50 protein-coding genes, 1 pseudogene and 1 riboswitch (1 of these 52 only partly in view) are annotated in these 57,363 nt (G+C 64.4%); of the genes and pseudogenes, 14 read left to right on the top strand and 37 right to left on the bottom strand.

The genetic code is table 11. The features are described 5' to 3' along the window. Positions 1-40: 40 nt before the first annotated feature. The 13 genes and pseudogenes from APH25_RS26140 to APH25_RS00260 all read right to left on the bottom strand — a co-directional run bounded on the left by APH25_RS26140 (position 41) and on the right by APH25_RS00260 (position 14,467). Positions 41-952, bottom strand: a complete 912-nt coding sequence (locus tag APH25_RS26140) for a methyl-accepting chemotaxis protein (protein WP_371262486.1) — start codon at positions 950-952, stop codon at positions 41-43. Then, positions 947-1,639 (bottom strand): annotated as a pseudogene (locus APH25_RS26145) (methyl-accepting chemotaxis protein); the annotation flags it as partial. The pseudogene APH25_RS26145 and the gene APH25_RS26140, both read right to left, overlap by 6 nt. A 551-nt stretch (positions 1,640-2,190) precedes the next feature. Beyond that, positions 2,191-3,483, bottom strand: a complete 1,293-nt coding sequence (locus tag APH25_RS00210; RefSeq protein ID WP_060480686.1) for an adenylosuccinate synthase — start codon at positions 3,481-3,483, stop codon at positions 2,191-2,193. A 55-nt stretch (positions 3,484-3,538) separates the two neighbouring features. Next, the gene (locus tag APH25_RS00215) at positions 3,539-4,726 is read right to left on the bottom strand and encodes an ATP phosphoribosyltransferase regulatory subunit (RefSeq protein ID WP_028631831.1); all 1,188 of its coding nucleotides are present in this window, start codon (positions 4,724-4,726) and stop codon (positions 3,539-3,541) included. 287 nt (positions 4,727-5,013) lie between these two features. Beyond that, positions 5,014-5,883, bottom strand: a complete 870-nt coding sequence (gene hflC, locus APH25_RS00220; protein WP_028631832.1) for a protease modulator HflC — start codon at positions 5,881-5,883, stop codon at positions 5,014-5,016. Then, positions 5,883-7,073: an FtsH protease activity modulator HflK gene (gene hflK, locus APH25_RS00225; RefSeq protein WP_028631833.1), complete on the bottom strand. Its 1,191-nt coding sequence runs from the start codon at positions 7,071-7,073 to the stop codon at positions 5,883-5,885. Before hflK ends, hflC begins: the two co-directional genes overlap by 1 nt. Positions 7,074-7,169: 96 nt before the next feature. Then, positions 7,170-8,471, bottom strand: a complete 1,302-nt coding sequence (gene hflX / locus APH25_RS00230; protein ID WP_028631834.1) for a ribosome rescue GTPase HflX — start codon at positions 8,469-8,471, stop codon at positions 7,170-7,172. A gap of 12 nt (positions 8,472-8,483) precedes the next feature. Further along, positions 8,484-8,744 carry an RNA chaperone Hfq gene (gene hfq, locus APH25_RS00235; protein WP_060480687.1) on the bottom strand — a complete coding sequence of 87 codons (261 nt, stop codon included), beginning with the start codon at positions 8,742-8,744 and terminating at the stop codon, positions 8,484-8,486. Positions 8,745-8,838: 94 nt separating this feature from the next. After that, on the bottom strand, positions 8,839-9,810 hold the full coding sequence (gene miaA / locus APH25_RS00240) for a tRNA (adenosine(37)-N6)-dimethylallyltransferase MiaA (RefSeq protein WP_060480688.1): 972 nt from the start codon (positions 9,808-9,810) through the stop codon (positions 8,839-8,841). A gap of 1 nt (position 9,811) precedes the next feature. Next, entirely contained in the window at positions 9,812-11,707 is a 1,896-nt protein-coding gene (gene mutL, locus APH25_RS00245) for a DNA mismatch repair endonuclease MutL (protein ID WP_060480689.1), read from the bottom strand. Then, positions 11,704-13,134 (bottom strand): N-acetylmuramoyl-L-alanine amidase, encoded by a 1,431-nt coding sequence (locus APH25_RS00250; RefSeq protein ID WP_060480690.1) that lies wholly within the window; start codon positions 13,132-13,134, stop codon positions 11,704-11,706. The genes mutL and APH25_RS00250 overlap by 4 nt, the downstream gene beginning before the upstream one ends. Before the next feature lie 11 nt (positions 13,135-13,145). Beyond that, the gene (gene tsaE, locus APH25_RS00255) at positions 13,146-13,598 is read right to left on the bottom strand and encodes a tRNA (adenosine(37)-N6)-threonylcarbamoyltransferase complex ATPase subunit type 1 TsaE (protein WP_371262487.1); all 453 of its coding nucleotides are present in this window, start codon (positions 13,596-13,598) and stop codon (positions 13,146-13,148) included. An 8-nt stretch (positions 13,599-13,606) separates the two neighbouring features. Next, on the bottom strand, positions 13,607-14,467 hold the full coding sequence (locus APH25_RS00260; RefSeq protein ID WP_060480691.1) for an NAD(P)H-hydrate dehydratase: 861 nt from the start codon (positions 14,465-14,467) through the stop codon (positions 13,607-13,609). Positions 14,468-14,531: 64 nt separating this feature from the next. On the opposite strand from APH25_RS00260, the gene queG reads away from it, so the two are divergent. Continuing rightward, positions 14,532-15,596 (top strand): tRNA epoxyqueuosine(34) reductase QueG, encoded by a 1,065-nt coding sequence (gene queG, locus APH25_RS00265; RefSeq protein ID WP_060480692.1) that lies wholly within the window; start codon positions 14,532-14,534, stop codon positions 15,594-15,596. A 39-nt stretch (positions 15,597-15,635) separates the two neighbouring features. On the opposite strand, the gene APH25_RS00270 is transcribed toward queG, so the two are convergent. Next, positions 15,636-16,247, bottom strand: coding sequence for a trimeric intracellular cation channel family protein (locus tag APH25_RS00270; protein ID WP_028631842.1), 612 nt, complete (start codon positions 16,245-16,247; stop codon positions 15,636-15,638). 73 nt (positions 16,248-16,320) lie between these two features. Then, positions 16,321-16,863: an oligoribonuclease gene (gene orn, locus APH25_RS00275; RefSeq protein WP_028631843.1), complete on the bottom strand. Its 543-nt coding sequence runs from the start codon at positions 16,861-16,863 to the stop codon at positions 16,321-16,323. A gap of 142 nt (positions 16,864-17,005) precedes the next feature. Here orn and rsgA point away from each other — a divergent pair, with 142 nt between their 5' ends. Further along, complete coding sequence (gene rsgA / locus APH25_RS00280; RefSeq protein WP_060480693.1) at positions 17,006-18,025, top strand: small ribosomal subunit biogenesis GTPase RsgA; 1,020 nt, start codon at positions 17,006-17,008, stop codon at positions 18,023-18,025. A gap of 125 nt (positions 18,026-18,150) precedes the next feature. Here rsgA and motB read toward each other — a convergent pair whose 3' ends face one another. Both motB and motA read right to left on the bottom strand, forming a co-directional pair. Continuing rightward, positions 18,151-19,173 (bottom strand): flagellar motor protein MotB, encoded by a 1,023-nt coding sequence (gene motB, locus APH25_RS00285; protein WP_028631845.1) that lies wholly within the window; start codon positions 19,171-19,173, stop codon positions 18,151-18,153. Between the two features lie 3 nt (positions 19,174-19,176). Next, the gene (gene motA, locus APH25_RS00290; protein ID WP_028631846.1) at positions 19,177-20,028 is read right to left on the bottom strand and encodes a flagellar motor stator protein MotA; all 852 of its coding nucleotides are present in this window, start codon (positions 20,026-20,028) and stop codon (positions 19,177-19,179) included. Positions 20,029-20,158: 130 nt separating this feature from the next. Between motA and APH25_RS00295 the strand changes: the two genes are divergently transcribed. Genes APH25_RS00295 through asd form a run of 3 tightly spaced genes read left to right on the top strand, consistent with a single transcriptional unit; the run spans position 20,159 to position 23,415 of the window. Then, entirely contained in the window at positions 20,159-21,694 is a 1,536-nt protein-coding gene (locus tag APH25_RS00295) for an HDOD domain-containing protein (RefSeq protein ID WP_060480694.1), read from the top strand. 44 nt (positions 21,695-21,738) lie between these two features. Further along, a complete protein-coding gene (locus APH25_RS00300; RefSeq protein ID WP_028631848.1) occupies positions 21,739-22,548 on the top strand; it encodes a rhodanese-like domain-containing protein in 810 nt (269 codons plus the stop codon). Positions 22,549-22,557: 9 nt separating this feature from the next. Then, positions 22,558-23,415, top strand: coding sequence for an archaetidylserine decarboxylase (asd, locus tag APH25_RS00305; protein WP_060480695.1), 858 nt, complete (start codon positions 22,558-22,560; stop codon positions 23,413-23,415). A 71-nt stretch (positions 23,416-23,486) separates the two neighbouring features. On the opposite strand, the gene serB is transcribed toward asd, so the two are convergent. Beyond that, positions 23,487-24,704 (bottom strand): phosphoserine phosphatase SerB, encoded by a 1,218-nt coding sequence (serB, locus tag APH25_RS00310; RefSeq protein WP_028631850.1) that lies wholly within the window; start codon positions 24,702-24,704, stop codon positions 23,487-23,489. Positions 24,705-24,838: 134 nt separating this feature from the next. On the opposite strand from serB, the gene APH25_RS00315 reads away from it, so the two are divergent. Next, the gene (locus tag APH25_RS00315; RefSeq protein WP_060480696.1) at positions 24,839-26,290 is read left to right on the top strand and encodes an AhpA/YtjB family protein; all 1,452 of its coding nucleotides are present in this window, start codon (positions 24,839-24,841) and stop codon (positions 26,288-26,290) included. Positions 26,291-26,357: 67 nt separating this feature from the next. On the opposite strand, the gene APH25_RS00320 is transcribed toward APH25_RS00315, so the two are convergent. From APH25_RS00320 to APH25_RS00360, 9 genes are all read right to left on the bottom strand, one after another. Further along, positions 26,358-27,068, bottom strand: a complete 711-nt coding sequence (locus tag APH25_RS00320) for a membrane integrity-associated transporter subunit PqiC (protein ID WP_028631852.1) — start codon at positions 27,066-27,068, stop codon at positions 26,358-26,360. 171 nt (positions 27,069-27,239) lie between these two features. Continuing rightward, positions 27,240-29,495, bottom strand: coding sequence for a DNA topoisomerase IV subunit A (gene parC / locus APH25_RS00325; protein ID WP_060480697.1), 2,256 nt, complete (start codon positions 29,493-29,495; stop codon positions 27,240-27,242). A gap of 10 nt (positions 29,496-29,505) precedes the next feature. Continuing rightward, on the bottom strand, positions 29,506-30,024 hold the full coding sequence (locus APH25_RS00330; protein ID WP_028631854.1) for a TIGR02281 family clan AA aspartic protease: 519 nt from the start codon (positions 30,022-30,024) through the stop codon (positions 29,506-29,508). After that, on the bottom strand, positions 30,021-31,007 hold the full coding sequence (locus APH25_RS00335) for an esterase-like activity of phytase family protein (RefSeq protein WP_060480698.1): 987 nt from the start codon (positions 31,005-31,007) through the stop codon (positions 30,021-30,023). The genes APH25_RS00330 and APH25_RS00335 overlap by 4 nt, the downstream gene beginning before the upstream one ends. Next, positions 31,004-32,908 carry a DNA topoisomerase IV subunit B gene (gene parE / locus APH25_RS00340; protein WP_028631856.1) on the bottom strand — a complete coding sequence of 635 codons (1,905 nt, stop codon included), beginning with the start codon at positions 32,906-32,908 and terminating at the stop codon, positions 31,004-31,006. The genes APH25_RS00335 and parE overlap by 4 nt, the downstream gene beginning before the upstream one ends. Positions 32,909-32,943: 35 nt before the next feature. Next, the gene (locus tag APH25_RS00345; protein WP_060480699.1) at positions 32,944-33,552 is read right to left on the bottom strand and encodes a YqiA/YcfP family alpha/beta fold hydrolase; all 609 of its coding nucleotides are present in this window, start codon (positions 33,550-33,552) and stop codon (positions 32,944-32,946) included. 132 nt (positions 33,553-33,684) lie between these two features. After that, positions 33,685-34,458 carry a 3',5'-cyclic-AMP phosphodiesterase gene (gene cpdA, locus APH25_RS00350; protein ID WP_060480717.1) on the bottom strand — a complete coding sequence of 258 codons (774 nt, stop codon included), beginning with the start codon at positions 34,456-34,458 and terminating at the stop codon, positions 33,685-33,687. Positions 34,459-34,498: 40 nt separating this feature from the next. Beyond that, positions 34,499-34,951 (bottom strand): DUF1249 domain-containing protein, encoded by a 453-nt coding sequence (locus APH25_RS00355; RefSeq protein ID WP_028631859.1) that lies wholly within the window; start codon positions 34,949-34,951, stop codon positions 34,499-34,501. Next, positions 34,942-35,559, bottom strand: a complete 618-nt coding sequence (locus APH25_RS00360; RefSeq protein WP_060480700.1) for an NUDIX domain-containing protein — start codon at positions 35,557-35,559, stop codon at positions 34,942-34,944. The genes APH25_RS00355 and APH25_RS00360 overlap by 10 nt, the downstream gene beginning before the upstream one ends. A gap of 185 nt (positions 35,560-35,744) precedes the next feature. On the opposite strand from APH25_RS00360, the gene APH25_RS00365 reads away from it, so the two are divergent. Beyond that, positions 35,745-36,491, top strand: coding sequence for an RsiV family protein (locus APH25_RS00365; protein ID WP_060480701.1), 747 nt, complete (start codon positions 35,745-35,747; stop codon positions 36,489-36,491). Here the strand turns inward: APH25_RS00365 and cytX are convergent. Then, the gene (gene cytX / locus APH25_RS00370) at positions 36,460-37,743 is read right to left on the bottom strand and encodes a putative hydroxymethylpyrimidine transporter CytX (protein WP_060480702.1); all 1,284 of its coding nucleotides are present in this window, start codon (positions 37,741-37,743) and stop codon (positions 36,460-36,462) included. The two genes, APH25_RS00365 and cytX, sit on opposite strands and share 32 nt — an antisense overlap. 103 nt (positions 37,744-37,846) lie before the next feature. Beyond that, positions 37,847-39,727: a phosphomethylpyrimidine synthase ThiC gene (thiC, locus tag APH25_RS00375; protein ID WP_028631863.1), complete on the bottom strand. Its 1,881-nt coding sequence runs from the start codon at positions 39,725-39,727 to the stop codon at positions 37,847-37,849. Between the two features lie 154 nt (positions 39,728-39,881). Next, positions 39,882-39,988: riboswitch (TPP riboswitch) on the bottom strand. Positions 39,989-40,147: 159 nt separating this feature from the next. Here thiC and APH25_RS00380 point away from each other — a divergent pair. After that, positions 40,148-41,581, top strand: a complete 1,434-nt coding sequence (locus tag APH25_RS00380; protein ID WP_028631864.1) for a TolC family outer membrane protein — start codon at positions 40,148-40,150, stop codon at positions 41,579-41,581. A gap of 24 nt (positions 41,582-41,605) precedes the next feature. Here APH25_RS00380 and waaA read toward each other — a convergent pair whose 3' ends face one another. Both waaA and APH25_RS00390 read right to left on the bottom strand, forming a co-directional pair. Further along, a complete protein-coding gene (gene waaA / locus APH25_RS00385; RefSeq protein WP_060480703.1) occupies positions 41,606-42,877 on the bottom strand; it encodes a lipid IV(A) 3-deoxy-D-manno-octulosonic acid transferase in 1,272 nt (423 codons plus the stop codon). 11 nt (positions 42,878-42,888) lie between these two features. Continuing rightward, positions 42,889-43,779: a LysR family transcriptional regulator gene (locus APH25_RS00390; protein ID WP_028631866.1), complete on the bottom strand. Its 891-nt coding sequence runs from the start codon at positions 43,777-43,779 to the stop codon at positions 42,889-42,891. 84 nt (positions 43,780-43,863) lie between these two features. Between APH25_RS00390 and APH25_RS00395 the strand changes: the two genes are divergently transcribed. From APH25_RS00395 to APH25_RS00410, 4 genes are all read left to right on the top strand, one after another. Then, positions 43,864-44,196 carry a multidrug efflux SMR transporter gene (locus APH25_RS00395; RefSeq protein WP_060480704.1) on the top strand — a complete coding sequence of 111 codons (333 nt, stop codon included), beginning with the start codon at positions 43,864-43,866 and terminating at the stop codon, positions 44,194-44,196. Between the two features lie 133 nt (positions 44,197-44,329). Beyond that, positions 44,330-45,505, top strand: a complete 1,176-nt coding sequence (locus tag APH25_RS00400) for an FAD-binding oxidoreductase (protein ID WP_060480705.1) — start codon at positions 44,330-44,332, stop codon at positions 45,503-45,505. Beyond that, complete coding sequence (locus APH25_RS00405; RefSeq protein WP_028631869.1) at positions 45,502-46,314, top strand: aldo/keto reductase; 813 nt, start codon at positions 45,502-45,504, stop codon at positions 46,312-46,314. The genes APH25_RS00400 and APH25_RS00405 overlap by 4 nt, the downstream gene beginning before the upstream one ends. A 50-nt stretch (positions 46,315-46,364) precedes the next feature. Beyond that, positions 46,365-47,342: a hypothetical protein gene (locus APH25_RS00410; protein WP_028631870.1), complete on the top strand. Its 978-nt coding sequence runs from the start codon at positions 46,365-46,367 to the stop codon at positions 47,340-47,342. Positions 47,343-47,370: 28 nt separating this feature from the next. Here APH25_RS00410 and hldE read toward each other — a convergent pair whose 3' ends face one another. Beyond that, positions 47,371-48,792 carry a bifunctional D-glycero-beta-D-manno-heptose-7-phosphate kinase/D-glycero-beta-D-manno-heptose 1-phosphate adenylyltransferase HldE gene (gene hldE / locus APH25_RS00415; protein WP_060480706.1) on the bottom strand — a complete coding sequence of 474 codons (1,422 nt, stop codon included), beginning with the start codon at positions 48,790-48,792 and terminating at the stop codon, positions 47,371-47,373. A 129-nt stretch (positions 48,793-48,921) separates the two neighbouring features. Next, positions 48,922-50,727: a lipid A export permease/ATP-binding protein MsbA gene (msbA, locus tag APH25_RS00420; RefSeq protein ID WP_028631872.1), complete on the bottom strand. Its 1,806-nt coding sequence runs from the start codon at positions 50,725-50,727 to the stop codon at positions 48,922-48,924. A 146-nt stretch (positions 50,728-50,873) separates the two neighbouring features. On the opposite strand from msbA, the gene APH25_RS00425 reads away from it, so the two are divergent. Both APH25_RS00425 and APH25_RS00430 read left to right on the top strand, forming a co-directional pair. Then, complete coding sequence (locus APH25_RS00425; RefSeq protein ID WP_060480707.1) at positions 50,874-52,730, top strand: bifunctional O-antigen ligase/aminoglycoside phosphotransferase family protein; 1,857 nt, start codon at positions 50,874-50,876, stop codon at positions 52,728-52,730. 1 nt (position 52,731) lies between these two features. Beyond that, complete coding sequence (locus APH25_RS00430) at positions 52,732-53,940, top strand: acyltransferase (protein WP_060480708.1); 1,209 nt, start codon at positions 52,732-52,734, stop codon at positions 53,938-53,940. On the opposite strand, the gene APH25_RS00435 is transcribed toward APH25_RS00430, so the two are convergent. The 4 genes in view from APH25_RS00435 to APH25_RS00450 are tightly spaced (at most 6 nt apart) and all read right to left on the bottom strand, a layout consistent with a single transcriptional unit that may run on beyond the window. Then, entirely contained in the window at positions 53,923-54,555 is a 633-nt protein-coding gene (locus APH25_RS00435; RefSeq protein WP_060480709.1) for a CatB-related O-acetyltransferase, read from the bottom strand. The two genes, APH25_RS00430 and APH25_RS00435, sit on opposite strands and share 18 nt — an antisense overlap. A gap of 6 nt (positions 54,556-54,561) precedes the next feature. Continuing rightward, positions 54,562-55,446: a glycosyltransferase gene (locus tag APH25_RS00440; RefSeq protein WP_060480710.1), complete on the bottom strand. Its 885-nt coding sequence runs from the start codon at positions 55,444-55,446 to the stop codon at positions 54,562-54,564. After that, complete coding sequence (locus tag APH25_RS00445) at positions 55,443-56,588, bottom strand: glycosyltransferase (RefSeq protein ID WP_060480711.1); 1,146 nt, start codon at positions 56,586-56,588, stop codon at positions 55,443-55,445. The genes APH25_RS00440 and APH25_RS00445 overlap by 4 nt, the downstream gene beginning before the upstream one ends. Beyond that, positions 56,585-57,363, bottom strand: the 3' portion of a protein-coding gene (locus tag APH25_RS00450; protein WP_060480712.1) for a PIG-L deacetylase family protein. The gene runs 652 nt beyond the window's last position; 779 of the gene's 1,431 nt are visible here — the last part of the coding sequence; its start codon lies off the right edge, out of view — the gene reads right to left on this strand; it ends in the stop codon at positions 56,585-56,587. The genes APH25_RS00445 and APH25_RS00450 overlap by 4 nt, the downstream gene beginning before the upstream one ends.

Here is a 57,363-nt window from a genome sequence, read left to right on the forward strand (position 1 = left end):
CAGTTGCTCCCACAGGGGTGGCGTGGGTGCCTGGGATAGCTCAGGCACGGAACTGGCCCAAGCTTGCCCGCAACTGCGCCGCCAGGTCATCCAGTACCTTGCTGCTGGCGGTGGTCTGCATCACCACCTCGGCCGAGCGCTCCGCCTGGACGTGGATGGTTTCCACCCGCCCCCGCACCGCCTGGGCCCCACTCGCCTGTTGCTCAGCCGCACGGGTGGCCAAACCGATGGCCGCGTGCACCTGCTCCACCGCCGCCTGTACCGACTGCTGACGGCGCTCGTTGTCACGCAGCACCAGCAACCCTTCATTGGCCTTCACCCCCGCCTGGCTGATGGTGGCGACGGCTTCCTTGGCCCCCTTCTGCAGGGCGGCGATATGTGCCTGGATGTCCCCGGTAGAGCTCTGGGTCTTGCTCGCCAGGGCGCGTACCTCGTCAGCGACCACGGCAAAGCCCCGGCCCGTTTCACCAGCACGCGCGGCTTCGATGGCGGCATTCAGGGCCAACAGGTTGGTCTGCTCGGCAATGCCATGGATCACCGTCAGCACCACCTCGATCTGCTCGCTCTGCTTGGCCAGCCTTTCGATTACCTGGGAGCCCGCATCCACCTGGCCAGCCAGGTTCTCGATCAGGCCGGCCAACTGGGTAGAAGTGCGGGTGTTTTCGTCGGTCGCCTGGCGGATATCCACCACCTGCTGCAGCGCGGCCTGCATCGCATGGCTTTCGGCCTGGGCCTCGTCGGCCATGCTCGACAGGTCGCGCAGGCTGGCAGCCACTTCGTCACGCTGCAGCGCTGCAGCCGCATCGGCGCCGGCGTTACGCTGGGCCATGGCGCCGATCTCCACCCCGGTGCGCTGGGCCACCTCACCGGCCTCGCGAACGATGGGCTGCAACTTGTCGACAAAACGGTTCACGGCCGAGGCCATGTCGCCGATCTCGTCACGGCTGTCCATACGCACCCGCTTGGTCAGGTCGCCCTCCCCGGCTGCCAGGTCGTCGAGCGCCGCGATCAGCAGGCGCAACTTGCTCACCACCCGCCGGCCCAGCACCACGGCCACCACCAGCAATACCCCCAGCCCTACCAACATCAGGCCCAGGCCAATACGCCAGCGCAGCTCGCCTGCTGCATCACGAACCGTCTGTGCGGTATTGGCCTGCATCGCGGCGGCGCTGCCTTGCGCCTTCTCCAGGCGCTCGCGCAAGGTCTTGCCGCTGTCGGCGGCAGCGCCCACCAGGCTGTCGCCCACCAGTTGCTCGCCACTGGCAATCAGGGCAGCGAAACGTTGGTCGAGGGCCGCCAGCTGCTGGTCGATGCCCGCTGTCGACACGCCCATCATTACCTTGCCGATCTCCGCACCATTGGGGTTGATGGGGGCCTCTACCACATACACAGCCGGGTCGCGGCGGGCCGCCTCGATGACCTTGTCCAGCGCACGCTCACCCTGCCCCTTTTCCATCAGGGCCTGGTTGATGGGGTTTTGCCGGTTCAGGTAGCGGGTCAGGTGCTGGCCCTGGGCGTCGTCGTAGATGACGAACAGCACGTTGGGGTTGCGCTGGGCACGCCGGGCGAAATCGGAAAGCACCGGTACATCGTTGTCCCAGATGGCCCGGGGTGCCACCGAAGCCAGCAGTTCGGCCATATCGTTGGCCGATTCCCTCAGGCTTTTTTCGAGGGTGGCGCGCAGTTGCTGCTGCTCGGCCTGCAGGCGCTCCGAAAGGCCTGCACTCAAGCGCTGGCGGGTACTGCTGGACAACCCATCAAGGCCGGCGCGGACATCTTGCCCGGCCTGCTCCAGGTCGCCAGTGAGTTGCTGACTGTCATGGCCCAGCCGCTCGCTCAGGTCGGCCTCAAGGGCAGTGACTGTGCTTCGCGTGAGGGCAACAGCCACCAGTACCTGCACCAAAAGGGCGATACCCAGGGCCACAAAGACAGGCCGCAAAAGGCGGCTTCGTAACAGTGAGAGGATGGCAGACACGGTGTAACCCTCGTGTTTTCTGGCGCCACTATTTTGATGGCATCGACAGATATTTCTTACAGCAAGGGTTGTGCCGGGGCAGCGGGGATAAGCGCCAAGGTTGAGCAACGTGCGGGCGCGGGTACAGTCGCGCAGAGGCCGCAACAGGCATTGCACAATGAAAAACGCCGCGCCCCCTTGCAGGGACACGGCGTCAGGTCAACCTGGCAGGCCGATCAGGCGAACGGATGGCGCAACACGATGGTTTCGTTGCGGTCCGGGCCGGTGGAGATGATGTCGATCGGCGCGCCAATCAGCTCCTCGATGCGGGTGATGTACGCGCGTGCATTGGCGGGCAGTTCTTCCAGGGTCTTGGCACCCAGGGTCGACTCGCTCCAGCCCGGCAGTTGCTCGTACACCGGCTGCAGGCCGATGTAGCTGTCGGCGTCGGTCGGTGCTTCGATCACTTCGCCGTTAGCATCCTTGTAACCTACGCAGATGCTGATGGTGTCCAGGCCGTCGAGCACGTCCAGCTTGGTCAGGCAGATGCCCGAGATGCTGTTGACGTCGATGGCGCGGCGCAGGATGACGGCGTCGAACCAGCCACAACGGCGGGCACGGCCAGTAGTGGAGCCAAACTCATGGCCACGCTTGGCCAGGGTAGCGCCAGTTTCATCGAACAGTTCGGTCGGGAACGGGCCAGAGCCCACGCGCGTGGTGTAGGCCTTGGTGATACCGAGGATGTAGTCCAGGTACATCGGGCCAACGCCGGAGCCGGTGGAAATACCGCCAGCGGTGGTGTTGGAGCTGGTGACGTACGGGTAGGTACCGTGGTCGATGTCCAGCAGCGAGCCCTGGGCGCCTTCGAACATGATGTCCTTGCCGGCGCGGCGCAGCTTGTGCAGCTCGGCGGTGACGTCGAGCATCATTGGCTTGAGCTGTTCGGCATAGGCCATGCACTCGTCCAGGGTCTGCTGGAAGTCGATGGCAGGCTCTTTGTAGTAATTCACCAGCTGGAAGTTGTGGTAGTCCAGCAGTTCACCCAGCTTGGCGGCGAAACGCTCACGGTGGAACAGGTCGCCTACGCGCAGGCCACGGCGTGCCACTTTGTCTTCGTAAGCGGGGCCGATACCACGGCCGGTGGTGCCAATCTTGGCTTCGCCACGGGCTTTTTCACGGGCCTGGTCCAGCGCCACGTGGTAAGACAGGATCAGCGGTGCAGCCGGGGAAATGCGCAGGCGCTCGCGCACCGGTACGCCCTTCTCTTCCAGCTTGGTGATTTCACGCATCAGTGCATCCGGGGCAACGACCACGCCGTTGCCGATCAGGCACTGCACGCCTTCACGCAGGATGCCGGACGGAATCAGGTGCAGAACGGTCTTTTCACCGTTGATCACCAGGGTGTGGCCCGCGTTGTGGCCACCCTGGTAGCGCACTACGGCGGCAGCATGTTCGGTCAGCAGATCGACGATCTTGCCTTTGCCCTCATCACCCCATTGGGTGCCCAGGACGACGACATTCTTACCCATTACATTGGTCCTCATTCACGCAAACTTGGTTGCCGGCCTTTGCCGACGCAGAAACTCACTGGGCCAGCGGCAGAACCTGCCAGCGCCCGTCTTGCTGAATCAATTGCCGATCACAATCCGCTTCGAAGGCAGCACTCAACGGCTGGCCAGGCAGCGCCTGGACCACTCGCTGGCCCTCGTTGCGCAACTGGCAGACTTGCTGCCAGAGGGCCGCATCGCCACTGTCCGGCATCCAGATGCCGCCCGTGGGCAATACGACCTCCGCTCGCCCCAGTGTGACCAGGGTCTTCAAATCCGTGGAGAAACCAGTGGCCGGGCGCGCCCGACCAAAATCAGCGCCAATGTCATCATAGCGCCCACCCTGGGCGATCGATTGGCCTTCACCCGGCACGAACACCGCAAACACCACACCCGTGTGGTAGTTGTAACCGCGTAGCTCGCCCAGGTCGAAGTACAGCGGCAGGGCCGGGTAGCGCGACGCCAGGCGATCCGCGATCGCCAGCAGGTCGTCCAGCGCGGCCAGTACGCTGGCCGGCGCACGGCCCAGGCGCACGCGGGCCTCGGCCAGCACCTCACGGCCGCCGCACAACTCGACCAACGCGCGCAACATGTTGCCCAGGTCTTTGGGCAAGTCGGCGGTCAAGGCCTGCACTTCATCCACGGCCTTGCGTTGCATGGCGTCGAACAGTTGCTGTTCCACAGCGCCCGACAACCCGGCAGCACGGGCCAGGCCGCGGTAGATGCCCACGTGGCCCAGGTCCATGTGCACGTCGGGCACATCGGCCAGTTGCAGCGTGGCCAGCATCAGGCTGATGACTTCGACGTCACTGGTGGGGCTGGCATCGCCGTACAGCTCTGCACCCAACTGGATCGGGCTGCGCGAGGTGGACAAGGCCCGCGGCTGGGCATGCAGCACGCTGCCGGCGTAGCACAGGCGGCTTGGGCCTTCACGGCGCAAGGTATGGGCATCGATGCGTGCCACTTGCGGGGTGAAGTCGGCGCGGAAGCCCATCAGGCGGCCGGACTGCGGGTCCACCACCTTGAAGGTGCGCTGGTCCAGGTCCTGGCCGGCGCCGGTAAGCAGCGACTCCAGGTACTCGATATGCGGCGTGACGACCAGTTCGTAGCCCCAACTCTGGAACAGGTCCAACACCTGGCGCCGCGCGATTTCGATGCGCGCAGCCTCAGGTGGCAGTACTTCCTCGATGCCATCTGGCAGCAGCCAGCGGTCTACCGTTGCCATTACGCCATTTCCCCTCTGGTCCGGGCGGCCGCCCGCAGGCCAGCCGTCAGTAAAGCCGGTATCGCGCACAGCAACGGGCAGCACTGATCCCAGCGCAGCCACCGTACCCGATACCCTCGAATTGCCTTGCGAGCTGAGCAAACCGTCAACCGGCGCGTGCCAATCAACCTTGCAGACGCAAAAAAGCCGGGAAATTTCCCGGCTGACTCATGATACACCCGTTTTCATTCAGGATGCACCCCGCCAGGCGTTTTAGCTGCCAGGCGGGGCACCAACCCGAACGAGCCTCAGGGCCGACTCTTGTCCATGAAGCGGAAGAACTCGTTCTTCGGGTCCAGGACCAGTACATCGCTCTTGCTCGAGAAGCTGTCACGGTACGCTTGCAGGCTACGGTAGAACGCGTAGAAATCGGCGTCCTGGGTGTAGGCCTTGGCGTAGATGGCAGCGGCCTGGGCATCACCGTCACCGCGGGTTTCCTCGGCTTCACGGTAGGCCTCGGCCAGCAGTACGCGGCGCTGGCGATCAGCGTCGGCACGGATGCCTTCTGCCAACTCGTTACCCTTGGCGCGGTGCTCGCGGGCTTCACGCTCACGCTCGGTGCTCATGCGGTCGAACACGCTGCGGTTGACTTCCTTCGGCAGGTCGATGGCCTTGACGCGAACGTCGACAACCTCGATACCCAGCTCCTTGTTGGCCATGCGGTTAAGCGAAGCAGTAATGTCTGCCATCAACGCGTCACGCTCACCGGACACCACCTCGTGCAGGGTGCGTTTACCGAACTGGTCACGCAGGCCGCTTTCCAGGCGACGGGACAGACGCTCGTCGGCGATCTGCTTCATGCCGGAAGTGGCGGTATAGAAACGCTCGGCGTCCTTGACGCGCCATTTGGCGTACGCATCGACCATCACCGCTTTTTTCTCCAGGGTCAGGAACCGCTGAGTGGGGGCGTCGAGGGTCATGAGGCGTGCGTCGAACTTGCGCACCTGGTTCACGTAAGGAATCTTCACGTGCAGGCCAGGCTGCACATCCGCCTGGACCACCTTACCGAAGCGCAGCAGCACTGCCCGTTCGGTCTGGGCCACGATGTAGAAGCTGTTCCAGGCCACAATACCCAGTACCACAGCGACGATCAGGGCGATCAGCGATCGGTTGCTCATCAGCGGCTCTCCCTAGTGCGCAGCGGTTGCTGTTGCTGTTGCGTGTCCTGCGCCGCACGGGCGGCGGCTGCATCATTCGCCGACGATACGCCGCTGCTTGGCGCGGCCGGGTTGCGGCTGCCTTCGACCATCTTGTCCAGTGGCAGGTAGAGCAGGTTGTTCTGCCCGTCCTTGGTGGCCACCATGACTTTGCTCGAGTTGCTGTAAACCTCTTGCATGGTCTCCAGGTACAAACGCTGGCGGGTCACGTCAGGCGCCTTGCGGTACTCGGTGACCAGCTTGACGAAGCGGTCGGCCTCACCTTTGGCACGGGCGATGACTTCGTCGCGATAACCGTTGGCGTCTTCGATGATGCGCTGGGCCTGACCACGGGCCTCGGGTACCACGCCATTGGCGTAGGACTCGGCCTGGTTGCGGGCACGCTGCTCGTCTTCGCGGGCACGGATCACGTCATCGAAGGCTTCCTGCACTTCACGCGGGGCTGCCGCGCTCTGTACGTTGACCTGGGTCACGGTGATGCCGGTACGGTAGTTGTCGAGGAAGCGCTGCAGGCGTTCGCGGATATCCACGGCCATCTGCTCACGGCCTTCGGTCAGCACCTGGTCCATCGAAGTGGAGCCCACCACATGGCGCAGGGCACTGTCGGTCGCGTGTTGCAGGCTCACCTCAGGCTGGTCGACGTTGAGCACGAAGTCCTGCAGGTTGGTGATCTTGTACTGCACGGTCAGCGGCACTTCGACGATGTTCTCGTCTTCGGTCAGCATCTGGCCCTGCTTGGTGTAGGCACGCTCACGCGTGACGTTTTCCATGTACTTGCGATCGATGGGCGGGAAGTAGATGTTCAGGCCGGGACCGACTGTTTCATAGTACTTGCCGAAGCGCAGCACCACGGCTTGCTCCTGCTCGTCGACCACGTAGACAGCGCTATACAGCCAGATGGCAGCCAGCACGGCCAGGCCGATGCCCAGCAGGCCCAGGCCACCACCCTTGCCGACATTGCGGTCACCGCCGCCGCCACGTTTTTTATTACCGCCGAACATGCCATTCAGGCTGTCCTGCAGTTTGCGGAAGGCCTCGTCCAGATCCGGTGGCCCTTTTTTGTCACCGCCACCGCCGCCGCCACCATTACCGCGGCGACCGCCCCAGGGATCCTGATTGTTCGAGTTGCCACCCGGCTCGTTCCAAGCCATAGCGCTCTCCATCTGATAAAGCAAAGACGCGCCCACGGCGCGCCGTCCAATGCTACAGAATGCCTGTCATTGCTGCCCGGCGACGTCGACGAGCATTTATTGCAAAGTGTGTTGCTCGACAAACACTTGCGGCTCCATGCCTTCCCGGCTGACCAGGCGGTTGAGCTCGACCCAGGGCAGCCGCACACTCAGCAGGCTGCGCCCTTCTTCATCATGCGCTTCACTCTGCACCGCGCCCAGGTCAAAGAATTGCGCGCGCAAGCGGGCAAAACGCTGCTCCAGGCACAGGGTGCCAACAAACAGATCATCGCCGAGCAGCTCGGCAACCGCCTGGCCAACCAGCTCCAGGCCACGCCCATCGCGTGCCGACACCCAGACCCGCTCGGGTTTGCCGTCGGCATTACGCTGGATTTGCGGCTCGACATCTTCAAGCAGGTCGAGTTTGTTATACACCTCGAGGATCGGCAAGCCTTCGGCGCCAATCTCTCCCAACACCGCCAGCACCTGCTCGATTTGCTCCATGCGCTCGGGCTCATGGGCATCGATGACGTGCAGCAGCAGGTCGGAGTTGCTCGACTCTTCGAGCGTAGCCCTAAAAGCCTCGACCAGCTTGTGCGGCAAGTGGCGGATAAAGCCCACTGTGTCGGCCAATACGATTGGCCCCAGGTCGTCCAGTTGCAGGCGGCGCAGGGTTGGGTCGAGCGTGGCGAACAGTTGGTCGGCGGCGTACACCTCGGACTGGGTCAAGGCGTTGAACAGCGTGGACTTGCCGGCGTTGGTATAGCCCACCAGCGAAACCGAAGGGATGTCTGCCCGCTTGCGGCCGCGACGCGCCTGCTCACGCTGGCTGCGCACCTTTTCCAGGCGTGACTTGATCTGGCGTATGCGCACCCGCAGCAGGCGGCGGTCGGTTTCCAGCTGGGTTTCACCCGGCCCGCGCAGGCCGATACCGCCTTTTTGCCGCTCAAGGTGCGTCCAGCCGCGTACCAGACGGGTACTCATGTGCTCCAGCTGGGCCAGTTCGACCTGCAGCTTGCCTTCATGGGTACGCGCCCGCTGGGCGAAAATATCGAGGATCAGCCCGGTGCGGTCGAGCACACGGCACTCGAACACGCGCTCGAGGTTGCGCTCCTGGCTGGGCGTGAGGGTGTGATTGAAAATCACCAGGTCTACCTGTTCGGCATGGACCAGGTCGTGCAATTCCTCGACCTTGCCACTGCCAATCAGGTATTTGGCGGAAGGCTGATGCCTTGTCACCGTGACCAGCGAGACGATGTCGGCACCTGCCGACAGCGCCAGCTCCTGAAACTCCTGCGGGTCTTCACGCGCCTCAGGGTTCTGACCTTCCAAGTGAACGAGCAAGGCCCGTTCACCACCACCGTGGCGCTCAAAGAACAATGCAGGCTCCTATCAGGCGTTGCCTGGCTCGCTGTCGCCGTTCTCGGAATCGGACGGGCTTGGCAGACGAACCGGACGGGCAGGTACGACAGTGGAAATGGCGTGCTTGTAGACCATCTGGCTGACGGTGTTTTTCAGCAGTACCACGAACTGGTCGAAGGATTCGATCGAGCCCTGCAGCTTGATACCGTTGACCAGGTAGATCGAAACCGGAACCTTTTCTTTTCTCAAGGTGTTCAAGTAAGGGTCTTGTAGCGAATGCCCTTTTGACATATGCCGCACTCCTGTAAGGATAAATAATTGGAAAATCTGAAAAAACGATAAATTGGGCCGCCCATCGCAAGGATAGACGGCAATCTGCAGGGACTCAGCTCAATATGGAGATGGCCCCAAGGTATTTCAAGGTGCGGGACAGATTGTCGCAGGCAAGGCTGTCGAGCCACTGCACGCCCGGCCAGCCACGCAACCAGGTGAACTGCCGCTTGGCCAGCTGCCGGGTGGCAATGATACCGCGCTCGCGCATCTCATTCTCATCCAGTATGCCGTCCAGGTAGTCCCAGACTTGCCGATACCCCACAGCCCGTATAGACGGCAACCCGGCGTGCAAGTCACTTCTGGCTCGCAGCATTCGGACCTCGTCGACAAAGCCCTGTTCCAACATCTGTGAAAATCGTAACGCAATTCGGTGATGCAGAATGTGACGATCTGTAGGCGCTATCGCCAAACTCGCGACAGTATAGGGCAAATGGCCGCCCGCGCCTGCGTCTGCGCCGCTACTTTCAGCCAATTGACGCTGGCGATGGGCCGTCATGCTCTGGCCGCTGACCCGGTACACCTCAAGCGCCCTGATCAACCGCTGAGGGTCGTTGGGGTGAATGCGGGCAGCTGATTCCGGGTCGACCTCGGCCAGTTGCCGGTGCAGCGCCGCCAGGCCCTGCGCCTGCGCCAGGGCCTCCAGCTCGGCGCGCACCTGGGCGTCCGCTGCCGGCATGTCCGCCAGGCCGTCGATCAAGGCCTTGTAGTAGAGCATGGTGCCGCCCACCAGCAGCGGGATGTTGCCCCGCGCGGTGATCTCGCCCATGACCTGGAGGGCGTCGGCGCGAAACTGCGCCGCCGAGTAGCTTTCGGCAGGGTCGCGAATATCGATCAGGTGGTGCGGGTGAGCCGCCAGCATGGCCTTGGACGGCTTGGCCGAGCCAATGTCCATGCCCCGGTATACCAACGCCGAATCAACGCTCACCAGTTCACAGGGCATGACCTTGCTCAGCTCGATGGCCAGGTCGGTCTTGCCGGACGCCGTCGGGCCCATCAGGAAGATTGCAGGGGGCTTGCCACTCATGTCATCGGCCGCGCAAAAAGAGTTTGTCCAGGTCATCCAGGCCCATCTGCGTCCAGGTAGGGCGCCCGTGGTTGCACTGGCCGCTGCGCTCGGTGTTTTCCATATCACGCAGCAGGGCGTTCATCTCCGGGATCGCCAGGCGCCGGTTGGCACGCACTGCACCGTGGCAAGCCATGGTGCCGAGCAGTTCGTTGAGGTGCGCCTGAATGCGATCGCTGGTGCCGTATTCCATCAGGTCGGCCAGTACGTCCTGTACCAGGCGGTTGGCCTCCGCCTGCTTGAGCAGTGCCGGGATCTGGCGAATCGCCAGGGTTTCCGGGCCAAGGCGCTGCAACTCGAAGCCCAACCGCTGGAACCATTGGCCATGTTCCTCGGCGCAGTCGGCTTCGCGCTGGCTCAAGGCCAGGGTTTCGGGCACCAGCAACGGCTGGCCGCTGAGGCCTTCGCTGGCCATGGCCACCTTCAGCCGTTCGTACATGATGCGTTCATGGGCCGCATGCATGTCCACCAACACCAGGCCGACCGCGTTTTCGGCCAGGATGTAGATACCCTTGAGTTGCGCCAGGGCATAGCCCAGCGGCGGAATATCCCCCTGGCTCTCCGGCAGCGCAGCAGGCGCGGTGGCGCCTTCGGCCAGCGGCTTGTAGAACTCGCGGTACACCGCCTGTGCCTCAGCGGCGGGCAACGGCTGCGACGGGCGCGGCGTGTACTGGTACTGGTAGCCGGCGCCGCTGCCCCCATTGCTGAACGACGGCTGGGCACGGGGTGGTTCCAGCACCGCAGCCGCCAGGCGCATTTCGCCTTGCGGGCCGAATTCGCCAGCCTGCTGGCCGGTGGGGCGCACAGCCTCGGGCACGGCAGCCGGGGCAGCCAACTGGTCCTCTGGCCGCACATCGGCCAGGGCGCGGTGCAAGGTGCCGTAGAGGAAGTCGTGCACCGAACGCCCTTCACGGAAGCGCACTTCGTGTTTGGTGGGGTGCACGTTGACGTCGACGCCGTTGGGCTCAAGCTCAAGGAACAGCACGAACGTGGGGTGCCGGCCATTGAACAGCACATCACGGTAAGCCTGCCGCACGGCGTGGGCCACCAGCTTGTCGCGGACCGCACGGCCATTGACGAAGAAATACTGCAGGTCGGCCTGGCTGCGCGAGAACGTCGGCAGCCCAACCCAGCCCCACAAGCGCAGGCCGTTGCGCTCTACCTCGATGGGCAGCGCCTGCTCCATGAAGCCTGGGCCGCAGATGGCGCCTACCCGCCGCGCACGGGCCGTTTCGTCATGAGCCTCGTGCAGGCTGAGAATGCTCTTGCCGTTGTGGCGCAGGTGGAAGGCAACATCAAAACGCGCCAGCGCCAGGCGGCGCACCACTTCCTGCAGGTGATCGAACTCGGTTTTTTCGGCCTTGAGAAACTTGCGCCGGGCCGGTGTATTGAAAAACAGGTCGCGCACTTCCACCGACGTGCCCACCGGGTGAGCCGCCGGCTGCACCCGCGGGGTCATCTCACGGCCTTCGGTTTCCACCTGCCAGGCTTCGCTGGCACTGGCGGTACGCGAGGTGAGGGTCAGGCGGGCAACGGAGCTGATCGAGGCCAGCGCCTCGCCCCGAAAGCCCAGGCTCAGTACCCCTTCGAGGTCTTCCAGCTCGCGGATCTTGCTGGTGGCGTGCCGCGCCAGCGCCAGCGGCAGGTCGTCAGCAGAAATCCCGCCGCCGTCATCGCGCACCTTCAACAACTTCACGCCGCCCTGCTCCACCTCCACGTCGATACGACGGGCCCCGGAGTCCAGGCTGTTTTCCAGCAGTTCCTTGGCGACCGAGGCAGGCCGCTCGACCACCTCACCCGCCGCAATCTGGTTGGCCAGCCGCGGGCTGAGCAGCTGGATGCGGGAACCGCCGCTCATTGCGAGGCCAACGTGGTAGCAGGGATATCCAGGCGCTGGCCCACCTTCAGTTCATCGGTCTTCAGGTTGTTGGTGTTGCGCAGGCTGCTCACACTGACCTGGTAGCGCACAGCCAGCATGGCCAGGGTCTCGCCGGGGCGCACCGTGTGCTCACGTGGGCCCTGGGCGATCTTGCCGCTGTCACGCAGCCAGGCGATATAGGTGCCTGGCGGCGGGTTTTGCTGGAAGTACTGGCGCACGCCGGTATGGATCGAACGGGCAAGCGCCTGCTGATGGCTGCGGGTCGACAGCTTGGCGGCCTCGGCATTGTTGGAGATGAACCCGGTTTCCACCAGAATCGAAGGGATGTCGGGCGACTTCAATACCATGAAGCCCGCTTGCTCGACCCGCTGCTTGTGCAGCGATGTGATGCGCCCCATGTTGCCCAGCACCTTCTGCCCCACGTTGAGGCTGGAGCTGAGCGTGGCGGTCATCGACAGGTCCAGCAGTACACCTGCCAGCATACGGTCCTTGTCATCCAGGCTGACGTTGCCTGCCCCCCCGATCAGGTCGGAGCGGTTTTCCGTGTCGGCCAGCCAACGTGCGGTTTCGGACGTGGCGCCACGGTCAGACAACGCAAACACCGATGCACCGAAGGCAGCACGGGACGGCGCGGCATCGGCGTGGATCGAAATGAACAGGTCGGCGCCTTTCTTGCGCGCGATTTCAGTGCGTTTGCGCAACGGAATGAAATAATCACCCGTACGCGTCAGCTCGGCCCGGAAGCCCTTTTCGGCACTGATCTGGCGTTGCAGCTCGCGGGCGATCTGCAGCACGATATCTTTTTCATGCTGACCACTGGACCCGGACGCGCCAGGGTCTTCGCCGCCGTGACCGGCGTCAATGGCGACCACGATATCGCGCTTGCCACTAGGCACTGGTGGCAACTTGATGGCAGGCTGCGTGGGCGTCACCGGCACAGCCGGGGTGGTTGCCGGCGCCTGCACCGGTGGTGGAGCCGGCGGCGGCGCAGTGGCGGCGATGGCGTCGGCTTCCTGGTCATACAGGTCGACCACCAGGCGGTTGCCATACTGCGCGTTGGGCGCCAAGGTGAAGCTCTTGGGGGTGACCGACTTTTTAAGGTCGACCACCACCCGCAAATCGGTAGGGGTACGCTGGGCAGAGCGCACGCTGCTGATTGGCGTGTTGGAGGTGGCAACCTTCAACGGGGCGGCCAACGTCGCACCATTGATATCGATAACCAGCCGGTCCGGTGCGCTCAGGGTAAAGACGCTGTGCTGCACGGGGCCAGACAGGTCGAAAACCAGCCGTGTGTTGTCCGGCGCGCGCCACAGGCGCACGCTCTTGACTTGAGTGACGGCCAGAGCGTCAACGGTCACCGTTGTCAGCAGCAGCCCAACGATGGCGACCAGTGCGCGTATGCGCATACCTACCCCACTTACTGTTTATAGTGTTCGGCCAGTGCCACGCACCAGGCCTCGCCACGAGCCCCCTGCGGCGACAGGTCAAGCGAGCGTCCGCCAGCTTGGGGGCTTATGGTAATGGTCAGGTCAGGCTTTGGCAAAACGCCCGCACCCTTTTGTGGCCACTCGAACAGGCACAGTGGGTCCCCCTCGAAATAGTCACGAATACCCATGAACTCAAGCTCCTCTGGATCGACCAGCCGATAAAGGTCGAAGTGAAAAGCTCGGACATCACCGATCTCGTAGGGTTCGACAACGGTGAACGTCGGGCTTTTCACTGCACCAGTATGGCCCAGGCCACGGATCAGGCCACGTGACAACGTGGTCTTGCCCGCGCCCAGGTCCCCTTCAAGAAAGATCACACCGCGACCATCGGTGACAGTGGCCAAGTGTGCGCCGAAGGCGACAGTGGCCGCTTCGTCGGCCAGAAACAGGTTTAAGCCAGGCACGCGCTGTGCTCCTCCAACAAATAACGAATGACAGGTATCAGGTCACTGGCCGCCAGCCCCCGGCCTTCACCGCCCAGGCGTTCACCGGCACGGGCGTGCAGCCACACCCCTAGCCCTGCGGCTTCCCAGGCGCTCAGGCCCTGCGCCAGCAGCGCGGCCAGCACGCCACTGAGTACATCGCCCAGGCCAGCGCCGGCCATGGCCGGGTGGCCACGGTCGCAGAGCATCAGCTGCCCATCCGGGTCGGCCACCAAGGTACCGGCGCCCTTCAGCACGCACACGCTGTTGTAGCGCCGCGCCAGCTTGCGCGCAGCCCCCGGCCGGTCGGCCTGCACCGCTTCGGTAGAAATGCCCAGCAGCCGCGCAGCCTCCCCCGGGTGCGGCGTGAGCACGCTGCCGCTGGGCAGCGCCAGGGGCGCACTGGCCAGCAGGTTCAGGGCGTCGGCATCCCATACCTGCGGGCGGTCGGCATTGGCCACCGCCGACAACAGGCTGCGCCCCCACCCCGCCTGCCCCAGGCCAGGGCCCACCACCAGCACCGAGGCGCGCTCCAGCACGCCCATCAGCTGGTTGGCCGACTGCACCCCAAGGCACATGGTTTCAGGCAGGCGGGCGAGGCCTGCGGCAACGTGCTCCGGGCGCGTTGCAAGGCTGACCAGCCCTGCCCCGCAGCGCAGCGCCGCCTCGCCGGCAAGCAGCACAGCGCCCCCGGTGCCCAGGTCGCCGCCTACCACCAGCACATGGCCGAAGTCGCCTTTATGGGCCTGCGCAGGCCGCGGCGGCAGGTGCGCGACGGTCAGGCTGCTGAGCAGCTGCGGCGCAGGGTTTGGGTGTTTGGTCTGTGGCATGGGGTCAAAAGCTCCAATGTCTGGCAGAATTATACGCACCTGAGCCCGTATTGCTTGCCCATCCATGCCCGCCTCCACACCCGACCTCGAACAGTTGGCCCAATCGATCAAGATGTGGGGCCAGGAACTCGGCTTTGCCCACGTAGGCATCGCCGGGGTCGACCTTGGTGAACACGAACACCACCTGCAGCGCTGGCTTGATGCTGGCTACCAAGGCGAGATGGAATACCTGGGTGCCCATGGCAGCAAGCGCGCCCACCCCGAGCAGTTGATCCCCGGCACGGTACGGGTGGTGTCGCTGCGCATGGATTACCTGCCTGGCGACACGCAGATGGCGCAGCGCCTGGCCCAGCCCGAAAAAGCCTACGTGTCCCGCTATGCCCTGGGCCGCGATTACCACAAGCTGGTGCGCAAGCGCGTGCAGTTTCTGGCCGACCGCATTCAGGAAGCCATCGGCCCGTTCGGTTACCGGGCCTTTGTCGACAGCGCCCCGGTGCTGGAAAAAGCCCTGGCCGAACAGGCCGGGCTGGGCTGGATTGGCAAGAATACGCTGCTGCTCAACCGCAAAGCCGGCAGTTACTTTTTTCTTGCCGAGCTGTTCGTCGACCTGCCGCTGCCGGTGGACCCGGCCACTACCAGCGAGCACTGCGGACGCTGCCAGGCCTGCCTGGACATCTGCCCGACCCAGGCTTTCGTCGGGCCGTACGTGCTGGACGCGCGCCGCTGCATCTCCTACCTCACCATCGAGCTGAAGGGCCCGATACCGGTGGAGCTGCGCCCCATGATGGGCAACCGGGTATTCGGCTGCGACGACTGCCAGATCGTGTGCCCCTGGAACCGTTTTGCCAAAGCCACCCGCGAGCAGGACTTCCAACCACGCCATGGGCTGGAGAATGCCGAACTGGCCGAGATGTTTCTGTGGGACGAGAAAACCTTCCTGCGCAAGACCGAGGGCGGCCCCTTGCGCAGGGCGGGGTATGAGCGCTGGCTGCGCAACCTGGCAGTGGGGCTGGGCAATGCGCCGTCAACGATCCCGGTGATCGAGGCGCTGAAGGCACGCCGTGACGATGGCTCGGCGCTGGTGCGTGAGCATGTGGCGTGGGCACTGGCCCAGCACCACATTCAATAGCCCCGTGCCCAAGCCTGCGGCATCAGGCCTGAAAATGGCTTATTGCTGGTCGTTGTAGTGGAACTTGGGCATTTCCCAGTGAAAACGGATGGCCAGCAACCGCACCAGGAACCCGCCGAACAAGGTCAGCAGCATCGCCTGCTCGGCTGGCACGTTGAAATACACGCACCCCAGGTAGAACCACGCGGCTGCGAACGACACACTGGCATACAGCTCGCGGCGGAAGACCAGGGGGATATCGTTGCAGAAGATATCCCGCAAAATCCCGCCGAACACCCCGGTGATGACCCCGCTGATCGACGCCACCAACATGCCCTGCCCCATTTCCAGGGCAGTCATGCAGCCGATCAGCGTGAACGCCACCAACCCCAGGGCATCGAGCACCAGAAACAACGAGCGCAGGCGGCGCATCATCGGTGCGATAAAGATCGTGAACAGTGCCGCGCAACTGGTAAGCACCAGGTATTCAGGGTGCTTGACCCAGGTCAGCGGGTAATGGCCAAGCAGCACATCCCGTACCGAGCCGCCGCCCAGTGCCGTCACGCAGGCAATCAGCACCACACCGAACCAGTCCATGCCACGACGCCCGGCAGACAGCGCGCCCGTCATCGCTTCAGCGGTGATGGCGATCAGGTAAAGCATCAACAACATGAAGCACATTCCTTGAAGCGGCAAGTGGCAAGCGTTAGGCGGCAAACGCCGCCTTCGGTCTGCTGGCTGATGCTCAGAACTTGATGAAGTGCTCGCGATAGTGGCGCAGCTCGGCGATGGACTCGCGAATGTCGTCCAGTGCCAGGTGGGTGCCGCCCTTGACGAAGCTGTCGCGCACCTCTGGTGCCCAGCGTGCGGCGAGCTCCTTCAGCGTGGACACGTCCAGGTTGCGGTAGTGGAAGTAGTTTTCCAGGTTGCGCATGTGACGGTAGAGGAAGCGGCGGTCCTGGCAGATGCTGTTACCGCAGATCGGCGACTTGCCCTTGGGCACCCACTGTTCGAGGAAGGCGATGGTCTGCGCCTCGGCCTCGGCCATGCTGACCGTGCTTTCGCGCACCCGCTGGGTCAGGCCCGAAGCGCCATGGGTACGGGTGTTCCAGTCGTCCATGCGCGCCAGCACCTCATCGCTGTGGTGGATGGCGATCACCGGGCCTTCGGCCAGGGTATTCAGGTCGCTGTCGGTGACGATGGTGGCCATCTCGATGATGACATCGCTGTCCGGATCCAGGCCGGTCATTTCCAGGTCGATCCAGATCAGGTTCTGTGGGTTTTGCATGGGGCGCTCCTCGAATAGGCGCTCATTTTAGCCCAGACGTCCCGGTACCGGTCAAAAAGCCAAGCGCACAGGCCGTGGGGCCGACGTGCTAGACTGCCTGCCGATTTCAACGCCCCGCGTGGGGCTCTCCTACGGAGCGTTCATGGCCAAACGCCAGCTCAACCGCCGTCAGAACTGGCGTATCGAAAAAATCCAGAACGAACGCGCTGCCCGTGCAGCCAAGCGTGAGCAGCACGTGCTGCACGAACTGGAAGGTGGTGACCTGGGGCCGGAACAACTGGGCCTGGTAATTGCGCACTTTGGCGTCCAGGTCGAAGTGGAAGCCCAGGACGGCGACACCGCCGGCCAGGTGTTCCGCTGCCACCTGCGGGCCAACCTGCCAGCACTGGTGACCGGCGACCGGGTAGTCTGGCGGGCGGGCAACCAGGGTATCGGCGTGATCGTGGCGCAGATGCCTCGCATCACCGAGCTGTGCCGGCCCAACAACCACGGCCAGCTGAAGCCGGTGGCGGCCAACGTCGACCTTATCGTCATCGTCTTCGCACCCGCTCCCGAGCCACACCCCAATCTTATCGACCGCTACTTGGTGGCCGCAGAACACGCAGGCCTGCGCCCGTTGTTGCTGCTGAACAAGGCGGACCTGATCGACGAACAGAACGGCCCCGGCCTGCACCAGTTGCTTGAGGTGTACCGCGAACTGGGCTACCCGCTGCTGGAGGTATCCGCGCACCAGGGCGACGGCATGCAGCGCCTGCAGCAGACGCTCGACGGCCACATCAGTGTGTTCGTTGGCCAGTCGGGCGTGGGCAAGTCTTCTCTGGTCAACAGCCTGCTGCCCGATGCCGGCACGCGCGTGGGCGACCTGTCGGAGTGGTCAGGCCAGGGCACCCACACCACCACCACCGCCCGCCTGTACCACTTCCCCAATGGCGGCGACCTGATCGACTCGCCGGGCATCCGTGAGTTCGGCCTGGGTCACGTCAGCCGTACCGACGTGGAAGAAGGTTTCATCGAGTTCCGCGACCTGTTCGGTACTTGCCGCTTCCGCGACTGCAAGCATGACCGCGAACCGGGGTGTGCGCTGCTCAAGGCCCTGGATGACGGGCGTATCAAGCCGCAGCGCATGAACAGCTACCGCTCGATCATCGCCAGCCTGACCTAAGGTAGATGCTCTCGCCGTGGTAGTTGCGCTGGCCGTGAGACCGAGCGCCGCGCGGGCGGCGCTCGATCCCGCAGGCGCTGCACCCGTTACGCCAAACAGCCGTCAGCGCTGATACCGCCAAAGGCCTATTGCTCCTTGGCTTCATCCATCTTCAGCGCGCCATCTTCAAAGATATTCAGCTTCTGGCGCAACTCGCGGGGCTGCATGGGGGCCTGGTCGTTGTCATTGTCGGCCTTGGGCGCAGCGGGTGCCGCAGCGCCGGGCGCCGACGCCGGGGCGGCGGGCGCTTGTTTCGAACCTTGCTCGCCCTCGATATCACGCTGGGCCTTCTTGGTCAGCACGATGATGTCAATGCGGCGGTTCACCGGGTTGAACGGGTTCTTGCGGTCGAACAGCGATGACGACGCATAGCCCACCACCCGCGCCACCTGATCGTCCGGGTACCCGCCGGCCACCAGCGCCCGGCGCGCCGCGTTGGCGCGGTTGGCCGACAGTTCCCAGTTGCCGAACTCGCCAGTGCCCGCATAGGGTTTGGCGTCGGTGTGGCCGCTCACACTGATCTTGTTCGGCACGGTCTTGATGGTGTCTGCCATCGCCAGCAGGATGTCTTCGAAATACGGCTGCAGGCGTGCGCTGCCGATGTCGAACATTGGCCGGTTCTCGGCATCCATGATCTGGATACGCAGGCCGTCCTGGGTGATCTCGAACAGGATCTGGTCCTTGAACTTCTGCAGTTGCGGGTTCTCTTCCACCTTGTTCTGCAGCTCTTGCAGCAGCAGTTCCAGGCGCTCCCGCTCAACCTGCTCGGCCATGGTTTCAACCTGGTCCTTGTTCACCTCGATGGTGTTGTCGGGGGTAGGCTCGGACTTCTCCGTCGGGTTGATGGTTTTTTCCGGGGCCAGTTCAGGCGAGCCGCCCAGGTCGATGACGTAGGGCGTGCCACTTTCCGAAAAACCGATCGGGTCCTTGAAGTAGCCGGCGATGGCGATCTTCTGCTCCGGCGTGGCAGTGGAAAGCAGCCACAGCACCAGGAAGAACGCCATCATGGCCGTCGCGAAGTCGGCAAAGGCGATTTTCCAGGCGCCGCCGTGATGGCCGCCGCCAAAGCGCTTGACGCGCTTGACGATGATGGGCTGGTTGTTTTCCATGGATCAGCGACCGCGTACCGCTTGTTCCAGCTCGGAGAAGCTCGGGCGATGCTTGGGGTACAGCACCTTGCGCCCGAACTCCACGGCCAGCGATGGCGGCATGCCCGACGCCGACGCCACCAGCGAAGCCTTGATCGATTCGTAGAGGTTCAGTTCCTCCTTGGCGTCGTGCTCCAGGCACTTGGCCAACGGGCCGAAGAAGCCGTAGGCCGCCAGAATACCGAAGAACGTCCCCACCAGCGCCGCGCCTACGTGCATGCCGATGGCTGCCTGGTCGCCGTCGCCCAGCGAGGCCATGGTCACCACGATACCCAGCACCGCAGCCACGATACCGAAGCCGGGCATGCCGTCGGCCACGCCGGTCACCGCATGCGACGGGTGCTCCAGCTCTTCCTTCATGCTCAGCAGCTCCATGTCGAACAAGCCCTCGAGCTCATGTGGGGCCATGTTGCCGGTGGACATGATGCGCAGGTAGTCGCAGACGAACGCGGTCATGCGTTCATCGGCCAGCACGGTCGGGTATTTGGCGAAGATCGGGCTGGCAGAGGCATCCTCGATGTCGGCCTCGATGGCCATCATGCCCTCACGGCGGCTCTTGTTCAGAATCTCGTACACCAGACCCAGCACTTCAAGGTAGTAGGCATGGGTGAAGCGCGAGCCGAACATCTTCATCGACTTCTTGATGACGTGCATGGTCATGTAGCCGGGGTTGGCCTGCAAGAATGCACCAAAGGCCGCACCGCCGATGATCAGTACTTCGAACGGCTGGATCAGTGCCGCGATCTTGCCGTGGGAGAGCACGTAGCCGCCGAGCACGCTCGCGAATACGACGATGATGCCGATAATTTTAGCCATAGATTCAAAGCACTTGCTGTCGTGGTCAGGGGATGTGGCGGAAGCGTCAAAACTCTTCTTCTACTTATCGGCAGAACTGCGCCAGACTATAGCCACTCAAAGCGAAAAGCCAGTTCGGACTGATGTCAAAATGCCAATCGAAACCAAGGTACCCGGCCAGGCTCCACGTACGTTAGAGGCCTGGGTAAAGCTGCTGGAAAGCATTCGCATACCTGTGCCCAAGCACAGCTATGACCGGGTAATGGCGGCCATCAACGACAATCGCCGCTCACTGCGCGATATCGCCGAACTGATGCAGGACAGCCCCGCCCTGGTGCTGTCGGTGATGCGTGAAGCCAACCACCCCACCAACGCCAGCCAAGCAGAGCCTGCCGAAAGCCTGGAGGTGGCCCTCAACCGCCTGGGGCTGGAGCGCAGTGCGCAGTTGCTCAAGCGCCTGCCATCAATGCCAGCCGAGAACATCCCGCCGGTGCTCTGCCAGTTCCAGCTGATCAGCCAGCACGCCTCGCAGCAGGCCAGCGGGCTGTTCGCCAGCCGCCTGGCGCGGCTCTGGCAGGAAATCCACTGGGGCAGCCTGCTGTTTCTGTCGCCACTGTGGCCACTGGCGCTGGCCCACCCCAAGCTGCTGGACACCTGGGAGCTGCGGGTCATCCATAAAGGCGAGGTGGCCGCAGAGGTCGAGCATGAACTGTTTGGCGTACGTATCCTGGAGCTGTGCCGGGCCATGGCCGAGCACTGGCGCCTGCCACAGTGGGTCACGCTGGGCTATCGCCTGCTGCTGGAGGAGCGCGAGCAACTGGCACAGGTGCTGAACATCGCCCGCGACGAAGACCTGCTCAGCCAGCAACACAGGCTGGACGCCGAGCCCGGCCTGCGCCGCTGGTTCAACCAGCCGGCCAACACCGTACTGCTGGCCAACAACCTGGCCCTGGCCGCCCAGGTGGGCTGGGACAACCCGCACCTGCTGCGCTGGCAACTGCTGACCGCGCTTTACCTGCAGACGTCGCTGGAAGACGTGCAGCAGCAAATGCACCAGCAGGCCGCTGCCAGTGCCCGCCGCCATGCCAGGCTGGCGCTGTTCCACCCCGCCGAGGCGCTGATCTGGCCCTGGCACCAGCGCCGACCGCACCCAGACATGCTGGCACCGCCGCCCCCTACCAGTGGCGACTTGGCACGTTGGCGCACGCTCTGCCAGGACCTGCTGGCCCAGCCGACCCCGTTCACCAACACCGTCCACCTCGCCACCCAGGCCCGTGAAGCCTTGCTGGCGTGCGGCCTGCAGCGCGTACTGCTGCTCGGGCTCGACCGGGCCAACGACTGCCTGCGCGTGCAGCAGGTGGCCGGCCTGCCCAAAGAGGCCGGGAGCCTGGTGCTGCCCGTTGCGCCGAACAAGCTGTTACAAAAAATGATGGCCCAGGCGGGGCAGTTGCGCATTACCCCCGAGAACCACACCCAGTTCAACGCCCTGCTGCCCGCCCCACTGCGTGCCCTGTTCCGCGGCGAGCACGTGCTGCTGCGCTCTCTGGCGGTGAATGACCAGGTACTCATGCTGATGGTGGCCGACCAGGGCTGCAGGCCCATGGCCGATATCAGCGTGCAGGCCTTCGGCAAGACCGCACAATGCATCGAGCGGGCCCTGACCGTGTTTGCCAACCGCAAGGCCTGAGCCTTGCGCTACAATCGCCCCTCTTTGCACACTGGAGACCGTGGATGAGCGACTTTTCCGGCCTGCCGCTGGTGATCGAGCCCGCAGACCTGCTGCCACGCCTGGCTTCGCCCCAGCTGATCCTGGTCGACCTGAGCAGCGCGAACCGCTATGTCAGTGGGCATGTCCCGGGCGCGCACTTTGTCGACGGCAAACGCACCCAGCTCGGTCAGCCACCGGCCCCTGGCCTGCTGCCAGCGCTGGGCGACCTGGAAAAACTGTTCGGTGAGCTGGGCCACCGTGATGATGCGGTGTACGTGGTGTACGACGATGACGGCGGTGGCTGGGCCGGGCGCTTCATCTGGTTGCTCGACGTGATCGGCCACACGCGCTACCACTACCTCAATGGCGGCATCCAGGCGTGGCCTGCGGACAAACTGTCCACCGAGGCCCCGGCCAAGGGCACTACGCCAGTGGCACTGCACATCGACACTACGCCCACTGCCACCCGCGAGTACCTGCAAAGCCGCCTGGGCGCCGACGACCTGGTCATCTGGGATGCCCGCGGTCCGCAGGAATTCAGTGGCGAGAAAGTGCTGGCGGCCAAGGGCGGGCACATACCCGGTGCGATCAACTTCGAGTGGACCGCCGGCATGGACCTCAACGACCACCTGCGCATCCGCCCTGACATCGCCCAGGTGTTGCAGCAACTGGGCATCACCCCGGACAAGGAAGTGATCACCCACTGCCAGACCCACCGCCGCTCCGGTTTCACCTACCTGGTGGCCAAGGCCCTCGGCTACCCACGTGTCAAAGCCTATGCCGGCTCGTGGAGCGAATGGGGCAACCACCCGGACACGCCTGTAGAAGTCTAAGGAACCTGCATGAAATCCCGTCTGTTCATCATCAGCCAGTACCTGCTGCCGCACCACCTGCTGTCACGGCTGGCCGGCTGCGTCGCCGAGTGCCGTGTGCGCTGGTTCAAGAATGCCTTTACCGCCTGGTTCGCCAAACGCTACCAGGTCGACATGAGCGAAGCGCTGGTCGAAGACCTGAGCGCCTATGAGCACTTCAACGCCTTCTTCACCCGCGCCCTGAAGCCAGGTGCACGGCCGCTGGACGACACGCCCGGCAGCATCCTGTGCCCTGCAGACGGTGCAGTCAGCCAGCTCGGCCCCATCGAGCACGGCCGCATCTTCCAGGCCAAGGGCCACGGCTACAGCGCCCAGGAACTGCTGGGCGGCGACCCGGCCATGGCTGCGCCATTCATGGGCGGCGAGTTTGCCACCATCTACCTGTCACCCAAGGACTACCACCGCGTGCACATGCCGCTGGCAGGTACCCTGCGCGAGATGGTGTACGTGCCCGGCCGGCTGTTCTCGGTAAACCAGACCACGGCAGAGAACGTGCCAGAGCTGTTCGCGCGCAACGAGCGCGTGGTGTGCCTGTTCGACACCGAGCGCGGCCCGATGGCGGTGGTACTGGTGGGGGCGATGATCGTGGCCTCTATCGAGACCGTATGGGCAGGGCTGGTGACGCCACCCAAACGTGAGCTGAAAACCTTCCGCTACGACGACGCCAGCCGGGCGCCCATCCACCTGGAGAAAGGTGCCGAATTGGGCCGCTTCAAGCTGGGTTCGACTGCCATCGTCCTGTTCGGGCCACAGCAGGTGAAGTGGGCGCAATCGCTGGGCGCAGCCTCGGCCGTGCGCATGGGGCAGCAGCTCGGCCTGCCAGCCTGATGCCCTGTTGGGGATAACGCCGCCTGCCTGTGGAGTGCGTTCACCCCCGCAGCAGGCGGCTAACGCTGCGCTTACGCAGACTGCGCGTCGCGGTCGCGCAGGCCCAGCAGGTACAACACCCCATCCAGCCCCAGGGTCGAAATGGCCTGTTTGGCCGACTGGCGCACCAGGGGCTTGGCGCGGAACGCCACGCCCAGGCCTGCCAGTGACAACATCGGCAAATCGTTGGCGCCATCGCCCACGGCGATGGTCTGCTCAAGCTGCAAGCCCTCTTCGCTCGCCAGCTTCTGCAGCAGCTCGGCCTTGCGCTGAGCGTCGACGATCGGCTCCACGGCCACACCGGTCACCTTGCCGTCGACCACTTCCAGCTCGTTGGCAAACACATAGTCGATGCCCAGCCGCGCCTGCACCTGGCGGGCAAAATAGGTGAAGCCGCCCGACAGAATGGCCGTTTTGTAACCCAGCCGCTTGAGTTCGGCAAACAGGGTTTCCGCCCCTTCGGTGAGGCGCAGCGACGCACCGATCTGGTCCAGCACACCCACGTCCAGGCCCTTGAGCAGCGCCATGCGCTCCTTGAAACTGGCGCGAAAATCCAGCTCGCCGCGCATCGCCCGCTCGGTGATCGCCGCCACCTGCTCGCCCACGCCCGCCGCCTTGGCCAGTTCGTCGATCACCTCGGCCTCGATCAACGTCGAGTCCATGTCGAACACCGCCAGGCGGCGATTGCGGCGGAACAGGTCGTCCTTCTGGAAGGCAATGTCGATGCTGAGCGCTTCGGACAAGGCAAAGAACTCGGCCCGCAACGCCTGGGCATCATCAGGCTCACCGCGCACCGAAATCTCGATGGCCGCCTTGCCCTTGCTGGTATCGGCGTCCAGCGCCACACGGGCAGACAACCGCTCGATGCGCTCGATGGTCAAGTTGTGCTGGCTGATCACCGCACTGACCTGCTGCAGTTGGTCCGGGGTGATCTTGCGGCTCAACAGGGTCACCACGTGGCGCGCGTCACCGTGGCCGTCGGCCCACTGCTGGTAATCCGCCTCGGAAATCGGCGTGTAGCGGGCCTGCAGGTTAAGCTCATGGGCCTTGGCCTGCACGCTCTGCAACAGCTTGGTGGCCACTTCGTTGTCGGGGATGTCCACCAGGATGCCGAACGACAAGGTGCCGTGCATCACCGCCAGGCCGATGTCGAGAATGCTCACCCCGCCCTGCAGCAGGACGCCGGTGATGGCAGCAGTGAGACCGGGGCGATCTTCACCGGTGATGTTGATCAGGACGATTTCGCGCACAACCTGGCTCCGACTTCGATGAAAAATGCGCATTCTACCGACTTTCCGTGACCATCGGGCGCCAACGATACTTTGCCGACAAAACCCGGGTCGCTATACTGCCCCCCACTTCATGCCATTAAGAGCCGAGCTCAGTGAACCGGCCCACGCCCGTCAAAGCAGACAACTTCTTCCTGATGATCTATCGCGCCCTGAGTCAACGTCGCGTGCCACTGGCACTGCGCATCGCCTGCACCAACATCTTCCTGGTGGCCCTGGCGCTGGTGATCTATGCCTGCGTGATGGGTTTGCAGTTCAAGCAGGCCATGCACGAGCAGGCCGACGCGCTGGGGCAGAGCCTGACCACGCAGACGGCCACCTCGGCGACCGAACTGCTGGTGGCCAACGACATCCTCAGCCTCAATGTGCTGCTGGGCAACCTGGTGAAGAACCCGCTGGTGGCCCATGCGGCTATCTATAGCGTCGACAACCGCATCCTCGCCGAAGCCGGGCAGCGCCCGCGCAACAGCCTGATCGGGGAAACCGAGGGGGTCTACCAGACCAAGATCACCTTCCAGGACGTCACCGCCGGGCAACTGCGCATCAGCCTGGACATGAGCCAGTTCCAGCAACCCATGCTGATCAGCCTGCAGAGCATGGGCATCCTGGCCGCCATTCTGCTGGTACTGGCACTTACCCTCAGCCTGCGCCAGGGCCGCTACATCACCCTGCCACTGTTGCAACTGCGGGTGTGGCTGCGTGACCCACAGCACTACACCCCGGCCACCGACCGCCAGGACGAGATCGGCGATATCGCCCGCCAGCTGCACGCACGCCTGGCCCCACCACCGCCTCCAGAGCCGGAACCGGAGCTGGAAGACGAGGACGAGCTGGGGCCTGACCTGCACAGCGCACCTGCCGCCAAGCCTGCACCACGGGCAAGGCCGGCTGCAGTGGACGAAGACGATGACGAAGCCTTTGCCGGCCTGCTGGATGACGACGCGCCCAAACCGCTGCCCATCGAGTCGGATGAACCCCAGTTCAGCGCCATACTGGCCGTGCAGCTGGGCTCGCAGGAGCAGCTGCGGCGCCTGCCACGCACCCGCCTGGCCGAGCTGACCGAACGCTACCAGGACTGCCTGGAGCAAGCCGCCTCGCTGTATGACGGTGAAACCCACACCCTCAATGACGGCAGCACGCTGGTGCTGTTCCACAGCCGCGAGTGCGGTGAGGACTACCTGACCAATGCCATCTGCTGCGGCGAGCTGCTGCGCGCCCTGGGCCATGCGCTGCAAATCGAGGTGGCCGACAGCGGCATTACCCTGCAATTGCAGCTCGGCCTGACCCTGGGTAACGACCTGCACGGGCTGGAGCTGGTGGACGTGCTGATGGCAGAAAAGGTACAGGACGCACTGGCCCTGTCGCAGCACAGCCGCAACCTGCTGCTGGTGGAACGCAAGATCAGCGACGACGCGCTGATCCGCCAACGTGCCCGCATCCGCCCCATCGCCAGCCCAGAAGGCGCATGCTGCGTAGAGCGCCTGATGGAGCCCTACCCCTCCATGCTCGAGCGGCAACTGGCGCGCATGCACGAGGGCCGGGTCTGACACCCACCCCAGCAGCCGCACGCAAAAAAGCCCGCATCAGCGGGCTTTTTCTTACTTAACGCCAAGATCAGAACCGATAGACTTCCATATCGGTACGAATCGGGGACGCCATGGGGATCTTCGATTTCTCAGGCTGCTTCTTCACCTGTGCAGGTGCAGCAGGTTTTTTCGGCGCAACCTCGGCAATCGCCGGCTGGTTGGCCAGAGGCTTCACGGCCGTGCTCAGTTGCTCAGCAAGCTTTTGCAACAGCTGGCCCTGGGCCTGCACCTGGGATGCTTCGCTGCCCTCGTGCTGTTGCTCAAGGTGAACGATGCGGTTGTCACGTACCTGGCCACGGCGGTCGAGTACGCGCCACTGGGCATCCAGAATGGCCGGTTGGTTCTTGCCTGAGTCCAGCCGCGTGATCGACAGCAGCACCTGCACATCCGGGCTGAAACCCGCTGTGGCCGGCGCCAGCACCACACGCTGGCTGTCCAGGCGCCAGGCCAGCTGGCGGACAAGCAGTTGGTCGATGTCCGAAGAAAGGCTACCGGCCCAACGGCCATCGGTGGCGGCGCTCAGGCTGCCGTCAGCCTGGCGTTGCAGAAAGGTTTCGCGTTGCAGGTAGTCGGCCACCGAGACAGGGCCCAGCACCACGGCCATGCCAGCACTCTGCGACGGCTGGCCAGGCTCACCGCTGTCGAGCTGGTACAGGGCCACAGGCTGATGCATGGTGCACCCACCCAAGCCCAGCAAGCCAGTCATCAACAGCGCAAAGGGAATGCGCAGAAATTTCATCATCCCATCCAGGCGGATGCCTTCAGGCATACCGCAGTGATACACAATTATTCAAACGGGCGCACGGCCAGGCCGGCGCCGCAAGGGGCATATCATCCGCGAAATGGCGGCCCGACTCCAGCATTTCTGCCCGCACAGGCGGTGAAATCGCCAATGCAGGCCTTGCGGGCGTCAGGCCGGGAGCTCGACCTGCAACCCGTCGACCCGCTGGAAGCCACGTGGCAACTTGCTGCCGCGTCGGCCCCGCTCGCCCTTGTAGTGCTCCAGGTCATCTGCCTTGAGCGACAGCGTGCGTTTGCCGGCCCGCAGCACCAGCGTGGCGCCCTCGGCGATCACGGCAATATCGGTGACGAACTCTTCACGGCTGGCCACCCGATCACCCGGCACACCGATGATCTTGTTGCCCTTGCCCTTGCCCAACTGCGGCAGGTCGCTGACCTTGAACACCAGCAACCGCCCTTCGGTGGTCACCGCCGCCAGCCAGTCCTGCTCACGGCTGGCCACCGGGCGCGGGGTCATCACCTTGGCACCGTTAGGCAGGTTCAACAGGCCCTTGCCTGCCTTGTTCTTGGCCTGCAGGTCTTCACCCTTGACCACGAAGCCATAGCCCGCGTCGGATGCCACCACGTACAGCGCATCGTCTTCGGGCATCAATACGCAGTCGAAGGTGGCACCCGGTGGCGGGGTCAGGCGCCCCGTCAGCGGCTCGCCCTGCCCCCGGGCAGACGGCAGGCTGTGGGCCGCCAGCGAATAACTGCGTCCTGTGGAGTCGATCAGCACGGCAAACTGGTTGGAACGCCCGGCAGCGGCAGCCTTGAAGCCATCGCCGGCTTTGTACGACAGGCCCGTGGCATCGATGTCGTGCCCTTTGGCACACCGCACCCAGCCTTTTTCGGACAGCACCACGGTAACGGGCTCGGTCGGCATCAGCTCGTTTTCCGACAGGGCCTTGGCTTCGGCACGCTCGACGATCGGCGAACGGCGGTCGTCCCCATAGGTTTCGCCATCCTTGATCAGCTCACTGCGCACCAGCTTGCGCAGCTTCGCCTCGGAACCCAGCAGGGCCTGGAGCTTGGCCTGCTCCTTGAGCAATTCGTCCTGTTCGCCGCGGATCTTCATTTCTTCCAGACGGGCCAACTGGCGCAGGCGGGTCTCGAGAATGTAGTCGGCCTGGATTTCAGTCAGGTCGAAGCGGGCAATCAGGGCCTGCTTGGGCTGGTCTTCGGTGCGGATGATGTGGATCACTTCATCCAGGTTGAGGAAGGCGGTGAGCAAGCCATCCAGCAGGTGCAGGCGCTTTTCCACCTTGTCCAGGCGGTGCTGCAGGCGGCGGCGCACCGTGTTGGTACGGAACTCCAGCCACTCAAGCAGCAGGGCACGCAGGTTTTTCAGCTGTGGCCTGCCGTCCAGGCCGATGATGTTGACGTTGACCCGGTAGCTGCTCTCCAGGTCGGTGGTGGCGAACAGGTGCTGCATCAGCTCAGCCGCATCCACCCGGTTGGAACGCGGGATGATGACGATGCGGCAGGGGTTCTCGTGGTCGGACTCGTCCCGCAGGTCGGCCACCATTGGCAGCTTCTTGGCCTGCATCTGCGCGGCAATCTGCTCCAGCACCTTGGCACCGGAGACCTGGTGCGGCAGCGCGGTAACCACGATATCGCCATCTTCGACGCGGTACACGGCGCGCATGCGAATGGAGCCGCGCCCGCTTTCGTACATCTTCAGGATCTCGGCCCGCGGCGTGATGATTTCCGCCTCGGTCGGGTAGTCCGGCCCCTGGATATGCTCGCACAGTTGCTCGATGGTGGCCTTGGGCTCGTCCAGCAAACGGACGCAGGCACTGGCCACTTCGCGCAGGTTGTGCGGCGGCACGTCGGTGGCCATGCCCACGGCGATACCGGTGGTGCCGTTGAGCAGAATGTTGGGCAGGCGCGCCGGCAGCACGGCCGGTTCCTGCAGGGTGCCATCGAAGTTGGGTACCCAGTCCACGGTGCCCTGGCCCACTTCGCTGAGCAGCACTTCGGCGTAGCGCGACAGGCGCGCCTCGGTGTAGCGCATGGCCGCGAACGACTTGGGATCGTCCGGCGCACCCCAGTTACCCTGGCCGTCGACCAAGGTGTAGCGGTAGCTGAACGGCTGCGCCATCAGCACCATGGCTTCGTAGCAGGCCCAATCACCGTGGGGGTGGAACTTGCCGAGTACGTCACCCACCGTACGCGCCGACTTCTTGTGCTTGGCGTCGGCGTCCAGCCCCAACTCGCTCATGGCGTACACGATGCGCCGCTGCACGGGCTTGAGGCCGTCACCGATGTGCGGCAGGGCGCGGTCCATGATCACGTACATGGAGTAGTTGAGGTAGGCCTGTTCGGTGAAGTCAGCCAGTGAGCGGCGTTCTACGCCATCCAGGCTGTCTTGTAAGTCGCTCATGCGAGCCTCGTCATTTCAGGTTCTGGCGCAACAGCATGGTGCCGCCGCGCTGGGTAAATTCAAGTTGTTTCAGGGCGCTCATGCCCAGCAGCACGGTGTCGTCGTCCAGGCCGGGGATCACCACCGCGCGCACGTTCTGCAGGTGGATATCACCCAGTTGCAGATCTGCAAGGCGCGTGCTGTAACCGGCAGCCCGGCCATTGGCGGTGCTCAGCACCACGGGGCTGCCGCGGGTGAGCCCCAGCTTGCCAGCCAGGGTTTCGGGCACGGCCACGTCCGTGGCGCCGGTGTCGAGCATGAAGTGCACCACCTGGCCATTGATGGCGCCATCGGCCACGAAGTGGCCCTGGCCATTGCCCAGCAGGCGCACCTCGATAAAGCCTTGCCCGTGGGACGACTGGACCTGGGCGTTGGGGTTGCGCTGGCGGTCTTCCCAGTCACCAAAGTAGCGGGTGGCCAAAAACAACGCGGCCGCCCAGGCCAGGATCATCAGTACCCTGCCCGCACGCCTGCCGGGGGCCTGGCTCATGGCTTGGCGCTCCAGCCGCCTTGCGGCGCGGCGAAGCGCCAGACGATGGGGCGTGCCTCGCCGTCGGCCCGGGCAGCCTCGTTGTTGTCCAGGCCGACCCAGGCGCCTTTGGCATCGATCACCAGCGCTTCGGCCACGCCGAACGGCTGGTCGTAACGGCGGTGCTCAACCAGTGCATCGGCAGCGAACGACCAGCAACGCTCCACCTGGCCGGTGTCTACGTCGCGCCGGCAAATACGGTAGGCATTGCGCTCCAGGGTGAACAGCTTGCCCTCAAACCAGGCCAGGTCGGCAAAGTCCCGCGAACGCGGCCGGGCGTTGGGCATCTGCGCGGGCTGCATTTCGGTACCGGCTTCGCTCAGCAGCACACAGCCACGGCCACAGGACCACACCGACTGCTGCCGTTCGATGGCCACCAGGCCACGGCGCTCACGCTCTGCCGCCAGCCACAGGCGGTCCCCTGCCGGGTTGATCGCCAGGCCTTCGAACAACGCATTGAAGTTCAGCAACATGCCGCTGGCACGGGCCTGGCGCACCATGGCCGAGTCAATCTTCAGCCAGCCCGGCTGACCCGCCTCGGGCAGTTGCAGCACCGCTGCATGGGCCTCACTGACCAGGTAGAGGTTGCCCGCCTTGTCACAGGTGAGGCCCTCGAAATCCAGCTCGCCACCGCGCACCAGGCCCGCAAGCCAGGTGCGGGTCTTGAGCCCCCATGGCAAGCCGCTTTCCGGTACCGCTGGCGGATCGAACAGCAGAGGTTCGGCACGCCACACGCGGGCTTGCTGGTCGAGGCGATAGATGCGGTCGTCATCACGGTCCGACACCCCCCATAGGCTGCCCCGGCACTGGGCCAGGCCAGACAGGTTGCCGGCACGCATGCCGTCGATGGGGTGCTCGGCGACCAACTGCAACTCGGGCCATTCGCCTGCCACGCTCGGCAGGGCCGCCAGCGCCAGCAAGGCCGCCAGAAGCAGACGGATCAAACCATGACCTCGGCCAGGTTGCCTTTGGTTTCCAGCCAGGCCTTGCGGTCACCCGCACGCTTCTTGGCCAGCAGTTTGTCCATCAGCTCGCAGGTGGTCTGTACGTCGTCCAGGGTCAGTTGCACCAGGCGCCGGGTGTTCGGGTCCATGGTGGTTTCGCGCAGCTGGGGCGGGTTCATTTCGCCCAGGCCCTTGAAGCGCGTAACCTGGGGCTTGCCGCGCTTCTTCTCGGCCACCAGGCGGTCGAGGATGCCGTCGCGCTCGGCTTCATCCAGGGCGTAGTAGATTTCCTTGCCCAGGTCGATGCGGTACAGCGGTGGCATGGCCACATAGACGTGCCCGGCCTCGACCAGGGCGCGGAAGTGCTGGACGAACAAGGCACACAACAGGGTGGCGATGTGCAGGCCGTCGGAGTCGGCGTCGGCCAGGATGCATACCTTGCCATAACGCAGCTGTGCCAGGTCGGTGGCCCCCGGGTCGACGCCAATGGCCACGGCAATGTTGTGCACTTCCTGGCTGGCCAGCACTTCACCGCCATCCACTTCCCAGGTGTTGAGGATCTTGCCACGCAGGGGCAGGATGGCCTGGAACTCCTTGTCCCGCGCCTGCTTGGCCGAGCCGCCGGCCGAGTCACCCTCGACCAGGAACAGTTCGGCGCGCATCGGGTCCTGGCCTGCGCAGTCCGCCAGCTTGCCAGGCAGTGCCGGCCCCTGGGTGATGCGCTTGCGCTCGACCTTCTTGCTCGCCTTCAGACGCCGCCCAGCATTGCTGATGGCCAGCTCGGCCAACTGCATGCCCAGCTCGGGGTGGGCGTTGAGCCACAGGCTGAAGGCATCCTTGACCACGCCGGAAACGAACGCCGCCGCCTCGCGGGACGACAGCCGCTCCTTGGTCTGCCCGGAGAACTGCGGGTCCTGCATCTTCATCGACAGCACGAAGGTGATGCGCTCCCACACGTCCTCCGGCGCCAGCTTCACGCCACGGGGCAGCAGGTTACGGAACTCGCAGAACTCGCGCATGGCGTCGAGCAGGCCCTGGCGCAGGCCATTGACATGGGTACCGCCCTGGGCAGTGGGGATCAGGTTGACGTAGCTTTCCTGAATGCTGTCTCCGCCTTCCGGCAGCCATAGCAGGGCCCAGTCCACCGCTTCCTTGTTACCGGCCAGGCTGCCGCAGAACGGCTCGTCGGGCAGGCGCTGGAACTCGCTGACCGCGTCCACCAGGTAGGAGCGCAGGCCATCTTCGTAGTGCCACTCCACCTTCTCGCCGCTGGTCTTGTCTTCGAACGTGACCAGCAGGCCCGGGCACAGCACGGCCTTGGCCTTGAGCACATGCTTGAGGCGGCTGACAGAGAACTTGGGCGAATCGAAGTACTTGGGGTCCGGGCTGAAATACACGCTGGTGCCGGTGTTGCGCTTGCCCACCGAACCGACCACCTCCAGCTCGCTGGCCTTGAAGCCATCGGCGAAAGTCATCTGGTATTCGTTGCCATCACGTTTCACGCGCACACGAACCTGGGTGGACAAGGCGTTCACCACCGAGATGCCCACGCCGTGCAGGCCGCCGGAGAACTGGTAGTTCTTGTTGCTGAACTTGCCGCCGGCGTGCAGCTTGGTCAGGATCAGCTCAACGCCGGAAACCCCTTCCTCGGGGTGGATGTCCACCGGCATGCCACGGCCATCGTCGCTGACCTCAAGCGAGTGGTCGGCATGCAGGGTCACCTGCACCGAACGGGCGTGGCCGGCCAGGGCTTCGTCGACGCTGTTGTCGATGACTTCCTGGGCCAGGTGGTTGGGGCGGCTGGTATCGGTATACATGCCCGGCCGCTTGCGGACCGGGTCAAGGCCCGAGAGGACTTCGATGGCGTCTGCGTTATAGGCGCTAGCGCTGGGATTGGCCATGGGGTCTCGTCGTCAGTCTGGTGAATGCGAAAAAATCAAAATACAGAAAAATCGAGGGCCGCATACTGCGCGCGCTCAATGCCGGCAAACGCCAACAAGGCCGGCAGCCGTTCGGCGAAGCCCTGGAAACTGTGGTCGCCACCTGCCTGGATGCGCAGGGCACAGGCGCGGTAGTAGCGCTCGGCATGCCGGTAGTCCAGGGTTTCGTCGCCGGTTTGCAGCCAGACCTGGTAACGGCTGGCGTCAGCCGGCGGTGGTACCTCCAGCGCCGCCAGGGCCTGGACATGGTCGTGGGTGAGTTCCCAGGCCTCGCCGGTATGGTGGTTGTGCTGGGTGCCCAGGTAGCCGTCGAAAAGCTTGTGCGGGTTCACGGCCGGGTTGATCAGCAACGCCTTAAGGCCATGGCGCTCGGCCAGGTGGGTGGCATAGTAGCCGCCCAGCGAACTGCCGACCAGCAACGGCGCGCCCAGCTCGGCGATGGCAGCTTCGAGCTGGGTGATGGCATTGCGTGGGTGATGGTGCAAGGCAGGCAGGCGCAACTGCTCGGCAAGGCCAATCTGCTGCATGACAGCCTCCAGCTGGCGCGCCTTGGTGGACAGCGGCGAGCTGTTGAAGCCATGGATATAGAGGATGGAACCCGACATGCTGCCCCCGGAATCTGTGACTTCGCGCCTGGTGACGCCGGCGCAGGGACGCGCAGTGTAGCGCGTTCGACGGGTTTTGACGCTGCGTGGCGGGTTTGGCAACACTTTTACCGCTCAGCGCTGGTGTACCCGTCAGTACCCTGGGCTGTCGAAGTCCAGCGCCACGACGAAGTCCCGCGCCCGCTCAACCCCCGTCTCGATCATTCCGTCGGCATGCAGGCGCAGCCAGCGGTAGCCTGGCTGCTCGTGGCTGACCTGGAAGTCCTCGCTGCGCGCCGCGAACTGGATGCAGGTAGAAGGTGTAGCCAGTAGCCGTCGGCCCTCGCGCCATTCATCCCATTCTTGGTGCACGTGACCCCACAGCAAGGCGCGCACCTGTGGGTAACGCGCCACCACTGCGAACAGCGCCGGGGCGTTGCGCAGGGCGATGGGGGCAATCCAGGCGCAGCCGATGTCCACGGGTTGATGGTGCATGCACACCAGGCAGTGCCGCCCGCCCGCACTGGCCAGCGCGGCATCCAGCAGCGCCAACTGGGCATCGTCGAGCCAGCCGTGAGCGGCGCCCGGCACGGCCGTATTGAGCATGATGATGCGCCAGGCGCCCCGGTCTGTAACGGGTTGTACCAGCTCGGGCGCAACCTGGGCCATCACTTGGGCTTCGTCATGGTTGCCAGGCAACCAGCGGGCAGGTGCGGCAAAGCCTTCGGTCAGTTGGCGAAACGCCGCGTAAGACGCAACGCTGGCATCCTGGGACAGGTCACCGGTGCACAACAGCAGGTGGGTGTCCGGCTGCTCGCGCAATGCCTGGGCCACCACATGGCGCAGGCTGTCACGGGTATTCAGGCCCAGCATGCTGCCGCCAGGGTCGGCAAACAGGTGAGCATCGGTCAGTTGCACCACATTCACGGTGCCGGCAGGGTTCAGGTGCGGCAACGGCCGTCTCCTTTCAGCGGGCGCTTGCCAGTTCGTGACCACAGGCCAGGCAGTGGCTCAGCCACTCACCGAGAAACAGGTTGAGCTGGGCCTTTTCGTCCGGCTGGTGCATGGCGTCATTGGGGTAGGGATAGATGCTGCGCAGCCGGCGGGCATGCTCGGCGCTGACCACTTCTGCCATGCGCGCATCGTGGTACACCTGCACCTCCATGACCGGTACCGGCAGCCAGGGCAGGCTGTGCTCCTGGCGCACGCGCAGGGTGGTGGTGTAGGGGCAGGCCAGCACCACTTCGAGCACCAGCACACCGAGCATCTGGTCGCCCTGGGTCATGCCGATGCGGCGCGAACTCTGGGTGCTGCGCATGTCGGGCAGCAGCCGCATCAGCCGGGCGTAATTGGCTTCGCAGGCGGCCTGCAGCCCGGCCAGGTCGACCCGGTAGCGCTCGCGCAACAGGTTCACTTCCACATACCCCGGACTTCGTCACGGTTCAGCGCCAGCCATTGCAGGCCAATGATGGTAGCGGCGTTGCAGATACGGCCGTCACGCACCGCCTGCAGGGCATCCTCGAACGACCAGACGCGCACGCGGATGTCCTCGCCTTCGGCCTCCAGGCCATGCAAGCCACCCGCCCTCTCGGCACTGCACCGGCCCAGGAACAGGTGAACGTATTCATCACTGCCGCCCGGTGAGGGGAAGTAGCGGGTCATCGGCCACAGCGCGCTGAAGCTGAGGCCGGCCTCTTCCTCGGCTTCGCGGTGGGCAACCTCTTCGGGCTGCTCGTCCTTGTCGATCAACCCTGCAACCATCTCGATCAGCCAGGGGTTGTCGGCCTTGCCCAGGGCGCCGACGCGAAACTGCTCGATCAGCACCACTTCATCGCGTTGCGGGTCGTAGGGCAGCACACACACTGCGTCGTGGCGCACGAACAGCTCACGGCTGATCTCGCGCCCCATGCCACCGGCAAACAGCTCATGGCGCAGTTGCAGCTTGTCGAGCTTGTAGAAGCCCTGGAAGCAGTTGGCCCGCTTGACGATCTCGACCGCCCGGGGCACTGAATTCAACGTGTCTGACATGGAAATCCTCATTACCTCGATACCGCTTCGCGCCATCCTACTCTGCACGCTGGCACGTTTCACCCCCCAGCAGCAACCGTTGGGGCACACGGGACAGCAGGCGGTGTCTCTGTTAGCTTAGTGGCGAACTGAAGGCCGTGCCGACAGTCAAAGGCCGACTTTTCCCTGTTCTTGCAAGGATCATCATGACACTTGTCAAACTGACTTCCGTGGCTGTGCTGGCCATGGCCCTGGGTGCTTGCCAGAGCCTGTTCGCGCCCAACTACCGAGCCCCCCTCGAGGTCAAGCGCGAGGCCTGGGAGCACGTGAAACCCGGCTGCAGCGAACGTGACTGCCCGCTGGTGAACATTGATACCGTGCACTTCCCGGCGCTGCCCAAGCTTGATGCAATCGTTGAAAAACGCCTGCTGCAGCTGACCGAAGACAACGCGCGCGGCAGCGTACCGGCCACGCTGCAAGCCTACGAGCAGCAGTACCTGGCCAGCGCCGACAAGCGCAACAGCAGCTACCTGCAGGCCAAGGTACGCGAGCAGCATGACGGCTTGGTGATCGTCGAGCTGTCCAGCTACCTGGACACCGGCGGTGCCCATGGCATGCCGGGCCGCGCGTTCATCAACTACTCACGCAAGCTGGACAAGGTGCTGACCTTGCAGGACATGCTGGTACCCGGCCAGGAAGACACGTTCTGGAAGACCGTCGAGGAGTCCCACCGTGCCTGGCTGATCAGCGTCGGCATGGACAAGGACGCCGAGTTCCTCAAGACCTGGCCGTTCAAACGTTCGCCGCACATTGCCCTGACCTACGGCGCGGTGGTGGTGAAGTACGAGGTGTACGCCATCGCGCCGTATTCCATGGGCCATGTAGAGCTGAAAATCCCCTACCCGCGCCTCAACGGCGTGATCAAGCCTGAACTGTTCCCCGGTCGCGGCTGAGGCTCAGTACACCGTAGGTCAGCCCTGCCAGCAGCACCGCCGGCAGGGTAGCCCCCAGGTCCGGCGCCTGCGCTGCGATCACGTGGTAGGCCACCGCGCCGATTCCCCAGGCCAGCAACGCCGGCCAGTGCAGCCCAGTGGCCTGGGTCGGCAGGCGGCGACGGCGCACCCCGTAATGGTCCACCAGTACCACGCCGAACAGCGGCGCGAACACCGAACCGATCAGCAGCAGGAAGTTCTCGTACTGGGCCAGCGGGGCCAACAAGGCAATCAGGGTGCACAGCACACCGATCACCAGGGCCAGGTGCTCGACCTTGACCGGCACCAGCACGCCGCTGGACACCGCTGCCGAATGGATATCGGCGAAGGCCTTTTCCGATTCGTCCAGCAAGATGAGCAGCAACGGGATGCCCATGCCCGCCCCCGCCAAGGCCAGCAGCAATGCATTGACCTCGCCGCTGGCAGCGAAGGCGAGGGTGTAGGCCACGCCAAGGCTCATCAGCCAGGTATTGCCGATGAAGTAGCCCAGCACCGTGCCGCCGAACACCTGCCGGCCATCGCGGGCGAAGCGCGAATAGTCGGCGATCAGCGGCAGCCATGACAGGGGCATGGCGATGACGATGTCAAAGCCCACCGCCAGCGACATCGAGCCATCGCCGCTGCGGTTCCACAGGGCGGCCAGGTCCGCCTTGGCGAACAGGTTCCAGGTCAGCCACAGGCAGGCGCCCAGCAGCAGCCAGATACCCCAGGCGCGCAAGATCTTGCGCACGAAGGCCAACGGCCCGCTGACTGCCAGCGCGGTGGCCAGGGCGCCGAAGCATAGCGTCCACAGCATGGGGCTGTTCCAGGCACTGTCTTCGCCGAACGCGCGTGCGCCCAAAAGGCTCGCGGCGTCGCGCATGACGATGATTTCAAAGGCGCCCCAACCCACCAGTTGCAGCAGGTTGAGCAGCGCCGGTAACCGTGCGCCATGGCTGCCCAGGCTGAGCTTCAGGGTACCCATGGCGGACAGCCCGGTGTCGCTGCCGATCACCCCGGCGGCGCCCAATAGCAGCACCCCGACACCTGTACCCAGGGCGATCGCAAGCACCGCGCCGGCAAGGCCCAGGCCCGGTGCCAACATGGCGCCGACTTGCAGCACCATCAGGCCGATGCCGAGGGAGAACCACAGGGAGAACAGGTCGCGGGCGCCAAAGATGCGCCTGGCAGCGGGGACCGGGTGGTCGGGGGAGAACGGGCTGGGGGTGGTCATCGTTGTGATCGCCGAGAAGGTTGAGATGGGTGCTGAAGCGGCTAGCCTCTTCGCGGGTTTACCCGTGAAGGGGCTAGCCGCTTCGGTGCAGGTGTAAAGCCGGTTACACCTTGTGGTACAGCTGGCTGCCTTCCTGGCGGAACCGCTCGGCCTGCTCACGCATGCCCTGCTCCACCGTAACGTCCACGGTTTCGATCTTGGCGGCGTACTCGCGCACTTCCTGGGTGATCTTCATGGAGCAGAATTTCGGCCCGCACATGGAGCAGAAATGCGCGACCTTGGCCGACTCCTTCGGCAGGGTTTCGTCGTGGAACGCGCGGGCGGTATCCGGGTCCAGGCCAAGGTTGAACTGGTCCTGCCAGCGGAACTCGAAGCGCGCCTTGGAAAGCGCGTTGTCACGGATCTGCGCGCCGGGGTGCCCCTTGGCCAGGTCCGCAGCGTGGGCGGCGATCTTGTAGGTGATGATGCCGGTCTTCACGTCGTCCTTGTTCGGCAGGCCCAGGTGCTCCTTGGGTGTGACGTAGCAGAGCATGGCGCAGCCGAACCAGCCGATCATCGCCGCACCGATGCCCGAGGTGATGTGGTCGTAGCCCGGTGCGATATCGGTGGTCAGCGGGCCAAGGGTGTAGAACGGCGCTTCGTCACAGCATTCAAGCTGCTTGTCCATGTTCTCCTTGATCAACTGCATGGGCACATGGCCGGGGCCTTCGATCATGCATTGCACGTCGTGCTTCCAGGCAATCTTGGTCAGCTCGCCCAGGGTTTCCAGCTCGCCGAACTGGGCCGCGTCGTTGGCATCGGCAATCGACCCCGGGCGCAGGCCATCGCCCAGCGAGAAGCTGACGTCGTAGGCCTTCATGATTTCGCAGATTTCTTCGAAGTGGGTATAGAGGAAGTTCTCCTGATGGTGCGCCAGGCACCACTTGGCCATGATCGAACCCCCGCGGCTTACGATGCCGGTGACGCGCTTGGCGGTCAGCGGTACATAGCGCAGCAACACCCCGGCGTGGATGGTGAAGTAGTCCACGCCCTGCTCGGCCTGCTCGATCAGGGTATCGCGGAACAGCTCCCAGGTGAGGTCTTCGGCCACGCCGTTGACCTTTTCCAGGGCCTGGTAGATAGGCACGGTGCCAATCGGCACTGGCGAATTACGGATGATCCACTCGCGTGTTTCATGGATGTGCTTGCCGGTGGACAGGTCCATGACCGTGTCCGACCCCCAGCGGATGCCCCACGTCAGCTTGGCCACCTCCTCCTCGATGGAGGAACCGAGTGCGCTGTTGCCGATATTGCCGTTGATCTTCACCAGGAAGTTGCGGCCGATGATCATCGGCTCCAGCTCTGGGTGGTTGATGTTGGCCGGGATGATCGCACGGCCACGGGCAACCTCTTCGCGCACGAACTCCGGGGTGATCTGCTGCGGGATACTGGCGCCAAAGCTGTGCCCGGCGTGCTGCTCGGCCAGCAGGCCCGCGGCACGGGCTTCCTGCAGCTTCATGTTTTCGCGGATGGCCACGTATTCCATTTCGGCGGTGATGATGCCCTGGCGGGCATAGTGCATCTGCGAGACGTTGGCACCGGGCTTGGCCCGCCGCGGGTTGCGCACGTGGGCGAAGCGCAGCTTGGCGAGTTCGGCATCGTTCAGGCGCTCTTGCCCGAAGTGGGAGCTGAGCCCGGCCAGGCGCTCGGTATCACCGCGTGCCTCGATCCAGGCCGAACGCACATCGGCCAGCCCCTTGCGCACGTCGATGAGCACGCTGGGGTCGGTGTAGGGGCCGGAGGTGTCGTAGACCAGCACCGGGGCGTTGGTTTCGCCACCAAAGTCGGTGGGGGTGTCGTCCAGGCTGATCTCGCGCATGGGCACACGGATGTCCGGGCGCGAACCCTCGACATACACCTTGCGCGAGCGCGGGAAGGGTTGCACGGACTGCTGATCGACCTGGGCCGATTCACTGAGGTTGATCGCTTTTTCTTGTTTGGTCATCACAGGCTCTCCAGACGGCTTCCAAGCAGTGGAATGTCGGGGTGAACCTGAAGGACGCGGATGCACTCCTAGACGGGTGCGGTGCCAAAGACGAGGTGCCAACAGCCGCAAGCAGCTGAGACATTCCCGGACCTGGCACAAGAGGCTCCCCGGGAAGGCGAGCAATCTTGTTCCCTACGCAGGCGCTAACCTGATCAGGTTCAACGGGATCCGCACCTATGCGATCTCAGCCTTTGCTTCAAGGCACCCCGACAAGAACATGCGCAGTCTAGACTGGAGTGGCCCGCAAAGCCAAGCGGCTATCGGCCCGGACGATCGGCGGTGAATAGGCGATTGTTGCCCAATGCACACAGCACTACACTGCGTCATCGCACGATACTCAACAGTTCAGTAATTACATTTCGTACAAGGATTGCACCTATGCTGCGCAAACTTTCACTGGCCCTCGCCGTGTCTTGTGCATCCAACGCGATGGCCTGGGCAGCAGACGTGCCCCCAACGGTGAAGACCGACCTGGTCAGCGTGTACCAGGAAGCCGTGGACAACAACGCCGACCTGGCGGCAGCCCGCGCCGACTATGGCGCGCGGCGCGAAGTGGTGCCCCAGGCCCGTGCCGGGCTGCTGCCCAACCTGTCGGCGGGTGCCGAGATGATGAACACGCGCACCAAGCTCGACGAACCCTCGATCACCTCTACCCGCAGCGGCAACGCCTGGAGTGCGACACTGGCCCAGCCGATCTTCCGCGCCGATCGGTGGTTCCAGTTGCAGGCTGCCGAAGCAGTCAACGAGCAGGCCGCACTGGAACTGTCGGCCACCGAACAGAACCTGATCCTGCAGACCGCGCAAAGCTACTTCGCGGTCTTGCGCGCCCAGGACAACCTGGCCGCGACCAAAGCCGAAGAGGCCGCGCTCAAGCGCCAACTGGACCAGTCCAACGAACGCTTCGACGTGGGCCTGTCGGACAAGACCGACGTGCTGCAATCCCAGGCCAGCTACGACACCGCACGGGCCAACCGCATCATTGCCGACCGCCAGGTGCAGGATGCCTTCCAGGCCCTGGTCACCCTCACCAACCGTGAGTACACGTCGATTCAGGGCGTGGTGCACAGCCTGCCAGTGCAGGTGCCGACCCCCAACGACGCCAAGGCCTGGGTAGAAACCGCAGGCCGGCAGAACCTGAACCTGCTGGCCACCAACTACGCGGTGTCTGCCGCCGAAGAAACCCTGCGCCAGCGCAAGGCCGGCCACGCCCCCACGGTGGATGCAGTGGCCAAGTACCAGAAGGGCGACAACGACAACCTGGGGTTCAGCAACCCGTCGCCGCTGGGCGTGCGCTATGGCGGTGACGTGGAGCAGACCACGGTGGGCCTGCAACTGAACATCCCGATCTACAGCGGTGGCCTGACCAGCTCCCAGGTGCGCGAAGCTTACCAGCGCCTCAGCCAGAGCGAGCAACAGCGTGAGAGCCTGCGCCGCCAGGTGGTGGAAAACACCCGCAACCTGCACCGGGCGGTGAATACCGACGTGGAGCAGGTGCAGGCGCGCAAGCAGTCGATCATTTCCAACCAGAGTGCGCTGGAAGCCACTGAAATTGGCTACCAGGTGGGCACGCGCAATATCGTTGACGTGCTAGATGCACAGCGCCAGTTGTATACCTCGGTGAGGGATTACAACAACAGCCGCTATGCGTACATCCTCGATAACCTGAGCCTCAAGCAGGCAGCCGGCACGCTCAGCCCGCAAGACCTGCAGGATCTGAAGCGCTACCTGAAACCGGACTACAACCCGGACAAGGATTTTTTGCCGCCGGACCTGGCGGCGGCGGCGGCCAAGAACTTCGAGCGCAGGCGCTGAAACGGTGGCTGCGTGGCGGCGGCCTTACCTCAACAACCCACTCAACCCATCGACCAACCGCTGCAACGCCCCTTGGTTGGCCCGCATCACTGCCCTGCCCGCCTCGCCCATGCGCCGGGCGTCCTGCGGCAGCTCGACCAGCCGCTGCACCGCCTGGGCCAGCCCGTCGGCATCGTCCACCTGCTGCAGCGCCCCGGCCTCGCGCAGCATTGCGCTGATTTCGAGGAAGTTGAACACGTGCGGCCCCATCAGCACCGGTAGCGCCAGCGCGGCGGGCTCCAGCGGGTTGTGCCCCCCTGTCGCCACCAGGCTGCCACCCACGAAGGCGATGTCGGCCAGGGCATAAAGGAACAGCAACTCGCCCATGGTATCGCCCAGCAGCACCTGGCTCTGGCCCTGCACAGCGTCCCCAGCGGAGCGGCGTACCGTTGCGAACTGCTCGCTACACAGGGCATGCACGGCAGCGAAGCGCTCGGGGTGGCGCGGCACCAGAATCAGCAACGCATCGGCATGGCTCTTCAGCAGCTGCTGATGAGCCTGGAGAATCAGTGCGTCTTCGCCTTCATGGGTGCTGGCCGCGATCCACACCGGCCGCTGGGCGGCCCCCCACTGCTCGCGCAGCGCCTTGGCGCGTGGCAGCAGTTGCGGGTCGACTTGCAGGTCGAACTTGATCGACCCCGTCACCTGGACGCACTGCGGGCGCGCACCCAAGGTGCGGAAACGCTCGGCCTCCGTTTCGGTCTGCACCGCAATCAGGCTCATCTCGGCCAGCATGGGCCGGGTCAGCCTGGCAAAGCGGCCATAGCCACGGGCCGAACGCTCGGACAACCGCGCATTGGCCAGCGCGACCGGGATCGAGCGTTTGGCGCACTGATGGATATGGTTGGGCCATAACTCGGTTTCCATGATCACGCCCAGTTTCGGCTGCACATGGTCCAGAAAACGCCCAGCCGCCCAGGGCAGGTCATAGGGCAAGTAACAATGCTGCACCCGGGGTTCGTCGGCGAACAGGGCGCGAATACGCTCCGACCCGGTTGGGGTCATGCAGGTGAGCGTAATCGGCAGCTGCGGGTAGGCCTTGAGCAATGCGCGCACCATCGGCGCTGCGGCGATGCTTTCACCCACCGACACCGCATGTACCCATATACCGCCCTTGCGCATGGCTGGCAGTTTGAATGCAAAGCGCTCACCCAGGCGCTGGCCGTAGGCAGGCGCCTTGCGCGCACGCAGGTACAGGCGCAGCGCAACCAGTGGCAGACCGAGGTGAAACAACAAGGTATAGAGAGTTCTGTTCATAGCGGCGGAGTTTACCCGATAGCACGCAGGTGTACCGCAAAGCGCTCGGCCAGCCACTGTGCGGCGGGCCCGAGGGGCTCGTCCCGGCGCCAGGCCAGTTCCACCACCAATGCCGGTGGGCGCCATTCACTGGCCAGCTCGACCATGTGCGCCTGGTAGGTCGGGTATTGCACCACATGCCGCGGTAGCCAGGCCCAACCCAGGCCGCGCATCAGCAATTCGGCCATGGCGTAAAAGCTGTCGGCCCGCCACACCTGCGGGCTGATCGCCTCGCCGCCCGGGTAGCCGCTCTGCTGGGGGGTAACCAGCAATTGGCGGTGGCGTGCCAGTTGCTGACGGGTCACCGGACCGGCCTGCGCCAGTGGGTGGTCAACGGCGCACACGGTTACCATTTCCACACTCCCCAGGGCTCGCCGCTCCAGCGATGCCGGCATGCTTTCGTGGTGGAAGAACAGGCCAAGGTCGGCGCGCCGCTCGACCAGTTTGCGCGCTACGTCACCCTGGGCGCCGCTGGCCAGTTGCACTTCCAGAAACGGGTAACGGCTGGCCAGTTCATCCAGGCTGTCGATGACGGGCTGATAGGGCATGGCTTCGTCTTGCGCCACCCGCAACAGGGCTTCCTGGCCGCGCATCAGTGCCAGGGCACGGCCGTCCAGGCGTTCGCACTGGCGTAACAACTCGCGGGCATCGGCCAACAAGGCACTGCCGTTTTCAGTGAGTTTCGGCTGCCGACCGCTGCTGCGCTCGAACAGCGTGACGCCAAGGTCGGCTTCCAGCAAGGCGATGGCATTGCTGATTGCGGACTGCGCCCTGCCCTGCTCCCGCGCTACTGCTGAGAATGAGCGCAGCTCCGCCACGCGCAGGAAGGTGCGCAGCTGCTCCAAGTTCCATAGCTCGGCCATCAACCTATCTCCATACCAGATAGGTAATGACTTTACCGCATACTGGCACCCTCTAGAATGCGCGCATCATCAGGAGAAACCATCATGAATGCCTACACCTACCTCGCCATCGCCATCTGCGCCGAAGTTATCGCCACTGCTTCGATGAAAGCGGTCAAAGGGCTGAGCACGCCGTTGCCGCTGCTGTTGATGGTGGTGGGCTACGGGATCGCGTTCTGGATGCTGACGCTGGTGGTGCGCAGCATTCCGGTGGGGATTGCCTATGCTGTGTGGTCGGGTTTGGGCATCGTGCTGATCAGCGTGGCGGCACTGGTGATCTACGGGCAGAAGCTGGACGTGCCCGCCGTGCTGGGCATGGCCATGATTGTTGGGGGCGTGGTGGTGATTCAGGTGTTTTCCAAGACGGCGGGGCATTGATGCCGGGCCTGGGTTGAGCCTGGCGCTCGATCGCCCAGGCGCCGCAACTGCCAAGGCGAACACTCCCGGCTAACTGCCCACCCAGGCCCGACCCTGTATACTTGCCCGCTGTCCCAGTCTTCGAGGTACCACCATGCCATCTGCCATTACCACTGACGTGCTGATCGTCGGCGCCGGGGTCGCAGGCCTGTGGCTCAATGCCCGCCTGCGTCGGCTGGGCTACTCGACAGTGCTGGTGGAGCGCGCCAGCCTTGGCGGCGAGCAGACCATCAAGTCCCAGGGCATCATCCATGGCGGCACCAAGTACGCCCTGCACGGCGCCTTGACCGGCGCTTCCGAAGCCATCGCCGACATGCCCAGGCGCTGGCGCGAGGCGCTGGCCGGCAACGGTGAGCTCAACCTGGCCAACACCCGGCTGCTGTCCGAGGCCCACTACCTGTGGTCCCCCGGCACGCTGGCCGGCAACCTCACCAGCTTCTTCGCCAGCAAGGCGGTGCGCGGCCGCGTCGACCAGGTCAAGGGCGATCAATTGCCCCCGGCCCTGCAGGACCGGGCCTTCAAGGGCAAGGTCTATCGGCTGGCAGAACTGGTCATCGACGTGCCCAGCCTGCTGGCCAACCTGGCAGAACTGGCCGGTGACAGCCTGCTGGCAGGCGAACGCATCACCCCACTGCGTGAAAGCGACGAACTGGTTGGCCTGCAGGTGGATGGGCGCAGCATCATCGCCCAGCGCATCGTCCTCAGCGCAGGGGCCGGCACCGAAGACCTGCTGCACGCCCTGGGCCTGCAGCAGCCAGCCATGCAGACACGCCCCCTGCACATGGTGATGGCCAAGGGCGCCAACCTCAAACCCCTGTATGCGCACTGCCTGGGCGGCGGGCCCAAGCCGCGCATGACCGTCACCACCCACCCGGCTGCCGACGGCCAGTGGGTGTGGTACCTGGGTGGCGACCTGGCCGAAGCCGATGGCGTGGCCCGCGACAGCGCCGCGCAGATCGCCGCCGCGCAGCAGGAAGTGGCCAACCTGCTGCCTTGGGTCGACCAGGGCCAGGTACGCTGGGCCACCTTGCGCGTCGACCGCGCAGAACCCGCGCAATCGGGCCTGGTGCGCCCCGACAACGCCTTCCTGGCCGAACAGCAGCGCCTGCTGGTGGGCTGGCCGACCAAGCTGGCCCTGGCGCCGGACTTCAGTGACCGGGTCATCAACCAGCTGCAGCGCGACGGCATTCAACCCCAGGCCCACCCTGACCTGTCCGGCCTGCCACGCCCGCCTCTGGGCACGCCAGCCTGGGAGCAACTGCTGCCATGAGCCTGCCCACCCTGCACAATTTCCATCGCCCTTTGGGCAGCACCGGGCTGCAGGTGTCGCCCCTGGGCCTTGGCACCGTGAAGCTCGGCCGCGACCAGGGCGTGAAATACCCCGCCGGTTTCACCATCCCCGGCGATGAAGATGCCCGCCTGCTGCTGGCCCAGGCCCGCCAGTTGGGCATCAACCTGATCGATACCGCCCCCGCCTATGGCCGCAGCGAGGAGCGCCTCGGCCCGTTGCTGCGTGGGCAACGCGATGAATGGGTGATTGTGAGCAAGGTGGGTGAAGAGTTCGAGGGCGGCCTGTCGCACTTCGACTTCAGTGCCGCCCACACCCGCCGGTCGGTGGAACGTAGCCTGCAGCGGCTGGAAACCGACCGCATCGACCTGGTGCTGGTGCACTCCGACGGCAACGACCTGGCCATCCTGGAGCAGCAAGCGGTATACCAGACTCTGGCCGAGCTCAAGCGCGAGGGCAAGATCCTGGGCTTCGGCCTCTCCGGCAAGACGGTTGCTGGCGGCTTGAAGGCCCTGGAGCACGGCGACTGCGCCATGGTCACCTACAACCTGAACGAGCAGGCAGAGCGCCCCGTGCTGGACTACGCTGCGCAACACGGCAAGGCCATCCTGGTAAAAAAGGCCCTGGCCAGCGGCCACGTATGCCTGGCACCCGGTGTGGACCCGGTGCGGGCAAGCTTCGAATTGCTGTTTGCCCACCCGGGCGTTAGCAGTGCTATCGTGGGCACCATCAACCCGTTGCACCTGGCCCACAACGTGGCCACCGTCGCCCGCATCCTGGGCCAGCAGTGAGTTGCCCCTGGCCATGGCCGGGCAACTGAGCCGACGCAAGGAGAAGCCACGTGGCGCGAACGCTGATCCGCAAGAACCCGAGCAACTTCAAGACGCTGCCACTGCATGTAGAAGCCACCGCCGAGGGCCTGGTGTACCAGAGCATCGGCGTGCCCCTCAACTTTGCCCAGACCCAACAACGGCGCAAGCCCATCCAGGTGGATGACCCGCAGCGTTTCGTCGCCGAGCTGGCCAACCTGGGCGTCTCGGTTCGGCTCACCCTGCACTGGCAAAACCGCGATTACTGGGTGCTGGTGCGCCAGCGCCGACAAGACCGCGGCGACGTGGTACTGAAACTGATCTCAGGTTATGTACCGGCGCAGGAGCTGAACCTGCCCTTGCACACGGCGGTGCAGGAAGTGGCCGAAGAATGCCTGCTGGAAACCACCGAAGGGTGGCTGGGTGGGCGCTTCAACGAAACCTGGCTGCCCGTACCCTACGCAGCCGCCCTGCATTACCGTGAAACCCCGCACTTCCAGCTGGCCCCGCAGTCCGGCGCGGCGCGCCCGGTGCACTGCGGCCAGCAGGTGTTGCTGGAGCGGCCCAGGGCCTATGTGCACCTGCCCACGGCATCGCTGCAACTGATCTACGACATGCGCCTGGACGTGCCGCGGGACGCCAAGAAGCTCAGCCTGTTCCACGTCGATGAGCGGCTGGAAGGCGACCAACTGGTGGCGCGGCTGAACCGCAAGCGGCCAGACCTGTACCTGATGCCTTTGAAGGACGGCCAACCCCTGGCCGAGCTGTACACCCTGAAGAAGGACGAGCTGGTGCCGGCGAGCACTCGCGGCCTGTACCTGGCCGAGAGCTTTGCCCAGCAGGAAGGCTGGGTGGTGAAGGATGAGCGGGTGCGCTGGCGGGACTGGGTGAAGCAGCAAGGCCTGGTAGAAACCAAGCCCGCGCGGGCCAGCCACCTGCAGCGCTTTGGTGCCAAGGCGCGGGCCCTGCTGCGGCGGGCCAGGACGTCTCTGCGCAACCAGAGCCCATGACCGGGGCCATGGTGGCCCCGACGCAGCGTCAGTGCTTGCGGATTTTCTCGACGATGGCAGTGGTCGAGCTGTTCTCGACCAGCCCCAGCACTTTCACGGTGCCGCCGTAGCCGTTGACGATATCGGCACCCACCACCTGGTCGATGCCATAGTCGCCACCCTTTACCAGCACATCGGGCTTCACCTGGCTCAGCAGGTTTTCCGGCGTGCTTTCCGAGAAGCTGATCACCCAGTCCACCGCCCCCAGGCCCGCCAGTACCGCCATGCGCCGGTCGACACTGTTGATCGGCCGGCCTGGCCCTTTCAGGCGGCTGACCGACGCATCGTCATTGACTGCAACGATCAGCCTGTCCCCTTGGGCACGGGCCTGTTCGAGATAGGTCACGTGCCCGGCATGCAGAATGTCGAAGCAGCCATTGGTAAAGACGATGCGCTCGTTGTGGGCACGGGCATCATCGATGGCTACCAGCAGTTGCTCAAGCCCCAGCACCCCGCGCTCGGAACCCTCCTCGCGCTGAATGGCCCGGCGCAGCTCTGGTGCACTGATGGCGGCGGTACCCAGCTTGCCGACCACGATGCCTGCCGCCAGGTTGGCCAGGGCCACCGCATGGGGCAGCTCCTCGCCGGCCGCAATGGCGGCAGCCAGGGTAGAGATCACCGTATCGCCGGCACCAGTGACGTCGAACACTTCGCGCGCCCGCGCTGGCAGGTGCAGCGGCGGCTGGCCGATGCGCAGCAGGGTCATGCCGTGCTCGCCACGGGTCACCAGCAAGGCACCCATGTCCAGGTCATGCAGTAGCTGCAAGCCCTTGGCTACCAGCTCGGCCTCGTCGGCGCAGCGGCCGACGATGGTTTCGAATTCGCTGAGGTTGGGGGTAATGAGGCTGGCACCGCGGTACACGGAAAAATCCTTGCCCTTGGGGTCGGCCAGCACCGGGATACCCTTGGCGCGTGCTGCCTGGATCAGGCTCTGGTGGTTCTTCAAGGCGCCTTTGCCGTAATCCGACAGTACCAGCACCTTGACGCCTTCGAGCAGCTTGTCCACTTCCACCCCCAGTGACAGGGGGTCGGTGGCGAAGGGCTCCTCGAAATCGATACGCAGCAACTGCTGGTGGCGGCTCATGACCCGCAGCTTGACGATGGTCGGCTGATGGGCGATGCGCTGGAACACAGAGCGCACACCCGCCGCGTGCAGGCTGTTGGCCAGGCTGTCGGCGGCCTCGTCCTGCCCGGTGACACCGATCAGCGACGCAGGCGCACCCAGCGCCGCAATGTTCAACGCAACGTTGGCCGCGCCGCCCGGGCGATCCTCGATCTGATCGACCTTGACCACCGGCACTGGCGCTTCAGGCGAGATACGCGAGGTACCGCCATGCCAGTAGCGGTCGAGCATGACATCGCCGACCACCAGTACCGGGGCTTGATCGAAACGCGGCATGGACAACTTCATGGGCAACCCATATGAAAATAGTGAACAGGGACGGGATATTAGCACAGGGTGAACGGTGGCTTTACGGCCAGATCACCCTGGGAACATCCGGATACAACCGGGGCCGCCAGGGCCCCGGTGTGGCGGGTTTCAGGTGATATCGGCCTTGGCCGGTTCATCCAGGCCCATGGCATGCAGGCGGGCATAATAGCCATTGGCTGCCAGCAGCTCGGCGTGGGTGCCACGCTCCACCAGGCAACCCTGGTCCATGACCAGAATCTGGTCGGCCTTCTCGATGGTCGACAGACGGTGCGCGATCACCAGGGTGGTGCGGCCTTCCATCACGCGGTCCAGGGCGGCCTGGATGTGCCGTTCCGACTCGGTGTCCAGCGCCGAGGTGGCTTCATCCAGGATCAGCAAGGGTGCGTTCTTCAGCAACGCTCGGGCGATTGCCAGGCGCTGGCGCTGGCCGCCAGACAACAGCACGCCGTTTTCACCGATCTGGGTATCGAAGCCCTTGGGCAACTGGTCGACGAAGTCCTTGGCGAACGCCGCCTCGGCGGCCGCCTCGATATCGGCACGCGGGGCACCGGCCAGGTCACCATAGGCAATGTTGTTGGCGATGGTGTCGCTGAACAGCGTGACGTGCTGGTTGACCTGGGCGATGTGGCGGCGCAGGTTCAGCAGCTTGAAGTCTTCGATTTCAACGCCATCGAGCAGAATCTCGCCGGTGTCGTGGTGGTAGAAGCGCGGAATCAGGCCGGCCAGGGTGGATTTACCACTGCCGGACCGGCCCACCAGCGCCACCATCTGCCCGGGCTCGACGGTGAAGTTGATGTCGCGCAGTACCTGGCGCTCGGTACCTGGGTAGGTGAAGCTGAGGTTGCGCACTTCCAGGCGACCCTTGACCGAATCGCGCTCCACAGTGCCTTTGTCCAGCTCACGCGGCTCGTCCAGTTGCTCGAAGATGCTTTCAGCACCGGCGACGCCCTTCTGGATGGTCGAACTGACTTCCGACAGCTGGCGAATCGGCTTGGGCAGCAGACCGGCCAAGGTGATGTAGGCAACCATGTCACCCGCCGAGGCGTCGCCGCGAAGGTACAGCACCAGGAACATCAGCACCGCCATGGCCACGTAGATCACCAACTGCAGCAGCGGCGTATAGATGGCGCTGGTGCGGGTCATGCGCAGCTGCTTGTCGGTGTTGCTCTGGCTGGCCTTGAGGAAGCGCCGTTGCTCGTAGGTTTCGCCGCCGAAGCTGCGCACTACCCGGTAACCCTGGATGGTTTCCGATGCCACGTGGGTCACGTCACCCATAGCCACCTGGATCTTCTTGCTCTGCTTGCGGAATTTCTTGCTGGCGCGGCCCACCATGAAGGCGATCAGCGGCAGGATGGCCAGCATCACCAGGGTCAGGCGCCAGTTCATCAGCAGCAGCGAGGCAAACAGGAAGATCACGGTCATGCCTTCGCGGATCACCACCTTGATGGCGTCGGTGGCAGCACCGGTGACCATGGTCACGTTGAACGTGATGCGGGAAATCAGGTGCCCGGAGTTGTTCTGGTCGAAGTAGCGGTTGGGCAGGGTCAGCAGGTTATTGAACAGCTGCACCCGCAGGTCGTGTACCAGGCCCAGGGAGACCTTGGCCAGGAAGTAGTTGCCCAGAAACGAACCCAGCCCCTGCCAGGCGGCGATCAGAATGATCAGCCCAGGTACCGTGTGCAACAGGTTGAGGTCGCGCAGGTAAGGGACGTTGGGGAACAGCGAGGCGTCCGGGTTGGACAGGCCGTCGACGAAATACTTGAGGATATAGCCCAGCATGGGCTGAGTCGAAGCGAAGATCAGAAAGCCCAGGATACTAAGCAGAAACACGCCGATGTAGGGGCGGACATAGCCAAGTAGACGGAGGTAGATCTTCATGCTCGATGAACTGCTGGAGCCTTTGGCGTCTGTCATATCACGGAACATGCTGAAAATGGGGTGCTGACTTTAGCACAGGTTGCCTTGCACGTCGGTTAACGACGACCAGGCGCGTACCAGCAGCAATGCGTGCAAAGCTGGGTTAACATTGCCCGTTCTTCACACCCAGGCCCGTTTCGCTCATGTCCCCAAGCAGCCTCCAGAACGTCGGCAACCGCTTCTACGATTTCGTGTGCCTGTGGCTGCTGCCCGCCGGCATGCTCTCGCTGCTGGGTGCGCTGTTCTTCCTGCCCGATCGCAGCCTGCATCACAAGCTGTACTACGGCCTGTTCAGCATCCCGACGCTGTTGGCGTTATGCGTGCGGCCAAGTGCACTCAAGCCTTTGCTGCGAGAGCCGCTGCTGTGGCTGTTCCTGCTGTTTGCCGGCTATGCCGTGCTGAGCCTGGCCTGGTCGCCTTCGCCCACCGAGGCCGACAACCTGATCAAGCGCCCGTTGCACACCCTGATGCTGTTCCTGGGTACTGGCCTGATGCTGCGCTACCGCCCCGAAGCCCTCAAGGCGCTGTTTCTGGGGGCTGCCCTGCTGGCCTTGGTGGCCACCCTGCGCGACCTGTCCACCTTCGTGCTGACCTACCAGCCAGGTAGCCGGCTGATCGGCGCGGGGGCTCTGGACAACCCGTTGCTCAGCTCTCACCTGTTCGGTTTCTTCGGTGTCTACTGGCTGTGGATGGCGGTCAACAGCAAGCGTGCACTCACCGTGGCGCTGTGCACGGCGGCGTTCGCGGTGATGTTCGCCGCCGTGGTCGCGACCGGCTCCCGCACACCGCTGGTGGCCATGACCCTGGCCGTCAACTGGATCGCCCTGCTGTGCCTGGACCGCCGCTCCATTCCGTTGTTCCTGGCAGCGCCGGTGTTCATCGTGCTGGTGCTGCTGGTTGACCCGCAACTGATTACGGCGCGGGGCGACTCTTACCGCTTCGAGATCTGGCACACCACCTGGGAGCTGTTCCTGCAGCATCCGCTGATCGGCCATGGCTATGACGCGCCGCTGAGCATCGATGTGGGGGTGGGTTACCCCTTCAGTGAACCCCACAGCTTCGCCATGGGCGTCCTGTATTACGTTGGCATCCTGGGCATGTTGCCCTGGCTTGGCATGCTTGGCTACGCCCTGTATAGCGGCTGGAAATACCGCAGGCACCCGGCCCTGCAGATGGCCACGGCGCTGCTGGTATTCGGCATCGGCGCAGGCCTGACCGAAGGCGGTGGCATCCTCTCGCGGCCAAAGGAGCACTGGTTCCTGCTGTGGATCCCGCTGGCCCTGATCGCCGGGCTGAACATCGCCCGCCGAGGCGGCCGCCTGGTTGCAGCCACTCGCCACACCTTGACCCCTGTACAGGTGCAAGCACTGCACCAGGGCGCCAAGGTCATCGAAGAAGATGGCCTTGGGCCAAAGGTGCTGCTGCTGCAGGATGGCAGCTTCCTCAAGCTGTTCCGTGCCCGCCCCTGGTACACGGCCGGCAGCTTCTACCCCTATGCCCGGCGCTTCGTCAGAAACAGCCAGCAACTGGCCCTGGAAGGCATTGCCACCCCACAGGTAGTCGAGCTGCTGAACTACGCCGACGGCTCACAGGGCGTGCGTTACCTGCCACTGGCAGGCCGCACCGTGCGCCAGGCCCTGCAGGCCTGCCCGGCGCTGGCTGAGCGCCAGGCCCTGGTCGGGCGCCTGGGCCAGTTCATCGGCCGCCTGCACCAGCAAGGGGTGTACTTCCGCTCCCTGCACCTGGGCAACGTACTGCTGCTGGACAACGGTGAGTTCGGCCTGATCGACCTGGCCGACATGCGCCTGCTGCCCTCGCCCCTGTCCGCCGAACTGCGCCAGCGCAACCTGCGGCACATGCAGCGCTACGACGAAGACCGCCAGTGGTTGTTCGAAGAAAACGTTCAGGCCCTGCTGGAGGGCTATGACCTGTCGGCCAACCGCAGCATGAGCCGCGCCGTGCGCCAACAAGTGCAGTTGTCCCACGGGGCGCAGCGCTGACATGGCGCTGCTGGCCCCCCTGCTGGGCGCCCTGGTCTTTGCCCTGGCCCTGCTGAGCGCCCGCCTGCTGTTGCGCAGCAACCTGGTCGCTCGCCACCTGGCGCCAGTCGCCGGCCGCTGGGCCACCCTTGATGGCCTGCGCGGCTACCTGGCACTGGGCGTGTTCATCCACCACGCCGCGATTGCCTGGCATTACCAATACACCGGCCAGATCGGCATGCCACCCGAGCGGTTCTTCGCCCAGGTCGGCCAGGTGGGGGTGGCGCTGTTCTTCATGATTACCGGTTTCCTGTTCTGGAACCGGCTGCTGCAGCAAGGCCGGCAATTTGACTGGCGGGCCTTTGCCATCTCCCGAGTGATGCGCCTGTACCCGCTGTACCTGGGCCTGCTGGCGGTGGTACTGCTGAGCGTGTTCTACCTGCAGGGCTGGGCGTTGCTGGACACGCCGCTGGCCCTGGTCGGCCAGTTGGCCGGGTGGCTGGCGTTTCATCGCCCTGACATCAACCAGCTGGCGGGCACCGGCAACCTGATCTCGAACGTGACCTGGACCCTGAACTACGAAATCTACTTCTACCTGGCATTGCCGCTGCTCGGCATGGCCTTCGTCTACCGAGGCACGCTGCTCAGAACCTTGATCTGCCTGGTTGCCCTGTACGGGCTGGCGCAGCTGGTCGGCTGGGAGCATGCCCTGAAGAAAAAGTACCTGCTCAGCTTCGCAGGCGGTATTGCCGCCGTGTACTGGGTACGCAGGCCGGCGTTGGTGCAGTGGGCGCAGCGCCGCCAGGGCACCTGGGTGGCCGTGGGCTTGCTGGCCGTGGTCATGCTGGGGTTGAACAAGACCTTTGCAGTGTTCCCGCTGCTGCTGCTCAGCATCGTGTTCTGCATCGTGGTGTCCGGCAACGACCTGCTCGGCGCCCTGCGCCTGCGCAGCGCACGCTGGCTGGGGGAAATCAGCTACAGCCTGTACCTGCTGCATGGGCTGGTGCTGTGGTGGCTGGCTTACTACCTGTACCCTCGGTACGGGTTCAGCTATGACGACACCGGGGCATTCATGGCACTGGTGGTGGTGGCCTGCATTGCGCTGGTAGCCCTGAGCAGCGCGACCTTCCTGCTGCTGGAGAAACCCGGCATAGCCCTGGGCAAGCGCCTTGCCCGCCGACAGCAGGCACCCGGTGCACAGCTGGAGCCAGGCTCAGCGAACCGCGCCTGAGCCGCGCTGCCGGGCGTAGTCCAGAAACCCCTGGATATCCTCGCTGCACAGCTTGCCCACCACCTGGGCAATTTCGGCCGGCGGCCAGTCCCACCAGGCGCTGGCCAGCAGCTGGGCGCGCACCTCTTCCGGGAAGCGCCAACGCACTATTTGCGCCGGGTTGCCGCCCACCACCGCGTAGGGTGGCACATCCCGGGTCACCAGTGCACCCGCGGCTACCACCGCGCCACTGCCAATGCTCACCCCCGAGAGCAGGGTGCAGTTGGAGCACAGCCACACATCGTTGCCGATACAGACATCACCACGGCTGAAGGCGTAGTTCTCAATCCCGGCTGCTTCCTTGAGCATGGCCGGGAACGGATAGGTGGTTACCCAGTCCGCGCGGTGATGGCCACCCAGAAAAATCTGCACGCCCTCGGCGATGGAGCAATACGCGCCAATGCGCAGGGTTGCACCTTCATTCCAGTCATGCACCTCAGGCACGCCGTAGCTCCCCACACCAAAGGCGTACTGCGGGTAGCGCGCAGCAAACCGCGCCTGGCCACGCTCAATCGCCGGCAGCTTGCGAATGGCCCGCTTGGCCCGCTTGGCCAGGTAACGCGAAATCCACCCCATGGCCGATCAGGCCTTTTCCAGCGGCGAGAACAACAACCGCCCCAGGCCACGCCAGGTCTTGCGTGTGTAGGCCCGCAGGGGGATCTGCGCCAACAGCTCACGGGCCAGCTTGCGATCACGGTTGGCCACCTTGAGAAACATCGAGTTCAAGGCCTTGAACTTCACCTCTTCGTAGGCCGGGTGGTCCTTGAACTTGGCGTAGGTGCGCAGGATGTTGTCGATCATGAAACGGTGATTCTTGTAGGTGTTGCTGGCGTGCTTGCGGTAGCGCGCCATGACCACGCTCAAGCCATCGATGAAGTAGCCTGCGTGGGTCACCTTCAGCTCGATCATCAGGTCTTCCAGGCGCACATCCGGGTCAAACCCACCAACCTTCTGCAGCGCCTCACGGCGGATCAGCAGCGTGGGTGCGGGCGGGTACGGTTTGCGCTCGAGGAACATATCCTCGAAATCCAGGCGCCGGAACGGTACGTCACGGCGCTGGCGGGCCTCAGGGAACAGTTCGCCCTGGGCGTCGATCAGCTCGATGTTGCCGGCGCAGATGCCCACTTCGGGCTTGTCGGCCATGTACTGCACCTGGATGGCGATACGGTCCGGCATCATGATGTCGTCCGAGCCGAACGGGGCAATAAGCTCACCCCTGGCACGGGCAATGGCGTCATTCAGGGTTTGCGTGAGGCCTTGGTTGCGCTGCACGCGGAAGTCGAAACCATGCTGGGCCTGGAGGCGCTGTATGCGCTCGACACTGTCATCCGACGAGCCGTCATCGATCACCAGCAATTCAATGTGCGGGTAGGTCTGGTTGAGCACGCTGAGGATGCTTTGCTCGATGTAGGGGCCGTGGTTGTACGATGCGATGATCACCGTCACCAGGGTTTGCTCGGCGGTCATTTTGCCTCCTGGGCGGCCAGGCCAGACTCGATCAGCGCCAGGTACTGCTGGCGGAACACCGTGATGTCATGGTTGTGGTTGAGGTAGTCGAACGCCTGCTCGCCCTTGGCCTGCAGCGCGTTGTCATCCAGCGCCAGGTAGCGGTCCAGCGCGGCGGCAAGGCTGGCCACGTCTGCCGGTTTGATCACTTCGCCGCCTGCGCCGGTAATCAGCGGCAGCATGGCAGGTACATCGCTGGCGATGACCGGCAAGCGCCCGCTCATGCCCTCGAGCAACGCCAGGCCCAGGCCTTCTGCCAGCGACGGCATGGCCCAGATGTCAAACGCCCGCACATAACGCAAGGCGTTGTCCCTGAAACCCAGCAGGTGCGCACGGCCTGCCAGCCCAAGGCGTTCGATTTCCGCCTGTAGACGCGCCTGTTCTCGACCGGCACCAATGATGGCCAACTGCGCGTTGGGGTATTTGTCCTTCAAGGCAGCGAACGCCTGGAGCAGGTAGGTGTGCCCCTTCACAGGCACCAGCCGGCCCAGTGCCCCCACCAGCCGCGCATCCTGGGCCAGGCCCAGTTGCGCACGGGCCTCGGCGCGCGTGAGTTGCAAGGCCGTGGCCTGATCGGTGTCGATGGCGTTGGTGATGGCGTGGGTGTTGCTGTCGGTGAAGCCGCAGCGGCAATCGAGCAGGTACTGCTTCACGGCAGGCGATACCCCCACGAACTGCCAGTGCTGGTCGATCAGCCGTTGTGTCTGGCGCCGACGATAAAAACGGTCATATTCGCCAAAGCCGTGGGAAATACCAATGCACAGGGGGATCTTCAGCCAACGGTTGAGTTGCAACAGCATGTTTACCGGCTTGAAGCGGTTGCAGATCACCACGTCGAAGCGCTCGCGCCGGCAAAACCGGTACAACTGCCACAGGGCCTTGAGGCGCATGCCTTTGAGAGCGCTGTCGGCGAAATCGAAATACACAGAATGGTCAGCGCGGCTCACCGGCTGCCCCGCTTGCGGCCGGCCCTTGAGGAACGCCATGGTGGTTTCGAACCGGTCAGCCGGCAGTGCCTTGAAGATCTGTTCGGCCAGGTCGGCAAAGTCGTGTTGCTTGATGTTGTAGTCCGGTTGCAGTTGCAGGACTTTGTAGCGCTTCATACGGTTTCCCGATCAACACCCTGGTGGCGGCCCTTCAAGACCCAGAACAGCTCGTGACGGCGCACGGCCTTGCGGAAAAATTCATTTTCGCCATACGGCGACAGGCGCCGCCCGGCCAGCCAGCGCTGAATGAAACGGCGCAGCCGCCGCTTGAACGGTGGCCGAGGCTGCAAGTCATGCATCATACCCAGCGCCATGGCCTTGTCGCGCTGCAGGCGTGCGTCCAGCATCAGTGTGCAGGGCCGCCCTACAGGCTGGTCGCCGGTCATGGGTGGCAGGGCCACGCCCGCGCCACTGTCGCCCATGGGCCAGCGGTCGTTGTCGTGCAGGTGGTTGGCGTAGCCCAGCAGGGTTTCAGGCTGCCAGTCCAGCCCTTGCAACGCCTCGTGCAGCGCCTGTTGGGCAGCCACATGGTCGGGGTGCGGGTCCAGGACCGGGTGGGGCATCACAATGACCTGCGGGCGTGCCTCGCGCAGCACCGCGCGCAGGTCGGCCAGCAGGTTGTGCCAGGTGGGCGCCCCATCGTCGCCGGGCAGGGCCAATTGATTCAGCGTGCGGAACGGCCGTGTGTCGGCCATGTCGGCTTCACGGGACCCAAAAGGTGAAGCCGGGGCATCGCGCATGGCAGGCAGTTGCAGGCAGAAATAGCCCAGTTGCACACAATTGCGTTCTGGCACCCCGGCCCAGCGCGGCACGGCGATGCTGTCCCAGGCCCGCAGCCTGCCTTTAAGGCGCGCAGCCTCCACAGCCGAGAGGCCCATGGCCTGGTAGTGCT

It is taken from the genome of Pseudomonas sp. NBRC 111119, from assembly GCF_001320125.1.
GTDB lineage: Bacteria > Pseudomonadota > Gammaproteobacteria > Pseudomonadales > Pseudomonadaceae > Aquipseudomonas > Aquipseudomonas parafulva.

Bases quoted from the DNA above. Each gene is read 5' to 3' on its own strand.
- APH25_RS26140 (WP_371262486.1), bottom strand. From the start codon at position 952: ATGGACAGCCGTGACGAGATCGGCGACATGGCCTCGGCCGTGAACCGT.
- APH25_RS00210 (WP_060480686.1), bottom strand. From the start codon at position 3,483: ATGGGTAAGAATGTCGTCGTCCTGGGCACCCAATGGGGTGATGAGGGC.
- APH25_RS00215 (WP_028631831.1), bottom strand. From the start codon at position 4,726: ATGGCAACGGTAGACCGCTGGCTGCTGCCAGATGGCATCGAGGAAGTA.
- hflC (WP_028631832.1), bottom strand. From the start codon at position 5,883: ATGAGCAACCGATCGCTGATCGCCCTGATCGTCGCTGTGGTACTGGGT.
- hflK (WP_028631833.1), bottom strand. From the start codon at position 7,073: ATGGCTTGGAACGAGCCGGGTGGCAACTCGAACAATCAGGATCCCTGG.
- hfq (WP_060480687.1), bottom strand. From the start codon at position 8,744: ATGTCAAAAGGGCATTCGCTACAAGACCCTTACTTGAACACCTTGAGA.
- miaA (WP_060480688.1), bottom strand. From the start codon at position 9,810: ATGAGTGGCAAGCCCCCTGCAATCTTCCTGATGGGCCCGACGGCGTCC.
- mutL (WP_060480689.1), bottom strand. From the start codon at position 11,707: ATGAGCGGCGGTTCCCGCATCCAGCTGCTCAGCCCGCGGCTGGCCAAC.
- APH25_RS00250 (WP_060480690.1), bottom strand. From the start codon at position 13,134: ATGCGCATACGCGCACTGGTCGCCATCGTTGGGCTGCTGCTGACAACG.
- APH25_RS00260 (WP_060480691.1), bottom strand. From the start codon at position 14,467: ATGCCACAGACCAAACACCCAAACCCTGCGCCGCAGCTGCTCAGCAGC.
- queG (WP_060480692.1), top strand. From the start codon at position 14,532: ATGCCCGCCTCCACACCCGACCTCGAACAGTTGGCCCAATCGATCAAG.
- APH25_RS00270 (WP_028631842.1), bottom strand. From the start codon at position 16,247: ATGTTGTTGATGCTTTACCTGATCGCCATCACCGCTGAAGCGATGACG.
- orn (WP_028631843.1), bottom strand. From the start codon at position 16,863: ATGCAAAACCCACAGAACCTGATCTGGATCGACCTGGAAATGACCGGC.
- rsgA (WP_060480693.1), top strand. From the start codon at position 17,006: ATGGCCAAACGCCAGCTCAACCGCCGTCAGAACTGGCGTATCGAAAAA.
- motB (WP_028631845.1), bottom strand. From the start codon at position 19,173: ATGGAAAACAACCAGCCCATCATCGTCAAGCGCGTCAAGCGCTTTGGC.
- motA (WP_028631846.1), bottom strand. From the start codon at position 20,028: ATGGCTAAAATTATCGGCATCATCGTCGTATTCGCGAGCGTGCTCGGC.
- APH25_RS00295 (WP_060480694.1), top strand. From the start codon at position 20,159: ATGCCAATCGAAACCAAGGTACCCGGCCAGGCTCCACGTACGTTAGAG.
- APH25_RS00300 (WP_028631848.1), top strand. From the start codon at position 21,739: ATGAGCGACTTTTCCGGCCTGCCGCTGGTGATCGAGCCCGCAGACCTG.
- asd (WP_060480695.1), top strand. From the start codon at position 22,558: ATGAAATCCCGTCTGTTCATCATCAGCCAGTACCTGCTGCCGCACCAC.
- APH25_RS00320 (WP_028631852.1), bottom strand. From the start codon at position 27,068: ATGAAATTTCTGCGCATTCCCTTTGCGCTGTTGATGACTGGCTTGCTG.
- parC (WP_060480697.1), bottom strand. From the start codon at position 29,495: ATGAGCGACTTACAAGACAGCCTGGATGGCGTAGAACGCCGCTCACTG.
- APH25_RS00330 (WP_028631854.1), bottom strand. From the start codon at position 30,024: ATGAGCCAGGCCCCCGGCAGGCGTGCGGGCAGGGTACTGATGATCCTG.
- parE (WP_028631856.1), bottom strand. From the start codon at position 32,908: ATGGCCAATCCCAGCGCTAGCGCCTATAACGCAGACGCCATCGAAGTC.
- APH25_RS00345 (WP_060480699.1), bottom strand. From the start codon at position 33,552: ATGTCGGGTTCCATCCTCTATATCCATGGCTTCAACAGCTCGCCGCTG.
- APH25_RS00360 (WP_060480700.1), bottom strand. From the start codon at position 35,559: ATGTCAGACACGTTGAATTCAGTGCCCCGGGCGGTCGAGATCGTCAAG.
- APH25_RS00365 (WP_060480701.1), top strand. From the start codon at position 35,745: ATGACACTTGTCAAACTGACTTCCGTGGCTGTGCTGGCCATGGCCCTG.
- cytX (WP_060480702.1), bottom strand. From the start codon at position 37,743: ATGACCACCCCCAGCCCGTTCTCCCCCGACCACCCGGTCCCCGCTGCC.
- thiC (WP_028631863.1), bottom strand. From the start codon at position 39,727: ATGACCAAACAAGAAAAAGCGATCAACCTCAGTGAATCGGCCCAGGTC.
- APH25_RS00380 (WP_028631864.1), top strand. From the start codon at position 40,148: ATGCTGCGCAAACTTTCACTGGCCCTCGCCGTGTCTTGTGCATCCAAC.
- waaA (WP_060480703.1), bottom strand. From the start codon at position 42,877: ATGAACAGAACTCTCTATACCTTGTTGTTTCACCTCGGTCTGCCACTG.
- APH25_RS00390 (WP_028631866.1), bottom strand. From the start codon at position 43,779: ATGGCCGAGCTATGGAACTTGGAGCAGCTGCGCACCTTCCTGCGCGTG.
- APH25_RS00395 (WP_060480704.1), top strand. From the start codon at position 43,864: ATGAATGCCTACACCTACCTCGCCATCGCCATCTGCGCCGAAGTTATC.
- APH25_RS00400 (WP_060480705.1), top strand. From the start codon at position 44,330: ATGCCATCTGCCATTACCACTGACGTGCTGATCGTCGGCGCCGGGGTC.
- APH25_RS00405 (WP_028631869.1), top strand. From the start codon at position 45,502: ATGAGCCTGCCCACCCTGCACAATTTCCATCGCCCTTTGGGCAGCACC.
- hldE (WP_060480706.1), bottom strand. From the start codon at position 48,792: ATGAAGTTGTCCATGCCGCGTTTCGATCAAGCCCCGGTACTGGTGGTC.
- msbA (WP_028631872.1), bottom strand. From the start codon at position 50,727: ATGACAGACGCCAAAGGCTCCAGCAGTTCATCGAGCATGAAGATCTAC.
- APH25_RS00425 (WP_060480707.1), top strand. From the start codon at position 50,874: ATGTCCCCAAGCAGCCTCCAGAACGTCGGCAACCGCTTCTACGATTTC.
- APH25_RS00430 (WP_060480708.1), top strand. From the start codon at position 52,732: ATGGCGCTGCTGGCCCCCCTGCTGGGCGCCCTGGTCTTTGCCCTGGCC.
- APH25_RS00435 (WP_060480709.1), bottom strand. From the start codon at position 54,555: ATGGGGTGGATTTCGCGTTACCTGGCCAAGCGGGCCAAGCGGGCCATT.
- APH25_RS00440 (WP_060480710.1), bottom strand. From the start codon at position 55,446: ATGACCGCCGAGCAAACCCTGGTGACGGTGATCATCGCATCGTACAAC.
- APH25_RS00445 (WP_060480711.1), bottom strand. From the start codon at position 56,588: ATGAAGCGCTACAAAGTCCTGCAACTGCAACCGGACTACAACATCAAG.